The following is a 57,671-nucleotide window of genomic DNA, read 5'->3' on the forward strand; positions in this document are numbered from 1 at the left end:
CCGTCATGCTCAGCGACGATGATCTGATGTGGCGCGAAGTGATTGAGCAGCGTCACCGACTGCGTGGCAAGAATCACCTGCCCACGCTTTGAAGCCGCCTCCAACATTTCGGCCAGAACCCGAATGGCAAAGGGATGTAAGCCTAGTTCTGGCTCGTCAAGCAAAATCAGGGCCGGGAGAGACGGCTGTAACAAGAGCGTTGCCAGGCACATGAAACGCAGCGTGCCGTCTGACAGGGCGTAAGCGTCAAAGTACGCATCCGAGCCTTTCTGACGCCATTCCAGCTTGATTTTCCGCTCATTCAGCTTAGATGGCGCCAGCACGAAACCTTCAAAGAAGGGAGCAACAAGCTGGACATGCTCCTCGATGTGGCGAAATTCGTTTGGATGTTTTTCCTGCAACCAGTACAGATATGCAGGCAGATTCGCTCCATCAGAACGGAGAAACCGATTGTCCTCTACATCAGCCGCCTGTTTGACCGGAGAAGCATCAGATGTATCGTGGAAGTGATAGACGACCAAGTCCCGCGCGATAGGAAACACATACTTTGGGATTTTGTTTTTGTAACCAATAGCTGCTTCCTCCAGTTGACTCTCCCTGTGGCCAACGGCAATTGGCTCCCGGTAGCTCCAAAAACCGCTGTATTCAACGCTCTCATGTTCAAAAACCAGCGTGTCTTGCACGGCCATGAGCTTGAATCCGTAGGCGTTTCTAGCGAAGGTAAGGTCAAGGGAAAGCGCCGGGGTGACTTTGCGGCCGTGATGGAGAAAGCGGTCCGGCATGCTCGCCACGTACAACTGTAGGTTGTGCGAGAGCACACGCTCCAGAAGCTTGAAGACACCGATGAAGTTTGATTTGCCTGAACCGTTCGCGCCGATGACCACGTTGAGGTCACCAAGCGTTAGCTCGGCGCTGGCAATGGATTTGAAACCTGCAATGCTGATCTTACGCAGGGTACGCACGGGGTTCTGGCCATCCGCTCAACAACATAGCCAGCCATCGGTGGCGTTCATCGGTGGTGTTGGTCGTGGATCGACGCTTTCGACACCGGCCAGGGTTGGCTGCCACGTATAGGCTAGGCGCTGCCGGAATTCAAACCGGCTTGGCCCAGAATGGGCTTGCCGTGGCTCGGAGTAAAGCGCCTTGCTATCCTGACGTAAAGACCGATATCACAAGAAGACTGGCATCACAAAAAAAGCGGCATCAGAAGTGGATTCCGATGCCGCAAAGCCAGACTGGTAAAGCTCACCCGCCATCCATTCTAGCGATGCGCGTTACTGGCATGTTGCCAGTGGGTAAAAGTTTTTGCTTTCTGTCCCAAGCTAGGGCTGACGCTCGCCGGAGCGGGATGGCGGGGTTGGCGGTCGAGATTCACTTCCCGGACGCGGACGCGGCCTGACGTCCATCGCCACCGGGCGCGCTTCCGAAGCCTTGGGCGTGCCAGTCGCGGAAGCCGTAGCCGCTGGCGAACCGGCCGCCGGCGTGCCATCTCCGCCCATGCTCCGCGCCATGCCGGTTGCCACGGCTTCAAACGCCAGAATGCCGTTGGTTAGGCTGGCGTTGACGAACTGCGCCGTAAGGGTGGGTAACTCAGCCACGCCTTTCTGCTGGACGGTTTCAATGCCGTTGAGCAGAGCCGCATAGCCATGGCGGGCGTGGTTGAGGAAATCTTCTGATGCGGCCGCAACCATCCGCAACCAAAGCTGAAGCCCTTCACCAAGCGTCAACTTTTCAAACTGGGCAGCGATGTCGAACCGCTTCGCCGCCGGTAAGGTAAAGGTTAGGTCTTTCTGCACTTGGGCGCAGCAGGCCAGTCGCCGGCCGGCAGCCAGGTCTTCTGGGTCGAACCACCGGCGCTCCTTGGCGTCCGGGTCGGACAGTGCGGCCGCAGTCGTGGCGTCCACCCGAACTTCACAGGTCTGGCAGATCCCATGGCCGCCACAAAAGTGGAGCAGTGGTTGACCGGCTTGCTGTGCCGCGCTGAGCAGCGTCGCCCCAGGCGCGACTTCGACGGTCTGCCCGGATGGCTGGAAGGTCACGGTTGGCATAGGCGCTTCTCACCAAAAATCCAAAAATGATAACCAAGAGAAAGCCAGGGACGCGCGGGGCCTTCTCGACGCTTTCACAGCCTAGCCCAGCCGCTTTGCGTTTTGGAAGCCGTGAAATCAAAAGCGCTTCCTGTTACAACATAGCGTCGTGCGCCCGACGGAAATGCGGGCGACGACTTGCCATTTCACACCCGATTGCCTCTGACACTATGCCCTACGACTTGCCGAAAGCCTACGACCCAACCCAGATCGAACAAAAGTGGTACCCTTTTTGGGAACAGGGTGGCTATTTTCAGCCCCAGGGCGACGGAAAGCCCTTTTGCATCGTCATTCCGCCGCCGAATGTTACCGGTTCGCTCCACATGGGCCATGCCCTCCAGCATGCCCTGATGGATGTCCTGACGCGCTGGCGCCGGATGCAGGGCCGGCGCGCGCTGTGGCTTCCCGGCACCGACCACGCCGGCATTGCCACCCAGATGGTCGTCGAGAAAAAACTTGCCGCCGAGGGCATCAAACGCACTGACCTGACCCGTGACGACTTCGAGGCTCGCGTTTGGGACTGGAAGGCCGAGTCCGGCGGCACCATCCAACGCCAAATGCGCTTGGAAGGCGTAAGCGTGGACTGGTCACGCGAACGCTTTACGCTGGATGAAGGATTGAGCCGCGCCGTTCGGGAGGTCTTCGTTCGCCTGTATGAAGAGGGCCGCATCTACCGTGGATCCTACATGGTCAACTGGTCGCCCAAACTGCAAACTGCGGTATCTGACCTGGAAGTTGAAATGAAAGAGGTCAAGGGCAAGCTCTATCACCTTGCCTACCCCGTTGTGGGCCGGGACGAAACCCTGGTGGTCGCTACCACGCGCCCGGAGACCATGCTCGGCGACACTGCGGTGGCCGTTCACCCGACGGACGAACGCTACCGCCACCTCATCGGAGCGCGGGTTCGGCTGCCGCTGGTGGGGCGCGAAATCCCAATCGTCGCTGATGAATTTGTGGAAATCGGCTTTGGAACCGGCGCGGTCAAAGTCACCCCCGCCCACGATCCAAATGACTTCGAACTCGGCAAGCGCCATAACCTTGAACTCGTTGTCGTCATTGGCAAGGACGGCACAATGACCGAAGAAGCTGGGGCAGCGTTTGCCGGACTGGATCGGTTCAAAGCCCGCGAAAAGGTCGCGCAACAGCTCGAAGCCGCCGGCGCATTGGTCAAGATCGAGGATTACACCCACAATGTCGGGCACTGCCAACGCTCCGGGGTTCCGATTGAGCCGCTGGTGTCGGAGCAATGGTTCTTGGACGTCAAGCCCCTCGCCGAAGTCGCCATTCAAGCCGTCCGCGACGGCCGCACACGGTTTATTCCCAGCTCATGGGAAAAGGTGTACTTCGACTGGATGGAAAACATCCGCCCGTGGTGCATCTCGCGGCAGTTGTGGTGGGGACACCGCATTCCAGCCTGGTACGCCGACGACGGACGGTTTGCCGTTGCCCGCTCTGAAGCTGAAGCGCGTCAAAAACTGGAGCTTCCAGATGACGCGCCCATGACGCAGGATGCCGATGTCCTCGACACTTGGTTTTCCTCTGCACTGTGGGCATTTTCGACCTTTGGCTGGACAGGCGACCCAACCCGCGACGCCGCCAATCCCGACCTACAAACGTTCACGCCGACGGATGTGCTCGTCACCGGCTTTGACATCATCTTCTTCTGGGTAGCCCGGATGATGATGATGAGCCTGCACTTTACCGGTGATGTTCCCTTTCGCACGGTGTTCGTCACTGGCTTGGTGCGCGATGCCCAGGGGCAAAAAATGTCAAAGACCAAAGGGAATGTCGTTGACCCACTCGAAGTCTTCGAGAAGTACGGCACCGACGCCGTGCGGTTTTCGCTCGTCTCGGCCGTCACCGGCGCCAATGACATCAAGCTTCAGGAAAGCAAGATGGAAGCGGCACGCAACTTTGCCAACAAGATTTGGAACGCCACGCGCTTTACCCTCGGCAATCTCGACGACCACCTGGAACAACCCACTTGGCAAAGCACGCCAAGCCTGGCCGACCGATGGATCAAGTCGCGCTTGACGCGCGTTACCCAGGAAGTGACTGATGCGCTTGAAAGTTTTCGTTTTCATGACGCAACGCTGACGCTTTACAAGTTCTTCTGGAATGACTTCTGCGACTGGTACATCGAGTTGGTCAAGCCGGTGGTTTCCGCGCCGGAAGACACGCCGGAGCGGTCAGCCACCCGCGGCCGACTGGCGGCTATCCTGGAGCAGGCGTTACGCCTCTTGCATCCGTTCATGCCGTTCATCACCGAGGAACTTTGGCAGCAAGTGAGTCGGCAGGCGTGGCCAGACGGTCAACGCCCGACCAGCCTGTGCATCGCGCCCTACCCTGAAGCGGACATAGCGAACCTTGACCCGGCAGCCGAGCGCGAGATGGAAGCGGTTATCAACCTGATTAGTCGAGTGCGGAATATCCGCGCCGAAATGAACCTCCCGCCGAGCGCCCAAGTCGAGCTTCATGTGGCTGCCCCGGCGCCACTGCGCGCCATCTTCACCGCCCAGCAGGGCGCGATTACGCGGCTGGCACGGGCCGCGGCCGTCATCGGACATGAAACCCTGCCCGACCTTGGCTTTTGCGCTCGCAGTGTCACGCCCGAAGGCGTCAACCTTGCCCTACCACTCGCCGACCTCGTGGATGCCAACACCGAGCGCGCGCGTCTGGAACGGGAAATCACCAAGCGCGAAAAGGAACTCAACCAGCTTTTAGAAACGATTCACCGGCCGGGTTTTGCCGAGCGCGCCGCCCCGGAAGTCGTGGCCGAAAAGCAGGAACAGCGGGGGGCACTGGAAACCCAACTGGCGGCACTGCGCGACACCCTGGCGACGTTTGGCTGATGCTGGCGGACAGCGACGCCGGGCGCGTCGGCAAGCGTACGTTGCAGCTCGCGCCCAAGGTGATAGTCTCCGGCGTTCTCAATCACCCAGCCCCCATACGTACACTTCTCTCTGAAGAGGCTTTTCTGAGATATGACAGCAACAGCATTGGCAACCACTACGGGCGGACGCCCACGGGTTATCATCTGCGGCGGTGGGCTGGCCGGACTTGCGGCGGCCAAAACGCTCGTGGATAACGGTCTGGAAGTCGAGTTACTGGAACAGCGCCCCATCCTGGGCGGGAAGGTGTCCGCGTGGAAAGATGCCGATGGCGACTGGATTGAAACCGGACTCCATGTGTTCTTTGGCGCCTATGTCGAGATTTATGAACTGATGAAAGAACTCGGCATCTACAACCGGATTTTGTGGAAAGAGCACAAGCTCACCTACACGCTCGACCGGGGCGAGCGCTTCAGCTTCCGCACGACCAAGCTCCCCTCACCGCTGCACCTGCTGCCGGCGGTTTTTGAGAACCATTACTTCTCGTTGCCGGAGAAGCTCACGCTCGGCAAGTCGCTCTTCCCGATGGTTTTTGGTAACGATCAGTACATGGCCGAACAGGATCGTTACACGTACCAGGAGTGGCATCGGCGGTGGGGCATCAACGAACGCATGCTCAAGAAAATGTTTCTTCCGATGACACTTTCACTAAAGTTCATGCCGCCGGAAGAAATCTCGGCCAAGGTCGTGCTGGACGTTGCCGGCACGTTCCTGCGCGAACCGCATGCCTCGCGCATGGGTTTTCTGAAAGGCTCGCCGCAGGAGCACCTCACCCAACCGCTGGCCGATTACATCACGGCCAAGGGTGGCCGCATCCGTACCAACTGCAATGTCAAAACGCTCGTGCTCGATGAAAAGCGCCGGATTGCCGGGGTAGAACTCATCACGGGCGAGCGCATCGTCGGCGACTATTACCTGACGGCGCTGCCAATTCACAAACTCCAGCGCGTGATCCCGTCCGAACTCAAGGAAGACCCCTTCTTTGGCAATCTTGACCAGTTTGAGGGCGTGCCGGTCGTGACCGTGCAGATGTGGTTTGACCGTCAGATTTCGTTTATTGACAACATTCTGTTTTGTCCTGATGGGATCATTCCGGTGTACGCAGATTTCGGCAACACAACGCCGGATTACTTCCTCGATCAGAAGGCTGAAATGGCGCAGCGCCGTTCCCGAATGGAGTTTGTCGTCGCGCCGGCCCGCGACATCATCGGACAAAGCGATGAAGACATCATCGGGCGCGTCTGGGAAAACGTGAAATCCTGTTTCCCCAACACTGCGCCCAAAGCCAAGGTCACGAAAGCAACGGTGGTTCGCATTCCCCAGTCCGTGTTTGCCACCAAGCCGGGGATTGACCGCCTGCGCCCGACGCAGAAGACGCCGGTTCCCAACTTCTTTCTGGCGGGTGGCTACACGCAGCAGCGGTTCTACGACAGCATGGAAGGCGCGGTGTCGAGTGGGCGGCGGGCGGCGGCGGCCATCCTGGAAGCCCACCGGGCTAGCGGCGCGCTTGCCGGCCGGTGAGGGACGACCTCCCGTTTCTCAGGTCAGTTTTGATGACAACGTCTTTTCCACGTTTCACATTCGTGCTGGTCTGGCTCTTGGCGGCGGCGCTGACGCTGACTCGCGGCCAGACCCGACCGACCGAAGCGGTTGACTTGCTCGTGCGGGGCGGCACGGTCGTCACCATGGACGCCCAGCGGCGCGTCATCCCGAACGGCTTTGTCGCCGTTCGCGGCAGCCAGATTGTCGCCGTAGGCGACACGGCCGATGCCGGACGCTACCGCGCCAAAACGGTCATCGAGGCCGGCGGCAAGGCCGTCCTGCCAGGTCTCATCAACGCCCACACGCACGTTCCCATGACACTGTTTCGGGGACTGGCCGATGACCTGCTGCTTCAGGAGTGGCTGACGAAGTTTATTTTCCCGGCCGAGGCCAAGAACGTCTCACGGGATATGGTCCGCGCCGGGACGCGCCTGGCCTGCCTGGAGCTGATCCGGGGCGGCACGACCTGCTTCGTGGATATGTACTATTTCGAGGGCGACATTGCCGAGGTCACGGAAGCTGCCGGACTCCGGGCCATCCTGGGGCAGACGATCATTGACTTTCCGGTTCCCGACGCCCTGACGCCTCAAATGGGGATTGCGCAGGCTGAGCGCTTCATCCAGAAATACCGGTCTGGCCACCCGCTCATCACACCGGCCGTTGCGCCGCATGCGCCCTACACCTGTGCCCCGGAAACGCTGGCCGCGTGCCGTAAGCTTGCTGACCAATACGGCGTGCCACTGGTCATTCACCTTGCCGAAGCCGACACCGAAACCCAAACCATCCTGGAACGGTACGGGAAGCGTCCCGTGGCGCACGTCGAGCAGGTCGGCGTGTTTGGTCCGCGCACGATTGCCGCGCATGTCGTGCAAGTGCAGGCCAACGAGTACGCCATTCTGAAAAAGCACAACGTCGGGGTTGCTCACTGCCCGCAAAGCAACATGAAGCTGGCGGCAGGCGTCGCGCCCATTCCAGACCTGCTGGCGGCCGGGCTGGCCATCGGGCTTGGGACGGACGGCGCGGCGTCCAATAACGACCTCGATTTGTTTGAGGAAATGGATACGGCGGCCAAGCTCCACAAGGTGACACACCGCGATCCGACCCTCGTGCCGGCGCTCAAGGCGCTTGAAATGGCGACCATCGAAGGTGCGCGCGCCGTTCACCTGGCCGACCGGATCGGATCGCTGGAAGTCGGCAAGCTGGCGGATTTCATCGTGGTGGACATCTCCACGCCACGCCAGCTACCGAACTACAACCTCTACTCGACGCTGGTTTATGCGACCAAAAGCAGCGACGTGGAAACCGTTGTGGTGCATGGCAAGCTGCTGATGCGCGACCGGCGCATGCTCACCCTGGATGAAGCGTCCATCCGCCGTGAGACGGCGGCCTTCCGGGCGCGTATCCTTGAAAGCCTCAAGAAATAACACCTCCCACTGCCAGAAGGCATCCTCCATGCTGATTGAATCCAAAGTTCAGACCGACAGCGAAGATTTTCAGACCAACTACGCGGCGCTACTCGCGCAATGCGAACAACTGCGCGAGCGGCTCGAACTCGTCAAACAGGGCGGCGGCCCGGCCGCGCAGGAACGGTTCGTGTCCAAAGGCAAGCTGCTGCCCCGCGAACGCATCGAACAGTTGATTGATCCACGCAGTGACTTTCTGGAGCTGTCCCCGCTAGCCGCTTGGGACATGTATGACAACGAAGCCCCATGTGCTTCGTTCATTGCCGGCATTGGCCGGGTTCACGGTGTCGAGTGCCTGATTACGGCCAACGATGCGACGGTCAAGGGTGGGGCGTTTTATCCGATGACCGTCAAGAAAAGTCTGCGCGCCCAGCAGATTGCGCTTGAAAACCGCCTGCCCTGCATTTCGCTGGTGGAATCGGCCGGGGCCAATCTGTTTTATCAAGCGGAAATGTTTGTCGAAGGCGGACGTGGCTTCGGCAACCAAGCGCGGTTGTCAGCGCGGGGGATTCCACAGATTGCGCTGGTGTTTGGGAGTAGTACGGCCGGCGGGGCCTACGTGCCGGGGATGTCCGACTTCGCCGTGATGGTGCGGCAACAAGCGAAGGTTTTTTTAGGTGGCCCACCACTGGTTAAAGCCGCAACCGGTGAAGACATTGACGACGAAACCCTCGGCGGGGCCGATATGCATGGGCGGGTGTCGGGCGTCAGTGACTACACTGCCGAAGACGATGCAGATGCCATCCGCATCGGGCGTGAGATTGTGGCTAGCCTCAACTGGCGCAAGCCTCCCGTGCCGAACTATCGCGCACCAGAGCTGCCGGCTTACGACCCGGACGAGCTACTGGGTATCATTCCGGTCAACCCGCGTAAGACCTTCGATATGCGCGAAGTCATTGCCCGCATCGTTGACGGCTCGCGGTTTTTTGAGTTCAAGCGCGACTATGGGGCCACCCTGCTGACCGGACACGCCCACCTTGAAGGCTTCCCAGTCGGTATTATTGCCAACAACGGTGTCCTGTTTTCAGAATGTGCCCTCAAAGCGGCCCATTTCATCCAGCTTTGCAATCAAGCCCGCATCCCGATTATCTACCTGCACAACACGCCGGGCTTCATGATCGGCAAAAAGGTCGAGCATGAAGGCATTGTCAAGCACGGATCGAAGATGATCCAAGCCGTGTCGAATGCCAGTGTCCCGCAGTTTTCCGTCATCGTTGGTGGCTCATACGGTGCTGGCAACTACGCCATGTGCGGTCGGGCCTACGATCCGCGCCTGCTGTTTTCGTGGGTCAACAGCCGCATTGCCGTCATGGGTGGCGAACAGGCGGCCGGCGTCCTGGTCCAAGTCCGGCTGGCTGCCATGAAAGCCCGTGGACAGACGCCCAATCCCGAACAGATGGAAGCCCTGCGCCGGGAGGTGGTCGAGCAGTTTGACGCCCAGTCGTCGGCCTACTACGCCACAGCCCGTTTGTGGGATGATGGGATCATCGATCCACGCGACACGCGACGAGTTTTAGGCTTGGGGCTTTCCATGGCCTACAACGCCGATTTCTCTAGCGAGCCGGCGTCGCGCTATGGGGTCTTCCGCATGTAGCCAGCCCGGCACCCTTTCATGGGCTGGTCTCATGGACGGTAGGCCGGAAGCGACTCGGTACGGAAAAAGTTCACCAGCAATTCAACGCATTCTTCTGGGTATTCCAGGGTAGGCACGTGGCCGGCACCGCGGACCGTTGCGGTCTGTCCCCGCTGGATGCAGTCGAACATCGCGCGGTGCGTTGCCGCAGTCAGCACGTCATCCAATGCGCCACGCACCAGCAATATCGGGATGGGAACCTGACGCAGCGCTTCCCAAAAGCGGGCGCGCACGACGACGTCCCGCACGGATTGGGCAAGTCCATAGGCGGCCCGGGGATCGGTGGCCGCGAAATCCTCGTAGAGCTTGGTTCGATGCGGTTCGGGAACGCGCCGGTAGCGCCACAGCAATAACTGGCGCACGTAGGGCAGTGTGGCCGCCTCCTGGAGCAACACCCGGACCTGGGTCAACAGCAAGTCGGCCGTGACGGCTTGGTCTTGATCTGACGGCGGTGGCAGGCACTCCGTTCCGATGAGGGTTAGCGAAGAAAAGTTCTGCGGACGCTCGCGTGCCGCCAGGAGGCCAACGACGGCGCCAATGCCTTGTCCAATCAAGTGGGCGTCCCACGCACTAGCATAGCGCAGGACGGCATGCAGGTCGGCAACGGCATCCTCGACCTCAAAGCCCGTGCCGAGTGCCGTGGAGAGCGACCGTCCCGTGCCGCGTGCATCATAGAGAATACACCGATACGACTTGGACAAGCGCTTGACCAACGGCAACCACATCTGACAGGTTGCAGACCAACCATTGACGAAAATGATGGGCAACCCTCTTTCGCCCACGATCTGTACGTAAAGCCGAACGCTATCAGTATCGAGAAACGGCATAGGTGTTGTTCAATCCCTGCCAAAAAACGGTGACGCGCAGCCTAATTCGCCGGGTGAGCGCATTTTCAATACAGAGAGCCATAACGCATGGTGGAACGAAAATTTGAAATTTGCGTCCCAGCGTCAACCGCCAACCTCGGCCCTGGTTTCGATACCATGGGGCTGGCCGTCGGTATCTATCTCACCGTCCGCGGACAGATTCGGACCGACGGCGCCGACTGGCGGCTCTCCGTTGCGGGACAACACACCAGCAGTATCCCGCTCGACCCGGATGAAAACCTGATGTGCCGGGTGGCCCGCCAAACGGCAGCGCGCGCTTATGTCAATTTACCGCCACTCGACCTGCATATCATCAATGATATTCCACTGGGCAGTGGGCTGGGCAGCAGCGCCGCTGCCATCATTGCCGGAGTTTCGCTGGTCGAAGCCGTGACGGGCATGGAGTTTTCCCAAGGCGAGCTACTGCGGCACGCCATGGCGTTTGAGAACTACACCGACAACCTCGCGCCGGCGCGCTATGGTGGCTGGATTACGTCCTGCGGACGCGCCAACGGGACGCCGATTCTCTTTCACCGAACGTTTCCAGCCGACATTAGACTCGTCATCGTCACGCCGGATTTTCCACTTCCTACCGAGCAGATGCGGGCCATCCTGCCAGACGCCATCCCACGCGCCGAAGCCATTTTTCAGATGCAGCACGTGATGATGTTTGTGGGGGCGCTGGAGCACCGCCGCTATGACCTGTTGCGCGAAGCCATGCGCGACCACCTGCACCAGCCCTACCGCGCGCCGTTTGTGCCGGGCCTCGCGGAAATTCTTGAACTTGAATGTGACGGACTGTGGGCCACGGCACTCAGCGGGGCGGGACCATCCGCCTTGGCGCTTGCCTCCCACAACCTCGAAAACATTGCGGCGGCGATGCAGCGGTGCTTTGCCGCCCAGGGACGGCAATCGTTTGTCTATCAGCCGGCGATTGACACTACCGGGCGCACGATTCGCTACTTGCCCCCAGGCGAAGAACTGCGCCCCGAAGCGGCAATCATGAATACTGCCACGCCCTGAACCGACTCAAGGTTACCAGTGCGCTCAAGGTTGCCAGCGCGTTGCCCTATGGCAAACGCACAAGGGCCGACCGAACCTGATCGCGCCAGAAAGGGTCGGCATCCTTTTCACACAACTGAAGCACGGCTTCATAGCTCTGCCGGGCGTCGGTGTAGTTGCGCAGGGCAGCCTGTGTATTTGCCAAGTTCCACTGTAACCCGATTTCCAGGGCTCGGTCTGGCGACTGACGAAGGGCGGACAGCGCTTCCCGTTGCAGTTCCACGGCCTTTTTCAGATCGCCGGTTTCGCCATACACCACGCCCATCCAGGCGAGAAAGGCTATTTGCAGGCGCGTGGAACGGGCCGCACGCTGAATACCACGTCCGGCTTCGATTACCCGCTGGGCTTCGGTACGCCGCCCCAACCGCAACGCGGACTGCTCCAGCCAAACGGCATTCTCAATGGCGCCGCGGGCCCCATCTTCCAACGCCGTGAAGGCCTCAAAACCTTTTTCAAAGGCCTGGTAGGCCGCTTCGATGTCTCCAAGCCGGAAAAAGATTCGCCCGGCGGCCGTCGCCAGCAGGGCGTCTAGCTCACGGTCCACGAGCGTGCGCCCACTCAGATTGGTGCGTGCTGTCAGGTTCTGCACGAACTCCAGTCCGGCCGTGGCTGCCCGCTGGGCAACATCCGGCGCTTGACCGGCCAGCAGGTTCAGGTAGGCGATGCCAACTTCCGACAACAGGACCGCCCGCTGATTGCCCGCGTTTTGCCCGAAGTCGCGCGCCCGGGCAAAAGCTTCCCGGGCCTTGTCTGGTTGCCCAAGGTCAAGAAAAACCGCGCCGAGCATGTAGAGCGCGGAGGCTTCACGACCGGCGTATTCAACATCGTCGAAAATGCGTGTCGCCCAGGCAAAGCGCGTGAGCGCAACCCGCGAGTCATCGGGGTTGGCCAGCAGAAAGTAGCCGATACCTTCCTTGAAGAAGCGTTCGGCTTCGATGGCGCGTGACGCGGTGTTGAGTGTGACGACTGAGGGGGGAACCGCCGGCAGCCCAGTCAAAAGCTGTCCGAGTTTGCCCGGGCCGGTTGCGACCGGTGTCATCCGTCGCGCAATGACCAGCCGCCCCAGCTCCGACCAAGTTGCCTCAAGCTGATGACGGGCCAGGACGGTATTGAGTATGGCATCCCAGGGTTCGTCCTGCACGACGACCGTATCGGCCACCCGTTGCCACTGGTTAGCGTCTGGAAAGTCAAACCGAATGCCAGCCTTGACCAGAATTCCCTGGATCACATCGGGGAGCGCGCAGCTCTGACAATCAAATGTGATCCGCGCGCCAACGTAACCTGGGTCGCCATAACGCAACTTTGGCTTCGTCCCGGACGTGACCTGAGCCAGTGAGAGCGTCGTCAAACAACAGAACCAGACGATGATCAGACGTGTGTAAGACATCAAGTAGAACGCATCCTTGTTTACTTCGCGGCGACCGGCTCGGCCACCGGCCAGAAGCGTAACCATAACCAACCGCGCCGAGAAGGAAATACAATCACGAAAAGAAATACAAGAGTAAACCCAACAGGGCGACTACCGCGACCACGACCGCCGCGACGACCCAGCGCAACCAGGACTGGTCATCGGATGCAGGTTGTCCGTAGGAAGCCAGCCCCTGCCCCACCCAAGCGTCAGCAGGCGGTGGCGCCCCGCCAGCGGGCGGGCGGACTGGTTCCACAGCCGGCTTCGGTCTATCCGGCACAGGACTGTCAGTGGCGGCGCGGGACGGAAGCGCGGGGGCTGTGGGCGGCGGGATGCCAGCCGGACGAGTGCCATTCGGGGACGACGTGGAAGCATCCAGGATTTTCTCAACTAGTGGTGACACTGGGTCAAAGGAAGGGCTGAAAAGCCGCGCCACCCGCTCTAGTTCCTCACCAAACTCACGAGCGCTGCTTGGTCGGTCGTGTTTCGACTTGGCCAAGGCAGCCATCACGAGCCGGTCGAGTGCTTCTGGGATGTCTGGGTTGAAGCTGCGCACACTCGGCGGGGGTTCGTTCGCATGAAGCAGGGCAACGGCCACGGGCGTCACGGCGGTGAACGGCACTTTTCCCGTCAAGGTTTCAAACAGCACGATACCCAGCGAGTAAATATCCGAACGCGCGTCCAGTTCCTGTCCGGTGCATTGCTCTGGCGATAAATAATGTGGCGAGCCAATGATCATCCCCTGGCGCGTGAGCGGAGGACCGCCCTTTGACGTGTCCGCGACAATCTTGGCAATGCCGAAATCAATGACTTTGACGAGGTACGCGCCATCCGGCTGGGGCGCTACGAAGATATTTTCAGGCTTGATGTCGCGGTGAATGACCCCGCTCCGATGGGCCGCTTCTAGGGCGCCGCACACTTGGCGGGCAATGGCAATGGCCGTTGTATAGGGAAGCTTCTTCTCGCGTTCAAGAACCTTCCGCAGTGATTCGCCCTCGAACAACTCCATGACGATGTAGTTGATTTGATCCTCGGTCACGCCAAAGTCACTGACGGCAATGGCATTCGAGTGGCGAATCCGCGCCATCGCCTGCGCCTCCCGCTGGAAGCGGGCAACCGAGGTAGCATCGGAGACCAGCGACGGATGGAGCACCTTGATGGCCAGGACCGCGTCCATCAACGTGTGACGCGCGCGATAGACCGCGCCCATGCCACCTTCTCCAATTTTGGCTTCAATGTAGTACTTTCCATCGAGGGTGCGCCCAACAAAGGCGTCGCTTTCAACAGCCTCTAACGCGCCGCCGTCGAATGGGCAAAATCGCATGTGGTCATGGAATTCCTTGCCACAGATGACGCAGCGCTTCATACCTGTATTCGCTGGAGAAAGTGGAAGAAGGAAGCCAAGCGGAAAGCGGACGCGACAAGCGCCGCAAAACCAAGTTACCCATAAATAGACAGAACGTGTCAGACTCTATAAAAGCTGTCTTTCGGTTGTCAAACAGACTCTCGGAACATCCAACATCAAAATAAGCTGGACTGGCTGGACGCCATCCCCCGAAACAATGTGGCAATGGTTACGGAGCGCTTGGGAGCGCAGTGAAAGCGCGCTCGACATTTTGGCGAAACTTCATGAAGATAACACGCTGGCGCGTTTGGCGGCCGGAGAAATTCGTGTCTCTGAGGCCCATCTCAACGCCGCCATGGCGGCAACGCCGATGCGGGGCGTGCGCGAGGTAGCGATCGTCACGCACGATGGAAGCTTTACGATTTCGGCGCAGAGTGAACGTTTTTTTCTTGCTCGCGTCAGCGTTCCCTTGCGGATCGAAAGCGTTACCTTCACCCGCTACCGCCGCCGGGTCCATCTGGTTGCGGCCGGGGCCGTGTCGGTTCACGGTGTGACCTTATGGCAACGCGCGGCCGCGCACGTCCTGGCGGGGCTATTTCGGCATGTGCTGGGCGATGCGCACGCCCTGCGGGAAGCTGGCGACCCAGCCGCCGGGATTCGCTTTGATGGGCGCGGCCTGGAAATCAACCTCAACCAAATTCCAGAAGTCCGCTCGGCGCTCAATTTGGAGTACACGATTGCCGGACGACGGCTGCGGCCATTGCATTTTGTCACCATAGACTCGATAACCCCAGTTACAGGACACTTCGTCGTCCGCTCTTCCGTCAACTGGGAAGAACTGGCGGATGCCCTCCGTCACTCAACCTGACCCCGCTGGCCTGCCGTCACCAAGCCTTGCCAGGGGCAGTAAGTGGTTGAACGGCGGCGTGTTATTGTCTTGCTAAGTGCCATGCTGATTGAAACTATCACCAGTCGGAGCAACCCGCTTGTCAAGCGCTTCATTGCCGCACGCGAAGGGCGTGACCGGCAAACGATGTTTATTGAAGGCATTCGCTTGGTTGAGGAGGCCGTATCCAGCGCGATCAAGTTGGAGGCTTTGGCATACAGCCCGCGGCTGCCTGAAACGGCGCGGGGCGCGGCGCTCCTCAGCGAGCTTCAGCACCTTCCCTGCCGAGCGGCACGGCTCACTGAAGACCTCATGACCTACATCAGCGATGTTGAAACTGCGCCCGGCATCATCGCGCTTGGACGCCGCCCGGTGGTTGCCCTGCCAGATGTCGGCAGTCACCATCCAGCTCTGTTTGTATTGGCTGACGGGTTGCAGTCACCAGGTAATTTAGGCGCGCTCATTCGGACGGCCGAAGCCACTGCTGCCACCGGACTGCTGGCAACACTCGGCACGGCCGATCCGTTTCAACCCAAGGCGCTTCGCGCCGCCGCCGGATCAGCCTTCCGCCTGCCGATTGTCACGGGTGAGTCGGCTGCCGTCTGGTGCCAGCAGTTACGCCGGCAAGGAATTCGGATTGTCGCGGCCGACCAACGAGGCGATACCCCATACGATGCCTTTGACTGGCAGCCGCCGACGGCCATCTGGCTCGGCTCGGAAGGCCATGGGTTGGCGTCAGCGAACGGCAACGCACAGACCCAATGCGATGCGCGGCTGACCATTCCGATGCACGGGCGTGTCGAGTCGCTGAATGTGGCCGTCGCTGGGGCGCTGCTCCTGTATGAAGCGCGGCGGCAACGCATGCAAGGGCAGTCCGGGAGAGCGCAGGATGCGCCGTAAGCTCATCGTCAATGCGGACGACTTCGGCATGTGCGTGGGCGTCAACACCGGCATTCTTCGCGCTCACCGCCAGGGCATCGTCACCAGCACCACGATCATGGCCAACGGCCTGGCTTTTGCCGACGCCGTGGCGCGCGCGCAAGATTGCCCCCAACTCGGCGTCGGCGTGCACTTGGTCTTGCTTGGCGGGCCGCCGGTTGCCCCGCCGCAGGATGTGCGCAGCCTGCTCGGCCCAGACGGAACGCTACCAAACGACTTCGGTGTTTTTCTCCGGCGACTTCTCCGGCGGGAACTCCGCCCGGCAGAAATCGAGATCGAGTTTCGCGCGCAGATTGAACGAGTCCTGGCCGCCGGCCTGCGCCCAACCCACCTCGACAGCCACAAACACGCCCATGCTCACCCGCTGGTGCTGGATGTTCTCCTGCGCGTCGCCGAAGCCTACGGCATCCGGTCTCTGCGCCGCCCCCAGGAGCGGCTGGCCTTTGTCTCACTGAGCGGACTCAACCGCCAGGATGCCCTGACGTTTGTCAAACAAAAAGCCAGCGCCCTGGCGCTCGCCCGCTACGCGCGAGCGTTCCGACGCCGGCTGCGAACGGCTCCGGTTCGGATACCAGATGCTTTTTTCGGTTTCGCTCACACCGGATTGCTCAATCCGGCGCTCATCTGCTACATGTTGCGTCTTTTGCCCGTCGGCACGAGTGAACTGATGTGTCACCCAGCCGACATGGATGATACGCTGCGGCGCTATCCGACGCGCTTGAAGGAAGCTCGCCTGCGAGAGCAAGCCGCACTGACCGACCCGCGCGTACGGGATGAAATCATTCGGCAGGGCATTCAACTGGTGAACTTTTCCGACCTTGACCAAAACCCTTGACCATGCTCGACGATGCTGAACATCCCCCACTGACGCCTGAGCTTTCGGTCGTCATTCCCATGCACAACGAAGAAGGTAGCGTCGAAAAGCTCTACGAGCGGCTGCGCGCCGTTTTGGAAGCCCACTATCCGTCGTTTGAAATTATTTTCGTGGACGATGCCAGCCGTGATCGAACCTACCAACTGCTGGCCGATATTGCGGCGCGCGACCCGCGCGTGACCGTCATCAAGCTCAAGCGGAACTTTGGGCAAACCCCGGCGTTGGCGGCCGGTTTCGACTATGCGCGGGGTGAGGTCATCGTCTCCATGGACGGCGACTTACAGCACGATCCGGCTGATTTACCGGCCCTGGTCGAGCCAATTTACGCTGGCTACGACCTGGCCAGTGGCTGGCGGCACAAGCGCATTGACAACTTGGTGCTCCGGCGCATCCCTTCGCGGGTGGCGAACTGGCTGATGTCGAAGCTTTCGGGCGTCAACCTCCATGACTTCGGGACGACGTTCAAGGCTTACCGGCGCGACACCATCAAGCGCATTCGGTTGTATGGCGAACTGCACCGTTTCATTCCGGCGCTGGCGAGTTGGAACGGCGCGCAGATTATCGAAATCCCCATCAAGAACATCAATCGGGAGGATGGGCAATCCCATTACGGCCTTTCGCGGACGTTCCGGGTCTTGTTTGACTTGGTCACGGTTCGTTTTCTGCTCAAGTACGTCACCCGCCCACTGCACTTCTTTGGCATGCCCGGACTGCTTGGACTGTTCATCGGACTCAGCATCTGGGTGGTTCTAGGTTGTAAGAAACTGTTGATTGGCGGCGATGTGTTCACCGTTCACGCCCCCTGGATGATGATGGGCACGCTCCTGATCCTAGCCGGAATCCAGCTTTTTTCGACCGGGCTGGTTGCCGAGTTGCTGGCGCGCACCTATTTTGAGTCACAGGGACAACCGATTTACACGGTCGAAAAGGTCGTGCGCCATCCATCCGCGCACCCGCCAGCGTCGGCCGTGAGCGTGCATACCTGAGCCGACAAGTTGATGGGTAGGGGCGTCTAACCGGTGGTGGATTGAGTTATGTTTGAAAAACTGACAACGCTCGAAGAAAAATACGACGCGCTGACCGCGCAACTCAGCGACCCTGACGTCGTGTCGGACGCCACGCGCTATGCCAAGCTGGCCAAGCAACACAGCGAATTGGCTGAGGTCGTTGAGAAGTTCCGGGAGTACAAGGCCATCGAGGCCAATCTGGCCGGCGCGCGCGAACTGTTGCGCGAAACCGACGACGCCGAGATGGCCGCCCTGGCCCGCGAAGAAATCACCCTGCTTGAAAAGCAGCGGGCAGATTGCCACGCCGAACTCGAACGGCTGCTGATCCCCAAGGACCCCAACGACGAGAAAAACGTCCTGCTTGAAATTCGGGCCGGAACGGGTGGCAATGAAGCCTCGCTGTTTGCCGCCGAACTGTTGCGCATGTACCTACGTTACGCCGAGCAGCAGCGCTGGCGGGTACAGGTGCTGGATGAATCGCTGTCTGAAGTCGGCGGCTTGAAGGAAGGCGTCGTCTTGATTGAAGGCCAAGGGGTGTACTCCCGACTCAAGCACGAATCAGGCGTTCACCGGGTCCAGCGCGTGCCGGCAACCGAATCAGCCGGGCGCATCCACACCTCGACCGTGACGGTGGCCGTGTTACCCGAAGCCGAAGAGGTGGACATCGAAATTGACCCAAAAGATATTCGGATTGATACTTTTTGTTCTTCTGGTCCAGGCGGTCAGTCCGTCAACACCACCTACTCGGCGGTTCGCTTGACCCACCTTCCCACCGGCGTGGTGGTTTCCATGCAGGATGAGAAGTCACAGATCAAGAACCGTGAAAAGGCGTTTCGGATTCTGCGCGCGCGGCTGCTCGACCTCGAACGCCAGAAACAGCACGAAGCCATCGCCGGCGAACGGCGCGCCCAAGTCGGCACCGGCGAACGCAGTGAAAAGATTCGCACGTATAACTTCAAGGAAAACCGCATTACGGACCATCGCATTGGACTGACCCTCCACCAACTCGACACCGTGATGGAGGGTGACTTGACCGGACTGCTTGATCCACTTGTGGCGCACTTCCAGGCGCTCAAGATGCAAGCCGAAGTCGCGGCCTGAATCCAGTTACCCATGGGTGCGCCCCAGCCTCCAGTCATCACGCTTGTCGTTGCTGCCGTCTGTGTGGATGGGCCGCGCGTCCTGGTGACCCAACGGCCAACGACCGGACGGTTTGCCAACCAGTGGGAATTCCCCGGCGGCAAGCTCAACTGGAATGAAACGCCAGAACAAGGGCTGCGCCGCGAGCTGAACGAAGAGCTGGGCGTGGAGGTGGACGTAGGCTTGCCACTCCACGCCATTCACTACACCCTGGATGCGCACCAGGCTTTCGCCGTCCTGTTTTACTGGGCCCGCATCCGGCACGGCGACCTGACCTTACGTGGAGTTCAAGCTGTGCGCTGGGTCGTGCCTGACGAGCTGGCGGCGCTGCCCATACTGTCGCCAAACCAACCGGTCGTGGAGCGCCTGCGGCGACTGGCCGCGCGACCAGGGGGGTTGTGTCCGCAATTTGACTTGGGTGACTAGGCGCACGACCGCGCGCGCCGGCAAGCAGAGTTCTTTGCCCCAATGCCATCCGTCGGCGGCCGGACGAGTGACCACGCCTGACCTTTCAGATGCCATCAAAGACGGCGTCAAGCTGGCGAGGGACTGGCGCCGGACTCCGTTGGGCTTGGCACTTTCCAGAAGCCACTCGGACGTGGCTGGCCCGTGGCTTCGGTTTCAACCACGCAAACCCGATTCCGGCCACTCTGCTTGGCGCGATACAGGGCGCGGTCGGCAAGCTCTAGTAGCTGCTTGTAGTCACTCGTGTCAGACGGGAGTGAAGCCACACCCAAGCTGATCGTCAGACGGCCATCCGGCTGCGATTCACGTCCGGCAAACGGGTATTCCGCAACCCGTCGCCGGAGTCGCTCCGCAAGAATGGCGGCCTGGCTCTTGGGTGTGTTGGGCAGGAGCACGACAAATTCTTCGCCGCCATACCGCGCCAGGAGGTCACTCCGCCGAAAACAACGTTCCATCAACCGGGAGAGGTCTCTGAGCAGTTCATTGCCGGCCTCATGGCCGTTGGTATCGTTGAAGTGCTTGAACCGATCCACATCCAGCATGATGATGGAAAGCATCTGCCCATTGCGTTCGACAAGTTCGGACTTCCGGGCGAGTTTTTCCATGAAGTAGGCGTGGTTGAAAAGCCCCGTCAGGCCATCCGTGATGGCGCGATGCTTGGCGCTGTGATAAGCGCGCAGCATGGCTTCAAACTCGCGCTTTTGGTTGATGAGCGCCTTGACCCGCATGATGAGTTCTTTGCGGTTGACCGGCTTGGCCAGCACGTCCGTCGCGCCTACCTCTAGCCCGTGCAGCTTTTCCGTCGTTTCCAGGGACGCCGTCAACATCAGCACCGGTAGGTACCGGGTCGCTTCAACTTGCTTGATAAGGCGGCACAATTCATAGCCATCCACCATTGGAAGCGCGGCGTCAATGATGACGACATCTGGCAGTCGAGAGGCTGTTTCAAAATGATTGGCATGGAGCGTCGCGGCCGTTTCATTGCCTGCGACCACGATCAGTTGCGCCTTGAGGCTTTCACTTTCAAGAATGTTTCGCAACAGATTGCCGCTCTCCGCGCTGCCGTCCACAATAAGCACCTGTGGCGTGTCTGACAGTGGCAGCCCAATGCGATGTGGCAGGGAAAAGGTCAGCCGGCAGCCGCGCGCGGCGTCGCCACTGACTGTCAGCATGGCGCCATGGAGTTGCAGGATGCGCTGCGTCACGCTCAATCCCAGGGCGATTCCCCGCTCAGGTAGCCCCGTCCCACCGCTTTGTATCAAGCTGTGATAGGTTGCCAACCGCTGCTCGGCCACAATCCCAGACATGTTGTCCTGAAGGGTGACGACAAGGTTTTGCACGTTGCGGGAGATGCGTTGCAGCTCGCCGGTCAGGCTCAACACGCCACCCCGCGGAATGTAGCGCAGGGCATCATCGAGTAGCTGGGATAAGGCCTCGTAGAGACGGTTTTCATCGCCAACGAGCATCTCGCACGCAGGGTCGAGAACAAAGGTCAGTTTCACCTGGCGGCGCTCCGCCACCGGAGCAAAAGCGGACTGTAGCGACTGGAACAGACGGGCAGCAGAAAACTCCCGAACTTCCAGGGCATCACCGCCGCGTTCGAGGCGCACCAACCGCATGAGATCATCCACGATATGGAGTAGGGCCTGTCCACCGGACTCGATGTGCTGAATGAACTCACGCTGCGTTTCGGTCAGTGAACCATAAGCGGCATCCTGCACCATCTCACAGTAGCCCAGGACCGTGGTGAGTGGCGCTCGCAGTTCATAATCCACATTGGCAATGAATTTCTCACGGTCGCGGATGGCTTGCTCGCCAAGTTCGGTGAGGCGTTCCACCGCATGGCGGGTGGCTTCCAGTTGCCGGCTCACCTCAGCGACTTGCGCCTCAGCCTCGGTCAAGCGAGCGCACCACCCACTTTCGCGCAGCAGGAAGGCCCACGCCAACTCCTGACCATCAAAAGCTGCCTCCACATTTGAAGGCGGATCACGCTCGATCAAAACAGCGCCGCACAGCAAGTGGTCCAAGGCCAATCGCCGGATCACAATCCCCGGACTCGCATCTACCGCGAAGGGAAAGCTTGGCAAGTCCGCGCGCCGCTCAACGATGAGGCCCTGAGACTGAATGGCCACCTGTCGCTCGGTCAGTGCCAGTTCAAGGCTTTCGCGCGCGAAATCTTCATAGCCGACCGCAGCGAGCAAGCGAAACCGCTCATCGTCGAAAAAGGCAATGGCCAGTGGAACATTCCCTAGTTGGCGGGACAAATTACCGGCAGCTTGCTGCAACCGATAGATCAACTCTGGTGTGAGCGATTTAGAAACCCACATCCGTAGGGACACGCCAGACCCCCCAACAAAGGAACAGGATGAAGCGCAAGCTTAGGCTTTGAACTTCTGCATTTCGCATTATGCCGACGGGGACGACGTGGCCGCAAGCATACCGCAGGCAGCGAAAATATCGCGCCCGCGTGGGCGGCGCACATAGGTCGGCAGGCCCTTGGCTCGGAGGCGGGACTGGAAGCCCAGAATGCGCTCCGGTGACGATGGGCGAAACGGAATGCCCGGCGCTGGATTGTGGGGAATGAGGTTGACCTTGGCTGCCTCCCGCGCGCGCAGCGGCGCCAACCACTTGAGCAACGCCTGAGCGTGGTCGTCGCCATCATTGATGCCGTCGAGCAAAACATACTCAAAGGTAATCCGTTCCCCCGCGCGGCGTGGAAAGTCCAGGCAAGCCTGGCGTAGCGCGTCCAGCGGATAGGTCAGGTTGACCGGCATCAGCCGCGCGCGCAGCTCGTCAGTCGGCGCGGTCAATGAAACCGCCAAGCCGGGACGGTCGGGTTCGCGGCCCAGGGCCGCAATTTTCGGAACGATGCCGACCGTCGAAAGCGTTACCCGCCGCGGCACGATGTGGAGACCTTCTGGGTCGGCCAGGATACGCAGCGCGCGCATGACGTGCTCGTAGTTGAGCAATGGCTCGCCCATGCCCATCAGCACGAGATTGACGGTAGCCGGACGTGGACGGCCAAGGCGCCGGGAGGCATCGCGAAGAACATAGATGACCTGTGCCACGATTTCATCCGCGGTCAGGTTGCGCTGGAGGCCGAGCGTTGCCGTGGCGCAAAAAGCGCACATCATCGGACAGCCGGCCTGCGAGGATAGGCACAGCGTGATGCGCTTCCCATCGGGAATCCAGACGGTTTCGATGGCCTGTCCGCCGCGGACGGTGAACAGGTAGCGCCGGGTGCCATCCGCAGCTTCAACAACCTGGGTTGCGTGAAGGGGCGCTAGATTGAACGCTGCTGCCAGTTGCCTCCGCGCGGCTCGCGGTAATTCATAAACCTCGTCGAGCGTTTCAACCAGCCGGTGGTGGAGCGCCTGAAAAAGCTGCCGTCCACGGTAGGACGGCAGCCCCTGCTCGGCAACGTATGCGCTCAGTTGTTGGCGGGTCAGACCTAATAAGCCCACCCCTGCCGATTCGTTCATTCCCGCCGGCATGCCAGCCCCTCTTTTCTATTCAAGCTTGTCACCCAGCGCAGGTGCTCCCCACCCCGTCCCGCACCGACGGAACAGCGAACTTGCCTGTGCATTCACGCCATGAAGCGTCCAAAAAGCTTGTGATGGCTGATTACACGCGCATGGTATTTTGTTAAGGTACGCTACGCTACGCATGATGCAACCAACTTTGGCTTAATTTGCGCTTGGACGCTTGAACCAGCCTTCTGGTGGGGCGTGCCACACCGTACAAACAACGCTATCGGTTTCTCTCGTCTTTGATTGCCCCCTGACGGCTAGGTTTCCCCGCCTCCCTTGTCCAGGATGAAACAACCATGGCCACGCGAGCTTTCTGCGATTGTTGCGATGAACCAGCTCGGCAGCTCTTTGACATCACACGCATTCCAGAATTAGCCGAAGTGGTTCGACAGTTTGGCTACCGGGCGGTGTGTCAAGCTTGCTATGACAACCTTTTTGAAGAACTCGAACGTGAAGCAGAAGATGTTGACGCCTAACCGGTTGTTGCACCGGCAATCTCCAGTCTGCTCCAGGCCTACGGCTTGGCGGCAGCCACCTGAAAAGATGTTGGCAAACCTATGAATCAACAAGCTGAAGTCGTCATCATTGGCGGCGGCGTCATCGGATGCAGCATTGCCTACTTTCTGACGCGGCAGGGTTGCCACGACGTGCTCATCCTGGAGCGCGAGAACTTCCAGGGCAAGCACTCGACGGGGCGCAGCGCGGGAGGCGTCCGCCAGCAGTTCGCCACGCCGGTCAATATCCGCATGTCGCGGTTTTCGATAGATTTCTTTACCCAATTCGAAGAACTGACGGGGCAGGACCCTGAATACCGGCGCTATGGGTATCTCTTTCTTGCCACCGAGCCGGCGCAGGTGGACTACCTGCGCCACAACATGAGCGTCCAGCAGGCAGAAGGCGTGCCCGTGGAATTCCTGAGCCGCGACGACATTGCCAAGCTCGTCCCGCAACTCTACGTCGAGGATGTCCTGGGCGGAACGTACTGCCCAACGGATGGCTTCGTGGACCCATACAGCATCATGCAGGGCTTCAATCGAAAGGCGCGGGAACAGGGCGCGCGCATCGAGCTGGAAACCGAAGTGTTGGACATCGTGGTAGAGCACGGGCGCGTGACCGGCGTGGTCACGAACCGGGGCAACATTGCGACGCGCGCCGTGGTCAATGCGGCCGGGGCCTGGGCGCATCTGGTTGGGCGGAAAGTTGGGGTGGAGATTCCTATTCGTCCAACCAAGCGCCAGATCGTGACGACCGAACGTTTTGATGAACTGCCACGCGAACTGCCGATGCTGGTTGACTTGAGCACGGGCTGCTACATGCGCAAGGAAGGGGATGGCGTCATGCTTGGCTGGGCTGACCCCAGCGAACCGGAAAGCTTCGACACGACGTTCAACCCAGATTTCATTGATGCCATCATTGAGCGCGCGCTGCCCCGCGTCCCTTGTCTGGAAAACGCCGCAATCAATCTCCGCCGTTGCTGGGGTGGCCTCTACGACATTTCGCCGGATCACCACGCCATTGTCGGACCGACGCCGAACATCGAAGGTTTTTATATCTGCACGGGCTTCAGCGGTCACGGCATCATGCACTCGCCGGCAATGGGCGTGGCCATGGCAGAACTGATTCTGCTCGGCGAGTCGCGTACGCTCGACGTGACGCCGCTTTCGCTGGAACGCTTTGCCAAAGGCGAGCTGCTGCACGAAACGGCGGTCATTTGAAGTTTCATGTCCGCAACCTACGCGATTTTCGGGGCGACATCCGGCATTGCCCGCGCGGTCATGACCGAACTGGCCAAAGACGGAGCCAAACTCATTCTGGCCGGACGCAACCTTTCCGAAGTCGAGCGCATCGCCAGTGATGTCCGGTTGCGGCATCGCGTCACGACCCACAGCGTCGCCTTCGACGCCTGTGACTTCACAAGTCACGCCTCGGTCTTCGCTGCCGTCGTGGAACAGGCCGGTGACCTGGACGGCATTCTTGTGGCCTTCGGAACACTGACCGACCAAAAGCAGGCCGAACAAGACCCATCGGCGGCTGAAGCCATGATTGTTTCCAACTACACCGGCGTCGTGTCGCTCGTGACGCACGCTGCCAACTACTTTGAAGCGCGACGCAAGGGCGTGATCTGCGTCATTGCTTCGGTGGCGGGCGACCGCGGACGCCAAAGCAACTACGTTTATGGCTCGGCCAAAGCCGGTGTCGCCGCCTTTTGCCAGGGACTGCGCCAACGTCTCTCCAAGAAAGGCGTCCGCGTGGTCACGATCAAACCGGGGATGGTGGAGACCCCGATGACCTACGGACTCAAGTTGCCGCCCATTGTGGTCAAACCGGAGCGGGTGGCGCGTGACATCGCGCGCGCCATCCAACGCGCCGACGGCGACATCTACACGCCGTTTTTCTGGCGCTTCATCATGCTCATCATTCGGATGATTCCCGAACCGGTGTTCAAACGGCTCTCGCTATGACCGATTCACACTATCGCTGGTGGTGGCTTTTGCTTCCCCTTGGCTGGATGGCGGCAATTTTTGTTTTTTCTAGTGATTGGTTTGCCTGGCGCAACACCGCGCCGCTGGCCCGCGGCTGGCTGGCCTGGTGGATGCCGAATCTCGATCAGACGACCGTCGAGACGTTTCACTTGGTTATCCGCAAGCTCGGGCACGTGACCGAGTACGCGCTGCTCGCGTTGCTGTGGCACGTCGCCCTCCGGCGCGTCAGCCGGTGGACGCCCTGGCAGGCGAGCCTGGGCGCAGTCGGCATTTCCATTGGCTATGCAGGTTTCGATGAGTGGCGACAGACCTTCACGGCCGAGCGCAGCGGCAGTCTGACCGACGTTGGTCTCGACAGCCTTGGCGTGCTCCTGGCCGCAGCCGGCATCGCGGCGCTTTACTTGGCGCGCGCGTTGCGCGACCGGATGGCCCGCTCAGCACGGGCTTACCACAGGCGGCGACGCCATCGGCCAAGGTATTCATATGCAGCGCGCTCAGAGTGATGCAGTCCTGCGCCGCTCGGATAAAGATCACCTGGCGTCCAGACGCCATCCGGTTCAGTTGACAAGAAGTCGGTCGGCGCCGGAATGGCCAGTAACTGGTGTGCCTGGCAGGCTTCCAGGGCGCGGGACATGTGCGCGGCGGAGGTCACCAGCAAAAACGGTTCCCGTCCCACCAAGTGGGCCATCGCGCCGACTTCCTCAGTGGTGTTGCGTCCGATGGGTTGCGCCGTGACCCGTTCGGGGGGAACACCCAACGCGCAGGCGGCATCGCGCAGAACGTCGCCGGTTGGGCGCGCGCTAAACACCGCGCCACCAGAAACCACCAACTGCGCGGACGGGAGCGCCCGTTGCAGGCGAATCCCCTCAACCAAGCGCCGGAGTGAAGCCGACGACAGGCACTCCGTCGGTGGCAAGCCTTCCGCATCGCTCGATCCGCCACCCAGCACAACGACCCACCGAATGGTTTGCAAGTCGGGTGGCAGGTTGCCTGACGGGGCCAGCATGGTCTGGTCGCGCTCCAGGGGACGGAGGAGCGCGTTGGCCGTCCAGCCGTGGCCACTGATGGCTAACAACCCGGTGGCGGCTGTGACGACGATCTTGCCGGCGCGCTGCCACCGCGAAAACCACAGCAACCCCAACCCGACGCCCAAACTCACCAGGATCAGCGATAAGGGGAACAGAAGCGGCGCAAGAAACTTCTCAAGGTAGAACACGGCTCATTCAACCGTTACGCTCTTGGCAAGGTTCCGGGGCTGATCCACGTCACAGCCGCGCCGGACGGCGATGTGATAGGCCAGCAATTGCAGGGGCACGACCGCCAGCACGGCCGAAAGCGCATCGCTTGCCGCCGGGACTGGAATGACGTGCTCGGCCAGTGTCGCCGTTTGGGTGTCGCCCTCGGTCACAATGGCGATGACACACCCATCGCGGGCCTTGACTTCCTGCAAGTTTGATAGGGTCTTTTCGTAGCGTACTTCAGAAGCCGGATTGCCGGCTTCACGCGGCATCACCATAACGACCGGCAGCCGCTCATCAATCAGGGCATTTGGGCCATGCTTCATTTCGCCGGCCGGAAAGCCTTCGGCGTGAATGTAACTGATTTCCTTGAGCTTGAGCGCGCCCTCCAGCGCGATGGGGAAGTGTACCCCTCGCCCCAGGTAGAGAAAATCCGACGCGCGAAAGAACTCTTTGGACAGCTCGGCCAGGGCCGCGTCCTGGCCCAAGGTAGCTTCCAACTTCGTGGGCAAGGCGAGCAGTTGCTCGACATGCGCCCTGACATCGGCCGCTGACAGCACGGCGCGGTGCTGGCCGAGGTACAGCGCCAGCAAGTAGAGCGCGACAATTTGGGAGGTAAACGCCTTGGTCGAAGCGACCGAAATTTCCGGCCCTGCATGCGTCAACAACACGCCGTCCGCTTCACGCGCCGCCATCGAGCCAGGCACGTTGCAAATCGCAAACGTGGGGCAACCACGGTGCTTGGCCTCCCGCAGCGCGGCAACAGTATCGGCCGTTTCGCCAGACTGGGTGATGACCACGACCAAGGTGTGCTCATCCAGGAGCGGATTTCGGTAGCGAAACTCGCTGGCGTAGTCCACCTCAACTGGCAGGCGCGCCAGTTCTTCAATGACCGACTTGCCCACCAGCGCGGCATGCCAGCTCGTGCCACAGGCGGCAATGACCACACGCCTGAACCCCTCCCAAGCGCTATCGGGAATCTTCGTTGGATCGAGATACACCCGCCCATCATCCAGACTGACGCGCCCGGCCAAGGTTTCGCGGATGGCGCGCGGCTGCTCGTGGATTTCCTTGAGCATGAAGTGTTTGAAGCCACCCTTTTCGGCCATGATGGGGTCCCACGTCACCCGCTGCACCGGTGGCGCGGCTGGTCGCCCGGCAAAATCCATCACCTGTACGCCATCGCCACGCGCGACTGCCAGGTGCCCATCTTCGAGAAAAACGACATCCCGGGTGTGATGCAAAATTGCCGTCACGTCCGACGCCACGAAGTTTTCATCCTGGCCCAAGCCGATGATGACCGGCGGCCCAGAGCGCGCCGCCACGACCGTGTCTGGCTCGTCGGCCGAAATGACGGCAATGGCAAACATCCCGGTCAGCTCCAGCGCCGCGCGCCGAACGGCTTCGGCCAGCCTCAGGCCTGACTGCTGATAGTTGCCAATCAGATGGGCGATCACCTCGGTGTCGGTTTGCGTCACAAACGTATGCCCGGCTTGCTCCAGCGCGCGCTTGAGCGCCAGGTAGTTTTCGACGATGCCGTTATGGACGACGACGATGCGGCCGCTTGCGTCGCGGTGTGGATGGGCGTTTTCCTCGGTGGGGCGGCCATGGGTGGCCCACCGGGTATGTCCGACACCGTAGCTGCCCGCCAGCGGGGCGCGCTGAATCGCGGCTTCCAGGTTGTAGAGCTTTCCAGACGCGCGGCGGAGTTCGAGTTGGCCGTCAGCAACGACGGCCACACCGGCGGAGTCATATCCACGATATTCCAGGCGCTTGAGGCCATCGAGCAAAACCGACACAACCGGCCGTGGGCCGACATAACCGACAATCCCGCACATGAGCGAAGTCCTTTTCTGAGGAGAGTGTTACCTTTCGGGTGCGGCGTCATTGGGCGACGCATCAATGGATTGCCCATAGCGCTTCTCGACCAGGCGGCGATTGGTCAAGCGAAAGACGATGCGCCCTGGCTCGATGCGCTCAACGACGCCATCATAAAAATGCATTCCGGCGCGCACCACCAGCGTGGTTTCGTCCTCGACCCGAACGAAGGCCGTATAACCGCGCGTGGTCTCGGAAATACCCAGCACCTCCACCCCGGCAATCAAGTAGGGACGGCTGTCTTCGCGTTTGATTTTTTTCGCTGCGAGCTGCTCACGATAGGCGGCGACACGAGCTTCAACCGAAGGATACTTGTCTTTTGAAGGACGCGGCGCAGCTTCGACAGGCTCGGATGGGCGGTCAGGCACTGGTCGTTTCGCCTTGCGTTTCGCTGCTGGTTGGGTGGTTTGGGCCAGTCCGCGCGGCCCGCCCGGTGCAAGCAGCGCCCAGCCAAGCGCGACGGAACACACACCAACTGACCATAATAAACGAAGCTGAGGTGACGAATAGTCATTCATTGGCGTTGGCGTAATAACCGGCGCGGTGGCGAACCTTCCAATCCGGGTGACGTGAAATTTCAATGCGAATGGCGCGAAATGCCGCGGATTCGTTCGTCGGTGTGTAAGCCAAAACGAAGCACTGCCGCAAATCCGTGTCAATCTGCTCGAAGGCCGTGAAGAACTCACGGTCAAGGCGTGGGAAAAACGCCTGCCCACCAGTTGCGGCGCATAGCCGTTCGAGTTCGGCGCGATTGACGGTTCGACTCGTATCCGCCGCATTCAGCTCTGGCTGACCAATCCCCAGCGCGTAGATACTTACGCCACCGCGCCAGGCGCGCTCGATGACTTCCCCCAGCCGGACGAGTCCCTCGCTATCAAACCCGTCGCTGATGACGACGACAATCCGGCGGCGGCCGTCGCTCGTGTCAGAACTGAGCAAGGTGTCTATCGCCGCGTAAATCGCGGCATAGAGCGCCGTCCCAGGCGGCGCAACGTTTGCCGGATCGAAAGGCGCGATCCTTCCTAGGGGAGACGGCAGGCGCTCATCCAGCGTTGAGAGCGATGCCTGCAAGGCGGATAGTTCGCCGGTCAACGGCTGCGCCAGCAGAATATCCTGCTGACAGGCAAGCAGGGCCGCCCGATCCTGGGGCAGGCGCAGCAAGCGCGCCAGAAAACCACTGGTGGCGCGCTTCGCCAGCGGCAGGCGACGAACCATGCTGCCGCTACAGTCAAGCACCAAGGCGGCCGTGATTGGCAACGTCGGGGCCGGCTGCAACGAGACGATTTCCTGCTCGACGCCATCCTCAAAGAGCTTGACTTCCTCGGCGGCAAGGTCCGTGACCGGACGATTCGACCGATCCACGACCGTGAAGGGAACGATGACCTGCTGCGCGCGCAAGGTCACGAGCGTGTCATCCGGGACGCCGGGGCGCTCCTGGGCCAGGGCGTCCAGCGTGCATCCAACCAGCAGCCACCAGGCCATCACCGCACATCGCAACGCGACCTGCCACCGCGTTGTCGTCGTCGGGGAGCGTAGCAGGTCACGAGTCGAGGCGGCCCAGCCTGCCATGCGGTCCATGCCCGTTGGTCTTAGCCAGTTCGTTGACGGCAGCACGTAGCTCGTATTTCTCCACGGCTGGGATGAGCAGCCGGCGCAGACGGTCAAGGCGCTCTCCGGTGTCGGTCAACTCAAGCAGTGTCATCTTTTGCTCATCGCTCATCTGGAGCAGCGAGGCTACGAGAAAGGACAACGCCTTGGGGTCTTCAGGTAAATCATCCGGAAAGGTGTCTTCTTCGCGGCTCATGGCCCGAATGGCCTTGATGGTTCGCTGAAAGGTTGCACGTACGGCCTCGGCGACTTCGGTGAGGTTTTCGGTGATGGGTTGGTCATCAAAGAACGTCACCAGTCCTTCCAAGTATGGCTCGTCTTGAAAGTACTCCAGGGCATGGTAACGCGATAGCCCCGTTGTCAGAATGTTCATGCGGCCTTCTTCGAGTGGAACGGTCGCAATGATGAAAGCGGCACAGCCGACCCGCCCAACAGGTGGCGGAAAACCTTCCCGCCCCATCACAAAGGTCACGCCAAAGATTTTTTCTCCGGCTAGGCAATCGCGTACCATGGCCTTGTAGCGTTCCTCAAAGATGTGCAACGGCAGCATAGTTCCGGGAAACAAGGCCACCGGGAGCGGAAAGATGGGAATCCGCTTCGTACCTTCAAGGGTGGGCAATGGCTGGTTCATAGACGATTTCATTACTTACGGTAGTTGGTGGGTATGATTCCACAGGTAACACCACTTTGTCGAAGTCATGCAGCGGCTTGCCGGTACTTCATAGCAGGGTTTGCTGGCTGCCTCTAGCCTGGCACCCCTACAAACGCACGGTGTACTAGAAACGCACGGTGTAACGGATCGTCAGGTTACGGCCCGGAGCGTCAACCCCAGATGAAATCGTGCGGTAGTTCTGATCTAGAAGGTTGTCAACCGCCACCGTGAGGTCCTGCCGTTCGCCAAACCGATACCCACCGCGAAGGTTGAGCGTCATCCAACCCGGCAACACGGGGAAAAGCGGGGCGCTGGTTGCCGTCCCAAGCACGCGGTTCTGGATTTGCGCCAGGGTCTCGCCGGTCAGCCGCAGGCGGTCGTCTGCCGTGCCGAATCGGCCGTCGGGGCCGGCCTCGACCAAGCCCCGGACGGTCGCGCCGCGCCGGAAAAAGTTCTGAATTTGCGTGCGCGTTCGGGTTGCGCCAATGCGCCGGTCGTCCAGATTGAGCGATGACAAACGGGTTTGCCGATGCGCGGCGGCCGCCACGCCTTCCACCCACCACGCGCTGCCTGGAGGTTGATAGCGAAGGCGCAGGAGTCCCTGCGGCGGCGGCGTGCCTCCCTCGACATCCGGCGGTTGCCCGGTAGCGCGGTCTTCCGCATGCAGCCAGGTGAAATTGCCGGACAGCGACCAGCTTGGTGTGAGCTTGACGCCTAGCGAGCTTTCAATGCCAACAATACGCGCATCCGTGAAGTTGGCACGGATCCGCACCGGACTCACCGCCGGCGCAACGAAGACCGCGCCGGTTGGCAGTTGCGCCGTGATGATTTCCGTCCCCAGGCGCGTGCCCACTGCGCCCAGGGGTAAAATCAGTGTCTGGGTTGTCAGGAGGTCATTGATGTTGGTCACGAAGCCGGTGACATCGGCATCCAGCCGCCCGTTGCGGTAGCGCAGACTGCCTTCGTAGCTCAGGCTGCTTTCTGGAATGACCTGTCGAACCGGCAGCCCAGTTGAAACAGCCGTGGCATCGGCGGTGGTTCCGATGAAGGCATTGCGTCCGGCAACGGCGGGGGCAGCAACCTCATACACGCCGTTACCCTGGAGTCCAAGCGAACCCAAGTCCGTCATGTTTGGCGGACGAAAGCCACGCGCCACATTACCGGCTAAAACAAAGCCGCGCCCAAGCTGCCATGCGCCGCTCAGGCGAAAGGTCCAGGCGGCCGTTCGTACGGCATCGTCCTCGACGACGGCCCGCCCGCCGACCGGCGCATTGTCACGCGCGCGCGCCCGATAGGAAGCCACGCCGTAGCGCAGACTCGCGGACAAACGCAGGCGATTCGGCAGAGCCTCCCACACATCTTGGACAAAGAAGCCGTAGTTGTTGACGTACGCGCCGGTTGGCACCCGCGGGCGAGCTGCGACGGCGACACCTGTCGTTGGATTGACGTCGAACGCTCGCCCGCGCATGACATCCCGGTAAACATCCGCGCCGCCCAGCAGGGTATGCCGTCCAACGACCTTCGAGCCAAAGAGCGATACCCCACCGGTGCGCGTCCGCTCATACTGTGAACCGATGAGCGCCTGTGGGTTGCCCTGGCCACCCTGGTTGATGCGTTCCTCGCGCTGGATGTTGAAACTTCCGGTGACGGTCACACTGTCGAACCAGCCAATCCGTTGGCCGTCATAGCGCACATAGCCAAAATCAAGCATCAGGTTTCCAAGCCGCGCGATGAGGTTGCCGTCGCCGCCAAGCAACTGATCCGACCGCTTGCCGCCGTCCTGCTGTCCGCGTTGGTAGTGGAAGACGAACTGATGCCCGCTGGCGGGCGTCGCCACGGCCTTGAGGCTGCCGGCATACTCGGTAAAGGCCGTGTCGGGCTGGCGCTCGCCATAGAAGCGATTCGATGGCAAATCAAAAAACCGGGTCACGGCTGCGCGGGAGTCGCGCCCGCCACCTGCGCGGAGCGTGTTGATCCGCCGCCCGGCCACATTCACCACCGCGCCAACGCGGGTCGTTCCAAAGGCAAGGCGCGTGGCGTTGCCAAAACCGGCAGTGGCGCTTGTGCCAAAGAACGAACTTTCGCCGCGAAACTCAAAGCCAGTTGCCGTCAGTGGCGCGGTCGCCGTGAGCAACTGGATGCTCCCGCCCAAGCTGTCGCTGCCATACTGTGCGCCGTGGGGGCCATGGAGTACCTCCGCGCCACGCAGCCCGCTGGGTTCGAGCAAGTTGAAAAAGGTGCTGATGCCGCCTCGCTGGGCACTGGTGGTGTACCGCACGCCATCCACGAAAACCGATACGCGACTAGCCACCAACCCACGGACGAAGACCCCACCGAGCGTCGGGCTGGTCTGCTGGACAGACAGCCCGGCCTCTTCAGCGAAAGCCTCAGCCAAGCCCTGCGTCGCGCGCTCCCGCAACCGCCCGACCGGAATCACCGTGACCGTTTGCCCAAGTTCGTCTTTGTCTTGCACCAACCCGACATCGGCCGTCACGGTGACCGTCTCGGCAACAGACGTGGTGACCACAACCAGATCGCGCTGAGTCGGGACGCCGGCTGCCAGCGCGACGGCCAATCGAACACCAAGCCCATCGGCTGTCGCGGCAACGAGTTCGTAGGCCCCAGGTTGAATGTCGTCAAAGAGATAGCGACCATCCGTGTCGCTGAGGGCGGTCGCCACGACCGACTGACGCGCGGTCAGCAACGTCAATCGCGCATTGGCCACCGGCACACCCGCAACGTTGCGCACATATCCGGTCAGCGTCGTTGAATCCCTTGCCGCCACTTGGGCAAGGCCTAGCCACAAGCCACTCCCAAGGAGGAGGGCGAGCGCCAAGAAACGTCTCATAAATCTTGTGAAGGCCTAGCGCGTTTGAAAGAAAGTGGCGGAGAAGGAGGGATTCGAACCCTCGGTACGCTTTCGCGTACACCGGTTTAGCAAACCAGCGCACTAGGCCACTATGCGACTTCTCCGCGTGACCTCATAAGTTCAGTAAGTATCGTGCGCCGGTTTACATCCTGTCAAGGTCGTTCTTGGGCGTGGCCGTCGTTCCTCGATAGGCTGGCCCGTCTTGCCCGTCTTGACACATACCGCTTGGCAAGGACGCAGAACCCAGGCAGGATGCAGGAACGAGGTTGACACAAGGGAGAGGTGGCTTTGAAACAGGTCCTCTTGAAGAACGTCCTGGTGGGACTGGTCCTCATGGGACTGATGACCCCAATGGTCTGGGCGCAGAAGCGCGTCAAGTTTCCCAAGGGTCAAACGTCGGTCATCTTGAAGGGCCGCACCACGGGTGGTCCGAGCGAAAGCGGCGGGATGAATCCGGTGGCTTACGTGTTCCGCGCGCGGCGTGGGCAGCATTTGACACTCCGGTTGACTTCGGCCCGGAAACATGCCGTTTTCGGACTTTACGCGCCGGGCATGGAGCTTGTTGAAGGCGCGCAGGGCGTCACCGACTGGAGCGGTGAGCTTCCCGCGACGGGAGACTACGAAATCATCGTTTTCCCCGAAGATGAGCGAACCAACACCACCTTTGCGCTCGAAATTACCATTGTTTGAGTTCCCGCCGGTGGCAATAGCCCCTCGCTGAATAGAGAGAATGGTACCATGCAACTGCGCTCCGACGTGACACTGACCACGGCACGCTTGTTGCTCCGACCAACGGCGCTGGATGATTTCCCGCGCTGGGCGGAGATGATGGCTGACCCAGAGGCAGCTCGGCATATTGGCGGCGCGCAACCACCAGCCGTCACTTGGCGCGCCATGATGAGCATGGCCGGCGCGTGGGCGCTGACCGGCGTGGCGATGTTCTCCGTGCTTGAACGCGCAACCGGCCGTTGGGTAGGTCGGATTGGACCTTGGCAGCCCTACGGCTGGCCGGGAACTGAAGTCGGATGGGCGTTGCACCGCGATGCCTGGGGCAAGGGCTACGCTACCGAAGCGGCGGCGGCCTGCCTGGACTATGCCTTCGATAGCCTCGGTTGGGATGAGGTCATCCACTGTATCGCGCCGGACAACACGGCCTCCCAACGGGTTGCCCAGCGCCTGGGCGCGCGCAAGCAAAGGGTGGCGCGACTGCCCGAACCCTACCACCACGAACCAATTGAAGTTTGGGGACAGTCCCGTGCCGACTGGGCCATCCACCGACAACACCTGAGCCGCGCCATAGGCTGACAGAGGGTTGCCCATGGTGTGGAATGCCGGGTTTTGAACCATACGGGCGTTATGTTTGATTCGATCGCCTAACCCGTACCGTCCCTGTCCTGCTGTTCATGGAGCCAGCTTTCGTTCGTTCGCTTAGTTTAGTGGCCTGCCTCAGCTTGATGCTTTTGGCATTACTGTTCGCTGGCGGGCCTATCGCCGCCGACCGTGTCGCCCAGCCGCAACCAGAGTTTCGATTGACGCCGGCCGGAACACTGATCCGGGATGCCAAGACGCACCAACCGGCCGTTGGCGCGTTGCCGGTCAAGCTGGTTCGCTCCCCAGATGGTCGCTATCTCGTCGTCGTCAACAGCGGCTTCGGCATGCAGCGCAACGCGACGCATCACCTGCACCAGTCACTGGCCGTTATTGACTTGGCAGCGCGGCCGGCTCCGGTCGTCATTCAGAATGTCTATGTTCCGGCACCGCAGAGTGTTTGCGTCGGGGCCGTGTTTTCTCCAACGCGGACGGAAGCGGGCAGCTACACCTTGTATGTCTCCGGTGGAAACGAAAACAAAATCTGGTGTTTTCAGTTCACCCCCGGAGCCGAGCGTCCGCTAACGCCGGCAGCCGACGACTTCAACGTGTCCGTGGAAGCGCCGTTTCTGGATGTGACCACCATGGCCACGGAGCCAGCCTCCCCGCGCTACAACAACAATTTCGCACCGGTGTTTCCGCTGGGTTTGGCGCTTGACGCCGCTGGCGACACGCTCTACAGCGCCAACAATCTGGGCGACAGCTTGGGCATCCTGCACCTGAATCGTGACCAGCCCAGCCTCAGCAGCGTGAAGCTGCAAAACCCTAAGCGGCCGACGCAGGCAACCTACCCTTACGAGGTCGTCGTTGTCTCGACTGCCCAGGGTGAGAAGGTCTATGTGTCGTGCTGGGGCGACGGTTCACTGGCGGTTGTCAATCCGGGTAGGCAGGCCGTCAAGTTTATCGAGCTTGCCCGTCATCCAACGGCTATGGCGCTCGACCGCGCCCAAACGCGACTCTACGTCGTCAACTCAGACGGCGATGCGGTCAGTGTCATAGATACCAGCCGGGACGTTGAGATCGAACGGATCGCGCTCCGACTGGATGAAAGGCAGCGTGGGGGCGCGAGTCCGCAGAGCTTGGCACTGGATGAAACAGAAAGCGTGCTCTATGTCGCCAACGCGCGGGCCAACTGTATTGCGGTCGTCGCGCTCGGCGAGCAGGCGCGTCCCGCCGGGGCGACCAACGGGGCGCAACGCTCAACCGCTCCAACATCCAGACAGCCATCCAGGCAGCGACAACGTTCCAAAGAAACCGAGCGGGAAGCGGAAAGCACCGAAAAACGCCAGATGTCGTGCGTGAGGGGCTTCATCCCGACCGGCCTCTATCCATCGGCCGTTGCCGTGGTGGGCAACCTACTGATAGTCGGAAATGGCAAAGGAACTGGGTTTGAAAACTCATCGGTCGTCGCCACTTCGTCAGGACGCTTCCCCAATGCTCCAAACGACCGTTTTCCGGTCGGAACCGGCCAACATCAGCAGGGTGGGCAGTATAGCGTCGCGCTGGTTGGCGGAACACTGAGCCGCATCACGCTGCCTGATGACCGGCAACTGGCCGACTACACCCGGCAAACCCTCCAGAACATCGGCTTGCTCGGTGCGCGTCGGACCCGACTCTTTAGCGGGGCGTCCCCGATCAAGCACATCATCTACGTCATCAAGGAAAACCGCACCTACGACTCCGTCTTTGGTGATTTGGAAAAAGCCGGAGACGGAACACCGGCCGATGGCGATCCTTACCTGGCACTCTTTGGGGCAGGCGATGCGGCGGTTGCCCGCGATGGCACGGCCCAGATCGTGACGCCGAATCACCGCGCACTGGCCCTACGATTTGGTTTGTTTGACCGCTTCTTCGTCAACTCAGAAGCTAGCCCGGACGGGCACAACTGGGCGACGGCGGCCCTGTCGAGCGACTATACCGACAAAGCGTTTCGCTGGGAGTACTCGCGGCGGTCACGCACCTATGATTACGAAGGCTTCAATCGTTTGCCGAACTTTGCGCCGCGCGCTGGCGTCCCTCCGGCGTTTGACCTGCCGGCGACGGCGGAGGACATCGAGCGTTTTCTGGATCGGTTCATTCCCTACCGGCAGGGCGCGCGCGACGTTGCCGAACCCGAAACCCTGTATCTCTGGGACGCGGTTGCGCGTGCCGGATTGACCTATCGCAACTATGGCGAGTTTGTCGGAACGGTGTCGCAGGCAGAACTCGATGCCATCAACGCCAATCGGCGCCGGACATACCCGGATTTGACGCCGAACGTGACGGCGACACCAACGAAGAAAGCGCTAGAAGGCAAGGTTTGCCCGACCTTTCGCAACTTCGACATGCACACGCCCGACGCCATGACGACCGATTCTTACCTTGCGGCCGTTCAGAGCGCAGGCGCGGTGGATGCCGTCATCTCGCTCCAGCATCCTGATGGTCGCTTTCGGGGCACGTCACGGCTTGGCGCGTGGCTGGACGAGTTCAACCAGTATGTGGAAGCGCGGAAGGCAACCGGACGTGATGCGTTGCCGAATCTTTCGATGGTGCGTCTTTCCAATGACCACACGAGCGGGATGACGCCAGGGCTTCCGACACCACAGTTTCACGTTGCCGATAATGACTACGCGCTTGGACGCTTGGTCGAGGCCGTTTCAACCTCGCCTTACTGGAAAGACACCGCCATCTTTGTCGTCGAAGACGATGCGCAAAACGGTCCCGACCATGTGGATTGTCATCGGTCGGTAGCCTTGGTCATCAGCGCCTACAATCGCCCCGGACGGCTCATTCACGAATATCACACGACCGTCAGTTTGATTCGCACGATGGAGCTGCTGCTTGGGCTGCCGCCAATGAACGCACTGGATGCAAACGCTGTACCGATGGCGATATTTCAAGACCAGCCTGACCTGCGCCCGTACCGGGCCCTGCTCCCAACCGTCGCGGCGAGCAATCTCCTGGTCGGTCCGCCCAAAACCGCCCAGGAAGCAGCGATGGTGCGGTGGTGCCGCGCCATGAACCTCGCCCATGCCGACCTGGAAGACGCGGATGAACTCAACGACATCATCTGGTACGCGGCTTGTGGAGACCGCCGACCGGGACCAGGACCGAGTCCGCATTTGCCGGTTTTTGCCGCGTTGGCGCAGGGCGTCGCCGAGCGCGACGATTGAACCAACCACTACCTGCCCTGATAAAAAACTTGACACTGCTTTTCGTAACGCGATAGAGAAGCGCCCAGTCCTTTCATCATTCCTTAACTTTTGAGAGTGAATTGACATGGTGCTTCACTTAGGGAAGCAACTGCGTCGTCTTGTTGTGACGACCGTTGTGGTACTCACCTTGGCTACGGCCGCCTCGGCTCAAATCGAAGACAATCGTCACCAGCCCTACAAAGGCTTCACTTGGGGTTATTGTACCTACTATGCCGCGCAGGTTTTCGATCACTTTGCGGCCGATGAAGGCGGTATTGACTGGCGCGGCAACGGGGGCATGTGGTTGCGCGCGGCGCAGGAAAAAGGCTGGCAGACCAGCACCAACCCACGCGATGCGCGGATTGGCGCGATTATCGTTTGGCAAAATGCCGGGCGCGGCCATGTGGCCATCGTGGATGACGTTTATGAAGATGGGATTCTCATCAGTGAAATGAACTGGCGCGTCAACAGCGATGGCGACGCCACAGGTGGCTTCAATCGCATCAGCCAGTCGTTCTTGCCTTTTTCCACGAATCTCGACCGGGGCGTACGGCGGCGCTACTGGTTTGCCGGTTATGTCTTTCCAGAGAAGGTAGCTTCGGCGGCCAACGCCGCTTCAGCCGCGAATACGCGGCTTCGGTCCGCTGAAGCGATGTCGCGCCCGCGCATCGTTTCGGAGCCGCTGCGAACAGACCAAACAGGCCGGACAGCGCTCACGCGGGACTAGTTGGACCGACCTGACAGCGCGAAGCCAACCGGATGGCGTTCGCCACCTGGATGGCGCGCCAATCCGCCTGGCTGAACCCAACATGCAGAAAAGCCCTAGCGTTTTGCGCTAGGGCTAACGGGTGGTGGAGATGGAGGGAGTTGAACCCTCGTCCGCGAACCTTCGGCGTTGGAGACTACGTGCGTAGTCGCTTCCGTTGCATCTCGTACTTGCGCCGCCGGAGCAGCGACCTTGAGCAGCGCAACTACCAGCCGAGTTTTATCTCGCGGCCACGCCCTCGGCGCAGCGTTGCCGCCAGCTCGTGAACGTCACGCCTGCGTCATCCGGCACGAGCCACCGGATGGGCAGACGGCTCAGCAGTTTTTAGGCTGCGAGAGCAAATTCCTGCGTTTCGGCAGGTAATGGTTTCCACACGTTTTGACGAGCGGCATGGTCGCCCGGCACGCCTCACAAACACCTCACACTGTCCACGTCGAAACCGTGACATCCCCAGATTGTCAAAGAGCCGCGACACCCAAGCGCCACGACAGCAGGTGAGCATACCACATCCAAACAGGAACCATGACCTAAAAATTGCCACCTGTTCACAAAAGGGTGGCACAGGCATTCCTGCCTGTGGTCAATGTCCCACCGGCTACTTTTACAAAAGGGTGGCACAGGCATTCCTGCCTGTGGCCAATGTCCCACCGGCTACTTTTACAAAAGGGTGGCACAGGCATTTCTGCCTGTGGCCAATGTCCTACCGGCTACCTTTACAAAAGAGTGGCACGGCATTCCTGCCTGTAGCCAATGTCTCGCGCGTGCTATGTTCATGCGACTCCCGATTTTATGTCGCTTACGCATCCTTCATGGACATCAAGCATATCCGCAACTTCTCGATCATTGCTCACATTGACCACGGCAAATCCACGCTGGCCGACCGCTTGCTCGAACGCACCGGCGCGCTTACCCAGCGCGAGATGGCCGAACAGGTCCTCGATGCCATGGACCTTGAACGGGAGCGCGGCATCACCATCAAAGCCCATGCCGTCCGGCTCAACTACCGGGCTCAAGATGGCCAAGATTACATTCTCAACCTCATTGACACGCCCGGCCATGTGGACTTCAGCTACGAAGTCTCGCGCTCGCTGGCCGCCTGCGAAGGCGCGCTCGTCGTCGTGGATGCCACCCAGGGTGTTGAAGCCCAAACCCTCGCCAACGCTTACCTCGCGCTTGAAAACAATCTCGAAATGTTTCCGGTCATCAACAAGATTGACTTGCCGTCGGCCGAACCGGAGCGTGTTCTGGCTCAAATCGAGCAAGTCATCGGGCTTGACCCAAAGAACGCGGTTCTGGCCAGCGCCAAAACAGGCGTTGGCACCGACGAATTGCTCGAACGGATCGTCGAAGCCATCCCCCATCCCACCGGCGACCGCAACCAGCCACTCAAGGCACTGATTTTCGATTCCTGGTTCGACAGCTACAAGGGCGTCATCGTTCTGGTGCGCGTGGTGGACGGCATTTTGCGACCTGGCATGAAAATTCGCTTCATGGCGACCGGGCGCGACTACGAAATCGAAGGCGTCGGCGTGATGACGCCCAAGATGCGTGAGATTGCCGAACTCGGCGCCGGTGAAGTCGGCTTTTTCTTCTCGAATATCAAAACCGTTGCCGACGTTCGCATTGGGGATACAGTGACGGAAGCGGCGCACCCGGCAGCCGAACCGCTACCCGGCTTTCAAGAAGTCAAGCCCATGGTCTTTGCTGGTCTGTATCCGGTTGAGAGCGACCAGTACGAAGCCCTCCGTGACGCGCTAGACAAGCTGCGCCTCAACGACTCGTCGTTTCTTTACGAGCCGGAGCATTCGGCCGCGCTCGGTTTTGGCTTCCGGTGCGGCTTCCTGGGCTTGCTGCACATGGAAATCGTCCAGGAACGGCTGGAGCGCGAGTTCGGCCTCGATCTCATCACGACGGCCCCAAGCGTACGCTTCAATGTGTACCTTACCAACGGCGAGCAGCTTGTCATTGACAGCCCATCCAAACTACCTGACCCGGCCAAGATAGAACGCATCGAGGAGCCTGTCATTCGCGCCACGATCATGACGCAGGACGACTACCTTGGGCCAATCCTAACGCTGCTGGATGAAAAACGGGGGGTTCAGCGAGGATTTGACTACATTGGCGACAAGCGGGTGATGTTGACTTACGACGTGCCGCTACTCGAAGTCGTTCTCGACTTCTTTGACCGGCTGAAATCAGTTTCACGCGGCTACGCCTCGCTTGACTACCACCTAAAAGGCTACGAACCAGCCGACCTAGTCAAGCTCGATGTGCTCGTTTCCGGTGAGCCGGTGGACGCCCTATCGCTTATCATTCACCGTGATAACGCCTATACCCGCGGACGCGCGCTCGCTGAAAAGATGAAGGAACTCATCCCACGCCAGCTTTTCGAGGTTCCCATCCAGGCAGCGATTGGCAATCGCGTCATCGCCCGTGAAACCGTCAAAGCCATGGGCAAGAACGTGCTGGCCAAATGCTATGGCGGCGACATCACCCGCAAGAAAAAGCTCCTGGAAAAACAGAAGGAAGGGAAGAAGCGCATGAAAAAAGTCGGTCGCGTGGACATTCCCCAGGAAGCTTTTCTTGCCGTCTTGCGGGTCGGTGACGCCAAGTAAGCCAGACCAGACGAGCTGCGCGTCATGCCTTCATGACGCAACCATGACGCAAAGTTTTTAGCTCAGGTAAACACGGTAGTCCATTTCTGGAAATATCGTGTCGCGCTTTTCCACCTCAGCCAGCCAGGCTTCATCTACGCTTCCGTCTGTCACCATTTCATACAGGCGCGTGAAGCGGTGAATGTGGTCACGGAAACGCTTTTCGGCGTATTGCACCATGGTTTTGTTCGTGATGATGAACGCCCAGTCACTCGATTGCGCCAGTAGGAGTTCACGCGCGGCTTGATTCAGCGCCCGGTACATCAGGGCGCTACTTGGCGCGGGAAAGCGTTGGGCAAGCTCGGCCATGCGTCGTTCGGCCTGGTGTTGATGGCGATACATCCACTGGGTATCCCGATTGAGCCAGACGCGATTGTACCCTTCCGCGCCCCAGGACGAAGCCGACGGCACCTGCGGCTGGTTGTTGGGGAACATCATGAGGTAGTCGCCTGGTGTCGCCAGCACAACCTCATCCTGGTCGAAGTGAATTTTGCGGATGAGGAAATCTAAAAACTGCGGGCCTTCATACCACCAGTGACCGTACAGCTCGGCATCGTAGGGCGAGACAACCAATGGCGCGCGCCCGATGACCGCGCGCAGGTGGCGCACCTGGGCTTGCCGTGAAGCCAAAAAATGTCCGGCGTGCTCGGCCGCCGTTTCGGTTGCCCAGAGCGGCATGTAGGGCTGCTTGTGGTGGAGGTCAACTTTCCCCGTGACGCGAAAGTACTTGATGCCGATGTTGCGGCGCACACCGTCGGCATGCAGGTAGGGCCGAATGTAGTCATAGTCGGCTTCGTAGCCTAAATCCTTGTAAAACTCCCGGTAGTTTGGATGGCCGGGATAACCCACCAGTGAACTCCACACCTGCTCGCTGGTTTCGACATCGCGGGCAAATGCCGCGACACCTGATGGCGTGATGGTAGGCGCAAAGATGCCATGGGCCGGCCGCGGAGAGCCAAACATGATGCTGTGCGAGTCCACGATGAAATAACGCAGCCCGGCTTCAGCCAGCAAAGCATCAATTCCTGGCTCATAGGCGCACTCAGCCAGCCAGATGCCAAGCGGCGCGCGCCCAAAGTGCTTTTCATAGTTGCGTACCGCGACGCGAATCTGCGCCCGGCGCGCAGCTTCGTGACGCATCAAGGGCAAGAAGCCATGCGTGGCGCAGCAGGTGATGATTTCCAGCACACCGGCGTCTTGCAGCCGCCGAAAAGCCCCCACGATATCCCGTTGATAGACGTTTTCGTAAAGGTCATGGACCGCGCGGAAGTGCTCATGATGCGCCTGCGCGGCCGGGGCAAAGGGCGTGCCTTTCGTGCGGACGATTTCCTTCTCGGTCAGCGCCACAAGCTTGCCGAGATGCCGGACGTAACGCTCACGCAACAGTTCATCCGTAAGCATCTCGCACAGCGGGGGCGTGAGGGTCATGGTCAACCGCACACGCACGCCTGCCCGATGTAAGCTCTCAAAAATAAACAAAAGCGGGACGTAAGTTTCGCTAATCGCTTCGTAGAGCCAGTCTTCCTCAAGAAATTCGGGATACTCTGGATGCCGCACAAAGGGCAAATGAGCATGCAAAATCAGTGATAGAAATCCAGTGGTCATGCGTCAGCGGCTCGGACAGTTCGGCAGTCGGAAGGCTTTCTGAGGGGGACATCGTCCCACGCCGGGCCAATCCCCGGCGCGTTTTGGCTAAATGTGGATAGGGCTGCCGAAGACACCATGCGCGGCCTCCATCACCGATTCGGAGAGGGTCGGGTGCGCATGGATGGTTCGCATGAGTTCTTCGGTCGTCAGTTCGCCGCGCAACGCCACACACGCTTCGGCAATGAGTTCCGTGGCGCGTGGCCCAATGATGTGAACGCCAAGGAGTTCGTCATACTTGGCGTCGCTGACGATTTTGACCATCCCTTCGGTTTGTCCCAGGATGCGCGCCTTGCCGCTTGCGGCAAAGGGAAACGACCCAACCTTGACTTCGTAGCCGCGTTCACGCGCCTTGGCTTCGGTCAGCCCAACGCTGGCAACTTCCGGTTCGCAGTAGGTGCAGCTCGGCACGCGGTCGTAGTTGATCGGTTCGGTGGCATGGCCGGCCATGTGTTCAACCGCAACGATGCCTTCGGCCGAAGCCACATGGGCCAGCCACGGCGTGTTGATCACATCACCGATGGCATAAACACTTGGCTCGGCGGTCTGAAGGAAGCCATTGACTTCGATATAGCCGCCTTTATCCACCGTAGCCCGCGTGTTTTCGAGTCCGATACCGGCGCTGATGGGGCGGCGCCCAACGGCGACGAGGAGCTTTTCCACCTGAAGCGTGGCCCGCTCTCCGTTGCCATCCACGAGCGTGACAGCGACACTGTGGTCATTGACCGCGGCCGCCTCACACTTCGTGTTGGTTTTGACCGCGATTTTTTGCGCTCGGAGTGCTCGTTCCAGTTCGGCGCTGATGGCCGCATCCTCAATCGGGAGCACACGCGGCAACATCTCAACGAGGGTCGTCTCAACGCCAAATCGCGCCATGACAGAGGCAAACTCCACCCCAACGGCCCCAGCGCCCAAAATCACTATCGAGGCCGGAAGTTCGGTCATTTCGAGCGCATGGTCACTGTTGATGATGCGAACGCCATCCGTCGGAAAGATGGGAATGTCACGCGGAACCGAACCGGTCGCCACCAGAATGAATTTGGCGCTGAGGCGTTCTTTGGTGTCGCCGCTCGTTACGCTCACCGTGTGCGGGTCTTCGATGAACCCAACGCCCTTGAACACCTTGACTTTGTTTTTGTTCATCAGGTACTCGACGCCCTTGGCCGACTTAATCACAATCTTGTGCTTGTATTTCCGTACACCTTCGTAATCGAGCTTCACGTCGGAGACGACCACACCGTAGTCGGCCGCGTGCTTGGACTGTTCATACACGGCGGCGCTTTCCAGCAGCGCCTTGGTCGGGATGCAGCCCCGTAGCAGGCATGTGCCGCCCAAGTGCTTGTCTTTTTCGACAATGGCTACGCTGAACCCAAGTTGCGCCGCCCGAATGGCGGCCACGTAGCCGCCTGGTCCGGCACCAATAATCACGACATCAAAGGAGTGGTTAGAAGAACTCACAGTGCGCGCCTCATATCACGGCACAGCCGGCAGTCGTGGGGGAATCCGCGCCCAAGGCCGTGCCCAAAGTCAAAGCGCCCACGGACAAACTGCCCAGGGCGCAACCGGTACACATCAAGAGAAAACAAACGGATGCCGCTCGGCATCCGTTTTGAGCAAGCAAGGTTGGCTGGGAGACAGGGATTCGAACCCCGATACTCTGGTCCAGAGCCAGATGTCCTACCATTGAACGATCTCCCAAGAAGAACTGACCGCAGCCAGCACCGGTTATGCTGGGGAAAAATGCTCTAAAAGTCAACCCAAAGCATCAACTTATGAAGACTACTCGCTTGACAAACCGGGAAGATGTTGCCATGGCTCATCTCCAGATTTTTATGGGCACCGCCTAGCATCAACAGTCTTTCGGCGAGGTTTGAATGGATAAAGTCGCGCTCGTCACCGGCATCACCGGGCAGGACGGCTCATACTTGACGGAGTTTCTGATTGCCAAAGGGTACGCCGTTCACGGCATCGTTCGGCGCAGTAGTTCTTTCTCAACGGGACGAATTGACCACCTATACCGCGATCCGCATGACCCACTGCGTCAATTGACGCTTCACTATGGCGACCTCGCCGACAGCACCAGCCTGCGGCGGATTCTCGAAGCCGTCCAACCGGACGAGATTTACAATTTGGCGGCCCAATCGCACGTCAAGGTGTCGTTTGAACAGGCTGAGTACACCGGTGATGTCGTAGCCACCGGGACGCTTCGGCTGCTGGAGTCGGTGCGCGACGTGTCCATGCGCACCGGCAAACCGATGCGGTATTACCAGGCTGGATCGTCGGAAATGTTCGGGGCAGCGCCGCCGCCACAGTGTGAAATGACGCCATTTCATCCGCGCAGTCCCTACGCGGTAGCCAAGGTCGCGGCGCACTGGTACACCGTCAACTACCGTGAAGCCTACGGTCTCTTTGCCTGCAATGGCATTCTGTTCAACCACGAGAGCGAACGGCGCGGCGAAACCTTCGTGACCCGCAAGATCACGCGCGCCGTCGGACGGATCAAGCACGGACTCCAAAAGAAGCTTTACCTTGGCAACCTCGACGCCAAACGCGACTGGGGCTTTGCCGGCGATTATGTGGAAGCCATGTGGCTGATGCTTCAGCAGCCCACCCCGGATGACTATGTCATCGCCATTGGGGAAGCCCATTCGGTGCGTGAGTTTCTGGAAGCAGCATTCACGCACGCTGGGCTTGACTGGCAGGATTACGTCGAAATAGACCCACGGTACTTTCGCCCGGCGGAAGTGGACCACTTGCTAGGTGATGCTCGCAAGGCACGCGAGCAACTCGGTTGGCAGCCGCGTGTTTCATTTTCAGACCTCGTGGCGCGGATGGTTGACCATGACCTTGAACTGGCGAGACGCGAAGCCCTTGTCCGCGCAACGCTATGACTTCAGAGGATTGAACCGTGGAACGACAGGCCAAGATTTATGTTGCTGGACATCGTGGATTGGTCGGCTCGTCCATTGTCCGTAAGCTCCAGGCAGAAGGTTTTACCAACTTGCTGCTACGAACACGCGCCGAGCTGGACTTGACACGCCAGGCTGATGTGGAAGCGTTTTTCTCGGCTGAACGTCCAGACTACGTGTTCCTGGCGGCGGCCAAGGTCGGGGGCATCTTGGCCAATGACACCTATGGCGGCGACTTCATCCGGGATAACCTCTTGATACAGACTCACGTGATGGAAGCGGCGCGCCAAACCGGCGTCCGTAAGCTGCTGTTTCTCGGTTCGTCCTGCATTTATCCCAAGTTCGCTCCACAACCAATGCCGGAAGACTGCCTGCTGACCGGGGCGCTCGAACCGACCAACGAGCCATACGCGGTTGCCAAAATTGCTGGACTCACACTCGCCAAAGCTTATCGAAAACAGTATGGTTTCAATGTTATTTCACTGATGCCAACTAACTTGTACGGGCCAGGCGATAACTTTGACCTCAGTGCCTCGCACGTCTTGGCAGCGCTTCTACGGAAGTTTCACGAAGCCAAAGTGACCCAGTCGCCGACCGTTACGGTGTGGGGCACGGGAACGCCGCGCCGGGAGTTCCTACATGTGGATGACTTGGCGGACGCGGCGCTGTTTCTCATGCGTTGCTATGAGAGCAGCGATCTCATCAACGTTGGTGTCGGTGAGGACATTTCGATTGCCGAGTTGGCGGCGGTGATCCGCGACGTTGTCGGATACCAGGGCGACATTGTGTATGACCTGTCAAAACCCGACGGAACGCCGCGCAAGCTCCTGGATGTGTCTCGCCTGCATGCGCTGGGTTGGCGGGCGCGAATCCCTTTGCGGGAGGGAATTGCCGCAACCTATGCCTGGTATTGCGCCAACCATGGCAGATGAGTTCCAAGCTGGATCGGATGCGATGGACGGCGACCGTCCGTTCCGCCGGAGCTTTACGGCGGAAACGGATGTTCCTGCCTTTCAGACAGCGTTGCGCGAAGTCCTGACAGTCTGCGGCGTTGCCCTTGACACCATACAGATTGCCCAGCTCGTCAAGCACTACCATCTGCTGGGGGAAACCAACACGTACCTTAACCTCACGCGATTGATTGGCCCGGCGGAAGCCGCGCGGTGGCACTACTTGGACATCCTGGCGGCGCTGCCATGTTTCACGGGAAACATGCCGACCTGGTGGGTGGACGTTGGTTCCGGCGGCGGCTTTCCAGGCCTTCCGCTCGCGGTGGCGCGCCCCGCCTGGCGGTTGGTGTTGGCCGAGCGTCGAGCGAAAAAGGCCGCCTTTCTTCGTCGGTGTGTCAGCGAGCTAGGGTTGACCGGGCGAGTTCAGGTGCATGCCGGGGAATTCGAGCCAGGCACGGCGCTCCGGGTTCTGGCGGACTGTGGCGTTGACGTTTCACGTGAAACGTTCGGGTTGCTGGCGCGCGCAGTCGAGGACGGACCTAAAAAGCTTCCTCGTCTTTTGCGCTTGTCGCCGTTTGTCAGCGCCGCTTTTTGGCTAGGGCAAGCCGACGCCGAGGCACTCGCGCGGCAGCGGCTTCCGGGTTGGCGAGTTCATCCGCTCTATCACCTCCCAACCGGCGCGCAACGAGTGGTGTCTATCCTGACCCGGCGTGCTGACTAGCCCCTTCGTGAACGAATCCTTTTACGCCGTCGGCGTTGCTACGCTACAATGCCGCGCAGGCGGTTCGCGGAAGACACCCGACCGCGTCGCCGCGTGTTTCACGTTTCACATTTCAGCGCGAGCAAGGGGGACGGCATGGGGAAGATCATTGCCGTTGCCAACCAGAAAGGTGGCGTTGGTAAAACCACTACCGCCATCAATCTGGCGGCAAGTTTGGCCGTTAATGACCAACGGACACTGCTGGTGGATGCCGATCCACAAGCCAATGCCAGCAGCGGGGTTGGTATCCGCCGTGGCGCAGTCCGACGAACGCTCTACCACGTCCTCATTCTGGACGAACCGCTGACCAATATCATCCAGACCACCGAACTGCCGGCGCTTTACGTCGCCCCCGCCGATCGCAATCTTTCCGGGGCCGAAGTCGAGCTGGTCAGCCTCGACGACCGGGAATTTGTGCTGCGGCGCATCCTGGAAGGCTGCCGAGCGCAGTATGACTACATTATCATTGACTGTCCGCCCAGCTTAGGACTCCTCACCATCAATGCCCTGAGCGCAGCCGACTCGGTTCTGGTTCCCATCCAGTGTGAGTACTTCGCGTTGGAAGGCGTTTCCGAACTGCTCGACACCCTGGCGCGCATTCGGCGGAGCTTCAATCCAACCCTGGCAGTTGAGGGTTTCTTGCTCACCATGTTTGACGAGCGAACCAACCTTTCCAACCAAGTCATGGCGGATCTACGGGATTTCTACGGCAAACAGGTCTTTGAAACCGTCATTACCCGCAACATCCGACTGGCTGAAGCGCCGAGTCACGGCAAGCCGATCATTCTTTACGACATCAAGTCGCGGGGGGCGAATGCCTATCTGCAACTCGCCAAGGAGGTCATCTCGCATGACAACCAGAAGGGCGCTTGGGCGCGGGCTGAGCGCGCTGCTTCCTGAACGCCCGCCGCAAACCGGCGAAGAACTGCTTGAACTCGACATCGAGCGCGTCATTCCCAACATCGAACAGCCCCGCGCCACGTTTCACGAGGGACGACTCGAAGAGCTGGCGCAATCCATTCGGGAACATGGCGTGCTGCAACCCATTGTCGTCCGCCGGCAGGGTGAAGGGTTTCAGATTATTGCTGGTGAACGGCGCTGGCGCGCGGCCCAGCGGGCCGGACTTCATCGCATTCCAGCCGTTGTGCGCGATGTGCCTGATGACCGTGTGCTGGAGCTGGCGCTCATCGAAAACATTCAACGCGAAGACCTGACGCCCATCGAAGAAGCCCAGGCCTACCGGCGACTGATGGATGAACTGGGCCTGACCCAGGAACAGGCGGCCGCCCGGCTGGGCAAGGACCGTGCCACGATTGCCAACGCCATCCGCCTGCTTCGTTTGCCGTCCGACATTCAGAAGCTCATCGAGGAACGCCTGCTCAGTCCCGGACACGCGCGTGCACTGCTTGCGCTGGACAGCGACACCCTTCAGCGGCGCGTTGTAGAAAGCGTCATCGAACGCGCGCTTTCCGTGCGTGAGACAGAACGCCTCGTCAAACGGGTTCTTCGTGGTGAACCGGTCATCCTGGGTGGCGTTCACCCGACCGACCCGAACGTCAAATTTGCCGAGTCGAAATTATCGAAGTTGCTGGGCACGAAAGTACGCATCGTCAGGCGCGGGCGTGGCGGCTGCATTGAGATTGAATACTACGGGACTGAAGACCTGGATCGCCTGTACAACCGACTTCTCCGGCTTGGTGACAACTGACCTCGGATGACAATGGCAGCAGTGAAAGGCAGGTAGGCAGCGATGTTTGGCAAGCGCGACGACCGACGCCCCGGCGGACTCATCCCCAAGGACGCGGAAATCCGTGGCGCGTTGTCCTTTTTAGCCAGCATCACGGTCGAGGGACGTATCTTGGGCAGCGTTTCTTCAACGGATGGACACCTTTGCATTGGGCGAGAGGGTTGCGTTGAAGGCGATGTTTTGGTCGGCAGCGCAGCAATTGATGGCGAAGTACGCGGTGACGTTTACGCCCGCCAGCGAATTGACATTCACGAAACGGGCCGGGTGATTGGCAACGTGCGCGCACCGGTCCTGACGGTTGACGCCGGCGCCCATATCAGTGGGCAAGTCGAAACCGTAGCGCCGGAAGCAGCGAAAGCCGCTACCCGGTCACCAACACCGGCTGACTTGCCACCGAAGCCAGCCGAAAGCCAGATCACGACCTGACGTTTCACGTGAAACGTTCATTTCAAAAGCGAACCATTCGCCCAAATGTGCCAGGCTCGCTACAATCAGCAGCTTTGAGATTGCAAAACCTCACCGTTGGGAGATTGCCGGCGCATGGCTTCCGCACCTGAACCGACACAAGAGCTTGTCATTACCCCTGAACTCCTCGCCCTCCACCGCCTGACCACCGAAGAGTACGCCACCATCCGCCAGCTTCTCGGGCGGACACCAACGCTCGTCGAGTTAGGGGTTTTTTCCGTCATGTGGTCGGAACACTGCTCCTACAAGTCCTCGCGTCTGTACCTCAAGACATTACCCACCACCGGGCCGCGCGTCGTCCAGGGTCCGGGCGAAAACGCCGGCATCCTCGACATTGGCGATGGGTGGTGTATTGCCTTCAAAATCGAGTCCCACAACCACCCATCCTTCATCGAACCCTTTCAAGGCGCGGCCACGGGCGTGGGTGGGATCCTCCGGGATGTCTTCACGATGGGGGCGCGTCCCGTCGCCCTACTCAACTCCCTCCGCTTTGGCTTCCTTGATGCGCCCCAGTCCGGCGCACGCAATCGGGCGCTCCTGGATGGCGTCGTGCGCGGCATTGCTCACTACGGTAACGCCTTCGGATGCCCAACCATCGGTGGCGAGCTGTACTTTGAGGATTGTTACACGCTGAACCCGCTGGTGAATGCCTTTGCTTTGGGCCTCGTCCGCTACGATCAGATTTTTTTGGGCAAGGCGACTGGGATCGGCAACCCGGTCATGTACGTTGGCGCGAAAACCGGACGCGACGGCATTCATGGCGCCACCATGGCTTCGGCTGAGTTTGACGACAACGCGCTGGCCAGACGCCCAACGGTTCAAGTCGGTGACCCATTCTGTGAGAAGCTCCTACTCGAAGCCTGCCTGGAAGCCATGCGCGCTGGCTGTATCGTGGGCATCCAGGACATGGGCGCCGCCGGGCTGACCTCATCGAGTTGTGAGATGGGCGCACGCGCCGGAACCGGCATTGACTTGGAACTGTCGCTCGTTCCGCAGCGCGAAGCCGGCATGACGCCCTACGAAATCATGCTGTCCGAATCGCAGGAGCGCATGCTGCTGGTCGCCGACAGTGGGCGGGAACGCGAAGTGCAGGAAATTTTTGCCAAGTGGGGACTCTCGGCCGTTGTCGTGGGGCGCGTCACGGATACCCAACGGCTGCGCGTGTATCATCACGGTCAACTGGCAGCCGACATTCCCAATCGCTTTCTGACCGATGACGCGCCGCGTTATGAGCGCCCGGCCGCGCCGCCTTCCGACTGGATTGCCGATGACGCCACCCGGACAGCCGCGCGCGAAGCCGAGTTGAATCAGGCCTTTCCGCTTGCAGCGCGGCAAGTTTCAGAACCTCAGCTCAAGCATGACCTACGGCGGCTGCTCGGCTCGCCGAACCTGGCCTCCCGGCACAGCATCTACCGGCAGTACGACTACATGGTTCGCACCAACACCATCGTGCTGCCGGGGGCGGATGCCGCCGTCATTCGCATCAAGGAAACGCGCAAGGCGGTCGCCATGACGCTCGATGGCAACGGACGCTACGTAGCGCTGGAGCCACGTCGAGGCGCAGCCCTTGCCGTTGCCGAAGCCTGCCGCAACCTCGTTGCTGTCGGTGCCGAGCCGATTGGTTTGACAAACTGCCTCAACTTTGCCTCACCCGAACGCCCGGAAGTCATGTGGCAGCTCCGTGAAGCCATTGCTGGGATGGGCGAGGCGGCGCGCGCCTTTGAAACGCCCATTGTGAGCGGCAATGTCAGCCTCTACAACGAGACCGAAGGCCGGGGCGTTTTCCCGACCCCAGTCATCGGAGCGGTTGGGTTGATTGAAGATGCCCGCACCGTCATTTCACCCCGCACCCTGACTGAAGGCGAGGCGGTGTATCTGCTCGGCACGACGGACGAAGACCTGGGCGGCACGGAATACATCCGTCAGCGATTCGGTATCGTGGTCGGGCCCTTGCCCAAGCTCGACCTCAGCGCCGAGCGGCAGCTTCAGCAGTGCATCCTAGAGGGGGCGCGGCGGCGGCTGTGGACGGCCGCACACGACTGCTCGGACGGAGGCTTACTGGTGGCACTGGCCGAGCTGTGCTTTTCAGCCCACGGCAAGACGATGTCCGGCCTGGACCTGGAGCTTTCAACGCTCCCCCCGACCCTATCCCACACCGCACTTTTGTTTGGCGAGACGCCAGGGAGGATGATCGTCGTGGTCGCGGCGCACCAACGAGACGCGGTGGAGGCGCTGTGCAGCGATTATCACGTTCCCTGCCAGCCCCTTGGCGTCGTTCGCGGAAACCGGCTCAAACTCCGGCTCGACGGAGAAATCGTTCTCGATGAGCCGGTCGCTGAACTAGAGCAAATCTGGCGGACAGCCCTTTGTTTTTAGGCTTTATCCGCACCGGGCGCTTCAGCGCTAACCGGTACTTTTCAAGCCACTCGAAATGGCATTGACCGTCAGGAGCAAGTCCACCAGGAGCGATTCACTTTGGGCATCGTCCGGCAAGCTGCGCGCCGCGCGCCAGGCAGCGAGCAGTTCGATTTGCCGCTGGTGAAGGGCGGTTAGCCCGGCCCGCCGAAGCTGCATGCTGAGTGCCGTTCGCTGTCGCCGTTCTGTCAGCGGCGCGCCAAAGACCTGTTCAATCCACCGGCGCGTCCGCTCGAATTCCGCCAGAACCAAATCCAGCACGGACGCCCGGACGGTCGCATCGGGAACAAGCTCGGCATAGGCCCGCATCCACGCGGCATCCGCCAGCAGGAGTTGACTGCCGGCATTCATCAGCAGCAGCCGCGTTGGATACCACCGCATGGCGGCGTGGCAAAGTTGGGCAAACGCTTCTGGATGGTGGGTCGCCAAATCATCAAGCGCAGTGCCAAGGCCATACCATCCCGAAAGGAAGAAACGCGCTTGGCTCCAACTGAACACCCACGGAATGGCGCGGAGGTCGGCGAGCGTTCGCTTCCCGGTTCGCCGGGCCGGCCGCGAACCAATCCGGCTGGCCTCGATGGCGTCAATCGGCGTGGCGTGGGCAAAAAACTCCAGAAAACCCGGCGTTTGAATGAGCATTCGGTAGGCCTGAACACTGGCTTCGGAAAGTCTATCCAGCGTCGGTTCAAGTGGGTGGGGTTGTTCCCCGGACTGCCGCGCCAGCGCATAGGTTTCCAGCAGGCCGGCGGTGAGCAACTCAAGTTCATAGGTCGCCGTGATGAGGTTGGCGTACTTTTGCGAGATGGTCTCGCCTTGTTCGGTGAGACGCAAGCGGCCTGAGACGGCTTTGGGTGGGAGCGCATTGAGGAAGCGATGCGTCGGTCCGGCGCCGCGGCTCGGCGTCCCACCGCGTCCGTGAAAAAAGCGGAGCGCAACCCCGCGCGTCTCCGCCACGGCAGCCAGCGCCTGCTGGGCGCGGTACAATCCCCAGAAGCTGGCCACTGACCCGGCGTCTTTGTTGCTATCGCTGTAGCCAATCATGACCTGTTGCACGGGCGGTTGTCCGGCGCTCTGCCGCCAGGCAAGGCTGCGGCGCGTCATTGCGTGATCCAGAAAGCTCGCCAAGATAGATGGACTGCGCTTCAAATCATCGAGCGTCTCAAACAACGGCACAACCGGCAGTGGACAAACCAGCCCGTCCGGGGTCAGCACGGCCAGTCCGGCTTCGCGGGCGAGTCCGTAAACGGCCAGCAAGTCAGATGTGGCGCGTGTCATGCTCACAATCAACGCGCCAAGCCCAGCCCAACCATACCGCTGACCATGTTCGGCGAGGACTCGGAGCGCGCCGACGACCCGTTCAGCAGCATCGCCCAACGGTGCGCCCGGCACGGCGAACGGCCGCGCGCGTTTGAGTTCGTCATCCCAGAAGGCACAGCGGCGCGCCTCATCCCAGGCGGTATAGTCGGCTTCCACGCCGGCCGCCTGAAGCAACTCCGCCACGGCTTGTTCGTGCATGGCGCTGTTTTGCCGTACGTCCAAAACGGCCAGGTGGAAGCCAAAGGTTTCGACCAGCCGCAGGAGCGGCCACACGTCGGTTTCACACAGGCGCCGGGCTTCAACGGCCCGAAGCGCGGCTCCCAGCAAGCGCAGGTCAGTCGCCAAGGCTTCCGCCGTCGCATAGGTTTGCTGTGCTGCGCCATCTGGCAAGCGCGCCAAGATGACATTGACCGCCTGCCGCCACGATTCATAGGGATTGCGCGCCAATGCCGCCTGAAGCGCCGGGTCCTGGCTGGCTTGGGCGGCTGCTAGGTAGGCCGTCAACGTCGGCGGCGGGGACTGGCGGCGGTCGGACAGGCTGATGCGGGACGCCAACTCGCGCAGCCGGACGCGAAGCAGTTCCAACGCTGCCTGCCGGAGCGTCAGGAGCGCCTCACGGGTCGTTTCAGGCGTGACGAGAGGATGGCCATCACGGTCGCCGCCAATCCAGGTGCCAAATGTGATGCGCGGGAGTCCCCCCGGCCAAGCTAGACGGGCGCCAGTATCCAGCCCCAGCTCGTCCCAGGCATCGAGCAAACGGCGGTCAAGCCAGCCGATAGCTTCCGGCAATGTCGTCGTCAGGTAATGCAGGACGTTGCGCAGCTCATCGGCAACCGTTGGCTTTTCAAGGTAGATTTCGCCGGTACGCCACAGGCGTTCCAGTTCACGCTTGATGTCATCTCGAATGGCGCGGCGTTCGTTGGGCGTCCAAACGGAATTTTCAAGCTTGACCAGCAGCAGGTAAAGCCGCCGGTGATGTTCGAGAACCGTCGCTCGTTTAGCCTCGGTTGGGTGCGCCGTGAGTACCGGCTCGACGTGAATCTGAGGCAAGAGGGCCGCGATGTCAGCCGGCGCGATTCCCTGCGCGTCCAGCTTGCGCAGCACCGCACCCCAGAGGCCCGGCTCGGCCGCGCAACCGGCACTGGCTTCGAGCGCCCGCCGATTTTGGGCAGCGGCGTTTTCCTCGGCCATGTTGAGCAACTGAAAGACAATCGAGCAGGCCTGAACAAAGCGCTCGTGGCCGGCAGCTCCTGGGGACTGCGTTTCATCTACGGGCAAGTCACGCGCTAACTCGGCCGCGCCGGTTTCAGCCAGCACCTCCCGAAAACACTGGATAAGAAACCGGAAGTCGCGCTCGGCACGCGCTAAATCGGCCAGCCCGGATGAAGCGATAGGGACGGTCATGGCGTACGCGGTTATCCTTTCCCAGTGCGTCAGAAGGGCGGGCAAGCCACCACCAGACTATGACCAGTTTACATGCAGGTATGTTTCCAGAGTGTGTATCCAGCACCGGCAAGCTGCTAGGTGGCTGCCACCACCAACCGGCGACCGGTCTTCTATCTCGCTTGACTAGCTACCAACTGTCAGGGCCATCCAGGCGATAGTCAGGGTTCTGGCCCATCTGGCGGAACGGGTGTGCCATCCGACGGCGGCGTAGTGTCCGCAGCCGGTATGGCGTACTGCTCAGTCAGCCAGTTGCCCAGATCACGCAGTTGGCAGGACTCAGAGCAAAATGGGCGGGTCGGATTGCCAGTCCAAGCCGTTTCAGCGCCACAGATTGGACAGCGAATAGACATATCACCATCAACCTCCTTCAAACCTGCAATCAACCATGCAACCGGTCACCAGACAGGCAGTTCCCAGCTTGTAGGGCAACGATTTCGGGAGAAAAGTTCAGAGCGTTCTGGACATGCCTTCAACTCGCATGGGAAGATACCACTTCGCGCTTTGAAAAGCGCGACATCTTACACAAAACAGGTTGGATTGCGTTTTACCCTATGTCGGAAGTAGCTCAGTCGGAAATTAGCCCAGAGCAGAAAACCTATAGCGCCGTTGAGAAAAATGGCGTCGTCACAGCCATTTGGGAAATGGTTGGCAACAAGCACCTGCGAACCATTGATCCGCGCAGCCGCGAAGGGAAGGCGTTGCTGGCACATTACCAGTCACAGAAGGAAGAAGACGCGCAAGAAAATGCGGCAAGCGTGGCAACCAGCGCTTAGGCTGCCTGTCCCACAAGCCTGCTACCGTGAGGTTAGCAGTTGGTGACTTGCCCTGCCCGGTGGGTTCGAGCGGCGGGGCGTTAAGCGTCACTGCGAAGCGTCAAGTTGTGCGTCTTCTCACGCTCCAAGTTTGATAGCAGGTACTGCTTGTCTTTGACCAAGTCGGCAAAGTTTGTCACGGCCATTTCAAAGTTGTGGCCGTGCTTGATGGCATCCTTGGGGCAGGCTTCGACGCAGTAGCCACACAAAATGCATCGCCCGTAGTCAATGTTGTAAACGCGGGCGTAGCGGTTCTCCATGCCCGGACGCTCTTCGTAGGGGCGCAGGTCTTCATCCGCTTCGATGTAGATGGCATCCGCCGGACACGCGGCCGAGCAGAGAAAACAGGCAACGCACCGCTCCTTGCCGTTCTCATCACGCGCCAAGTAGTGCTCACCCCGAAAGCGGGGGTAAAGCTCCACCGGCACGTCCGGGTACTGGCGAGTGAGTTTCCGCTTCGGAATGTAGCCCAACGTGACCGCCATCCCCTGGGCAATGGCGCGAACGGTTTTAGCGGCGTCAAAGATTTCAGACAAAATGGAAGACATCGGCGGCGCTCCTTGATGCGTGGGCAAAAAAGATAGCGTAACAACCCAACCATGCCCAGCTTGTCTGGTCGTCTCAAGACCTGCTGGCGGATGACCGGCGAAAACCACACAGCTCAACAAAACGCCCAGGCGATAGATGACTACTTCGTTAGCTTGCCAACCAACGCCTGGATAGCGCGGGCGCGGTGGCTGTAGGTCGCTTTTTCCGCCAGGGTCATCTCGGCAAAGGTGCGCATCTCCCCCGCCGGGATGAAAACCGGGTCGTAGCCAAACCCGGCGCGACCGCGTGGAGCATCGGTTAGCGTGCCGCGACAAACACCGGTAAAACAACTTTCCTCGGTGTCTGTAACCAGCGCCAGGACGCAAACGAACTGTGCCGTCCGTTGGTCGGGTGGCACAGCGCGCAGCGCGGTCAGGAGCTTGGCAATGTTTTCCGCGTCGGTCGCTTGCTCACCAGCATACCGGGCCGAGTACACGCCGGGCGCGCCGCCAAGCGCATCCACCGACAAGCCCGAATCATCCGCCAGCACCCATCCACCAGTCGCCGCATGAACGGCGCGCGCTTTGATGAGCGCGTTGTCCTGAAAGGTCACACCAGTTTCAGCCATCGGCGGAAGCGCGGGGAACGTGTCGAGACCAACTACACCGTTCGCAACCCCGTTCAGCAGTTGGCGAAACTCGCGCAGCTTGCCAGCGTTTCGAGTCGCCACAATGAGCGCGGGAAAAACCGGACCGGAAGCTTTCATAAAGCCTGACCGTAGCCAACGTTCAGCTCTGTAGAGATAAAGCCGGAGAAAAACCGGACAACAAGGAAACCTGGAAGTGCCGGCT

General features: G+C 60.4%; 47 protein-coding genes, 2 tRNA genes and 1 other RNA gene (1 of these 50 cut by a window edge). 28 read left to right on the forward strand and 22 right to left on the reverse strand.

All coding sequences use genetic code 11. From position 1 onward, the window contains the following. Together J8C06_RS10830 and J8C06_RS10835 are read right to left on the reverse strand one after the other, a co-directional pair. Nucleotides 1-962: the 5' portion of an AAA family ATPase gene (locus tag J8C06_RS10830; RefSeq protein ID WP_211428702.1), read on the reverse strand. It extends 109 nt beyond the left edge of the window; the window shows 962 of its 1,071 coding nt (coding positions 1-962); its start codon is at nucleotides 960-962; the stop codon falls past the left edge of the window. Nucleotides 963-1,322: 360 nt separating this feature from the next. Continuing rightward, nucleotides 1,323-2,048, reverse strand: coding sequence for a 2Fe-2S iron-sulfur cluster-binding protein (locus J8C06_RS10835; RefSeq protein WP_211428703.1), 726 nt, complete (start codon nucleotides 2,046-2,048; stop codon nucleotides 1,323-1,325). Between the two features lie 209 nt (nucleotides 2,049-2,257). Here J8C06_RS10835 and J8C06_RS10840 point away from each other — a divergent pair, with 209 nt between their 5' ends. The 4 genes from J8C06_RS10840 (at nucleotide 2,258) to J8C06_RS10855 (ending at nucleotide 9,577) form a co-directional block, all read left to right on the forward strand. Further along, nucleotides 2,258-4,939 (forward strand): valine--tRNA ligase, encoded by a 2,682-nt coding sequence (locus J8C06_RS10840; RefSeq protein ID WP_211428704.1) that lies wholly within the window; start codon nucleotides 2,258-2,260, stop codon nucleotides 4,937-4,939. Between the two features lie 132 nt (nucleotides 4,940-5,071). Next, a complete protein-coding gene (locus J8C06_RS10845) occupies nucleotides 5,072-6,499 on the forward strand; it encodes an FAD-dependent oxidoreductase (RefSeq protein WP_211428705.1) in 1,428 nt (475 codons plus the stop codon). A gap of 32 nt (nucleotides 6,500-6,531) precedes the next feature. Further along, nucleotides 6,532-7,944, forward strand: coding sequence for an amidohydrolase (locus J8C06_RS10850; RefSeq protein WP_211428706.1), 1,413 nt, complete (start codon nucleotides 6,532-6,534; stop codon nucleotides 7,942-7,944). 28 nt (nucleotides 7,945-7,972) lie between these two features. After that, a complete protein-coding gene (locus J8C06_RS10855) occupies nucleotides 7,973-9,577 on the forward strand; it encodes an acyl-CoA carboxylase subunit beta (protein WP_211428707.1) in 1,605 nt (534 codons plus the stop codon). 29 nt (nucleotides 9,578-9,606) lie between these two features. Here J8C06_RS10855 and J8C06_RS10860 read toward each other — a convergent pair whose 3' ends face one another. Further along, nucleotides 9,607-10,443, reverse strand: coding sequence for an alpha/beta fold hydrolase (locus J8C06_RS10860; protein WP_211428708.1), 837 nt, complete (start codon nucleotides 10,441-10,443; stop codon nucleotides 9,607-9,609). Between the two features lie 87 nt (nucleotides 10,444-10,530). Between J8C06_RS10860 and thrB the strand changes: the two genes are divergently transcribed. Beyond that, nucleotides 10,531-11,505 (forward strand): homoserine kinase, encoded by a 975-nt coding sequence (gene thrB, locus J8C06_RS10865; protein WP_211428709.1) that lies wholly within the window; start codon nucleotides 10,531-10,533, stop codon nucleotides 11,503-11,505. Between the two features lie 46 nt (nucleotides 11,506-11,551). On the opposite strand, the gene J8C06_RS10870 is transcribed toward thrB, so the two are convergent. After that, entirely contained in the window at nucleotides 11,552-12,931 is a 1,380-nt protein-coding gene (locus J8C06_RS10870; protein WP_211428710.1) for a tetratricopeptide repeat protein, read from the reverse strand. 94 nt (nucleotides 12,932-13,025) lie between these two features. Next, nucleotides 13,026-14,276, reverse strand: coding sequence for a protein kinase domain-containing protein (locus J8C06_RS10875; protein WP_211428711.1), 1,251 nt, complete (start codon nucleotides 14,274-14,276; stop codon nucleotides 13,026-13,028). Between the two features lie 238 nt (nucleotides 14,277-14,514). Between J8C06_RS10875 and J8C06_RS10880 the strand changes: the two genes are divergently transcribed. The 6 genes from J8C06_RS10880 to J8C06_RS10905 all read left to right on the forward strand — a co-directional run bounded on the left by J8C06_RS10880 (nucleotide 14,515) and on the right by J8C06_RS10905 (nucleotide 19,569). Then, nucleotides 14,515-15,165 carry a hypothetical protein gene (locus J8C06_RS10880; protein ID WP_211428712.1) on the forward strand — a complete coding sequence of 217 codons (651 nt, stop codon included), beginning with the start codon at nucleotides 14,515-14,517 and terminating at the stop codon, nucleotides 15,163-15,165. 81 nt (nucleotides 15,166-15,246) lie between these two features. Further along, nucleotides 15,247-16,083, forward strand: a complete 837-nt coding sequence (locus J8C06_RS10885; protein WP_211428713.1) for a TrmH family RNA methyltransferase — start codon at nucleotides 15,247-15,249, stop codon at nucleotides 16,081-16,083. After that, nucleotides 16,073-16,957, forward strand: a complete 885-nt coding sequence (locus J8C06_RS10890) for a carbohydrate deacetylase (RefSeq protein ID WP_211428714.1) — start codon at nucleotides 16,073-16,075, stop codon at nucleotides 16,955-16,957. Before J8C06_RS10885 ends, J8C06_RS10890 begins: the two co-directional genes overlap by 11 nt. Nucleotides 16,958-16,959: 2 nt before the next feature. Continuing rightward, nucleotides 16,960-17,982 carry a glycosyltransferase family 2 protein gene (locus J8C06_RS10895; RefSeq protein ID WP_211428715.1) on the forward strand — a complete coding sequence of 341 codons (1,023 nt, stop codon included), beginning with the start codon at nucleotides 16,960-16,962 and terminating at the stop codon, nucleotides 17,980-17,982. 48 nt (nucleotides 17,983-18,030) lie between these two features. Further along, nucleotides 18,031-19,104: a peptide chain release factor 1 gene (gene prfA / locus J8C06_RS10900; RefSeq protein WP_211428716.1), complete on the forward strand. Its 1,074-nt coding sequence runs from the start codon at nucleotides 18,031-18,033 to the stop codon at nucleotides 19,102-19,104. Nucleotides 19,105-19,116: 12 nt separating this feature from the next. Beyond that, nucleotides 19,117-19,569, forward strand: coding sequence for a (deoxy)nucleoside triphosphate pyrophosphohydrolase (locus J8C06_RS10905; RefSeq protein ID WP_211428717.1), 453 nt, complete (start codon nucleotides 19,117-19,119; stop codon nucleotides 19,567-19,569). 107 nt (nucleotides 19,570-19,676) lie between these two features. Here the strand turns inward: J8C06_RS10905 and J8C06_RS10910 are convergent, their stop codons facing one another. Then, entirely contained in the window at nucleotides 19,677-21,935 is a 2,259-nt protein-coding gene (locus tag J8C06_RS10910; protein ID WP_211428718.1) for a diguanylate cyclase, read from the reverse strand. A gap of 78 nt (nucleotides 21,936-22,013) precedes the next feature. Continuing rightward, nucleotides 22,014-23,102, reverse strand: a complete 1,089-nt coding sequence (gene rlmN, locus J8C06_RS10915) for a dual-specificity RNA methyltransferase RlmN (protein WP_211428719.1) — start codon at nucleotides 23,100-23,102, stop codon at nucleotides 22,014-22,016. A 332-nt stretch (nucleotides 23,103-23,434) separates the two neighbouring features. Here rlmN and J8C06_RS10920 point away from each other — a divergent pair, with 332 nt between their 5' ends. The 4 genes from J8C06_RS10920 to J8C06_RS10935 all read left to right on the forward strand — a co-directional run bounded on the left by J8C06_RS10920 (nucleotide 23,435) and on the right by J8C06_RS10935 (nucleotide 26,124). Continuing rightward, nucleotides 23,435-23,614, forward strand: a complete 180-nt coding sequence (locus tag J8C06_RS10920; RefSeq protein WP_211428720.1) for a hypothetical protein — start codon at nucleotides 23,435-23,437, stop codon at nucleotides 23,612-23,614. Nucleotides 23,615-23,695: 81 nt separating this feature from the next. Further along, a complete protein-coding gene (locus tag J8C06_RS10925) occupies nucleotides 23,696-24,853 on the forward strand; it encodes an NAD(P)/FAD-dependent oxidoreductase (protein WP_211428721.1) in 1,158 nt (385 codons plus the stop codon). Nucleotides 24,854-24,859: 6 nt separating this feature from the next. Beyond that, on the forward strand, nucleotides 24,860-25,600 hold the full coding sequence (locus J8C06_RS10930) for an SDR family oxidoreductase (RefSeq protein ID WP_211428722.1): 741 nt from the start codon (nucleotides 24,860-24,862) through the stop codon (nucleotides 25,598-25,600). After that, complete coding sequence (locus J8C06_RS10935; RefSeq protein ID WP_211428723.1) at nucleotides 25,597-26,124, forward strand: VanZ family protein; 528 nt, start codon at nucleotides 25,597-25,599, stop codon at nucleotides 26,122-26,124. Before J8C06_RS10930 ends, J8C06_RS10935 begins: the two co-directional genes overlap by 4 nt. On the opposite strand, the gene J8C06_RS10940 is transcribed toward J8C06_RS10935, so the two are convergent. The 7 genes from J8C06_RS10940 to J8C06_RS10970 form a co-directional block, all read right to left on the reverse strand. Beyond that, nucleotides 26,067-26,837: an ElyC/SanA/YdcF family protein gene (locus J8C06_RS10940; protein WP_211428724.1), complete on the reverse strand. Its 771-nt coding sequence runs from the start codon at nucleotides 26,835-26,837 to the stop codon at nucleotides 26,067-26,069. The two genes, J8C06_RS10935 and J8C06_RS10940, sit on opposite strands and share 58 nt — an antisense overlap. Nucleotides 26,838-26,840: 3 nt before the next feature. Then, a complete protein-coding gene (glmS, locus tag J8C06_RS10945) occupies nucleotides 26,841-28,697 on the reverse strand; it encodes a glutamine--fructose-6-phosphate transaminase (isomerizing) (protein WP_211428725.1) in 1,857 nt (618 codons plus the stop codon). Nucleotides 28,698-28,724: 27 nt separating this feature from the next. Continuing rightward, the gene (locus J8C06_RS10950) at nucleotides 28,725-29,105 is read right to left on the reverse strand and encodes a hypothetical protein (RefSeq protein WP_211428726.1); all 381 of its coding nucleotides are present in this window, start codon (nucleotides 29,103-29,105) and stop codon (nucleotides 28,725-28,727) included. Nucleotides 29,106-29,247: 142 nt separating this feature from the next. Then, nucleotides 29,248-30,306, reverse strand: a complete 1,059-nt coding sequence (locus J8C06_RS10955) for a VWA domain-containing protein (RefSeq protein ID WP_211428727.1) — start codon at nucleotides 30,304-30,306, stop codon at nucleotides 29,248-29,250. Further along, entirely contained in the window at nucleotides 30,278-30,976 is a 699-nt protein-coding gene (locus J8C06_RS10960) for an LON peptidase substrate-binding domain-containing protein (protein ID WP_211428728.1), read from the reverse strand. The genes J8C06_RS10955 and J8C06_RS10960 overlap by 29 nt, the downstream gene beginning before the upstream one ends. Before the next feature lie 145 nt (nucleotides 30,977-31,121). Continuing rightward, the gene (locus J8C06_RS10965) at nucleotides 31,122-33,833 is read right to left on the reverse strand and encodes a TonB-dependent receptor (RefSeq protein ID WP_211428729.1); all 2,712 of its coding nucleotides are present in this window, start codon (nucleotides 33,831-33,833) and stop codon (nucleotides 31,122-31,124) included. Nucleotides 33,834-33,880: 47 nt separating this feature from the next. Continuing rightward, nucleotides 33,881-33,970 (reverse strand) — tRNA-Ser (locus tag J8C06_RS10970). 184 nt (nucleotides 33,971-34,154) lie between these two features. Here J8C06_RS10970 and J8C06_RS10975 point away from each other — a divergent pair. From J8C06_RS10975 to J8C06_RS10990, 4 genes are all read left to right on the forward strand, one after another. Continuing rightward, nucleotides 34,155-34,556 (forward strand): hypothetical protein, encoded by a 402-nt coding sequence (locus J8C06_RS10975; protein WP_211428730.1) that lies wholly within the window; start codon nucleotides 34,155-34,157, stop codon nucleotides 34,554-34,556. Between the two features lie 48 nt (nucleotides 34,557-34,604). Continuing rightward, on the forward strand, nucleotides 34,605-35,171 hold the full coding sequence (locus J8C06_RS10980) for a GNAT family N-acetyltransferase (RefSeq protein WP_211428731.1): 567 nt from the start codon (nucleotides 34,605-34,607) through the stop codon (nucleotides 35,169-35,171). A 155-nt stretch (nucleotides 35,172-35,326) separates the two neighbouring features. Further along, nucleotides 35,327-38,386 (forward strand): beta-propeller fold lactonase family protein, encoded by a 3,060-nt coding sequence (locus J8C06_RS10985; RefSeq protein WP_211428732.1) that lies wholly within the window; start codon nucleotides 35,327-35,329, stop codon nucleotides 38,384-38,386. 106 nt (nucleotides 38,387-38,492) lie between these two features. Continuing rightward, on the forward strand, nucleotides 38,493-39,134 hold the full coding sequence (locus J8C06_RS10990; protein WP_211428733.1) for a CHAP domain-containing protein: 642 nt from the start codon (nucleotides 38,493-38,495) through the stop codon (nucleotides 39,132-39,134). Between the two features lie 122 nt (nucleotides 39,135-39,256). Here J8C06_RS10990 and ssrA read toward each other — a convergent pair. Next, nucleotides 39,257-39,625: a transfer-messenger RNA gene (ssrA, locus tag J8C06_RS10995) on the reverse strand. A gap of 357 nt (nucleotides 39,626-39,982) precedes the next feature. Here ssrA and lepA point away from each other — a divergent pair. Further along, the gene (gene lepA / locus J8C06_RS11000) at nucleotides 39,983-41,788 is read left to right on the forward strand and encodes a translation elongation factor 4 (protein ID WP_211428734.1); all 1,806 of its coding nucleotides are present in this window, start codon (nucleotides 39,983-39,985) and stop codon (nucleotides 41,786-41,788) included. A gap of 57 nt (nucleotides 41,789-41,845) precedes the next feature. On the opposite strand, the gene J8C06_RS11005 is transcribed toward lepA, so the two are convergent. From J8C06_RS11005 to J8C06_RS11015, 3 genes are all read right to left on the reverse strand, one after another. After that, complete coding sequence (locus tag J8C06_RS11005) at nucleotides 41,846-43,432, reverse strand: glycoside hydrolase family 57 protein (RefSeq protein ID WP_211428735.1); 1,587 nt, start codon at nucleotides 43,430-43,432, stop codon at nucleotides 41,846-41,848. An 87-nt stretch (nucleotides 43,433-43,519) separates the two neighbouring features. After that, complete coding sequence (gene lpdA, locus J8C06_RS11010; protein WP_211428736.1) at nucleotides 43,520-44,929, reverse strand: dihydrolipoyl dehydrogenase; 1,410 nt, start codon at nucleotides 44,927-44,929, stop codon at nucleotides 43,520-43,522. 166 nt (nucleotides 44,930-45,095) lie between these two features. Beyond that, nucleotides 45,096-45,169, reverse strand: a tRNA-Gln gene (locus J8C06_RS11015). Between the two features lie 176 nt (nucleotides 45,170-45,345). Between J8C06_RS11015 and gmd the strand changes: the two genes are divergently transcribed. The 7 genes from gmd (at nucleotide 45,346) to purL (ending at nucleotide 52,678) form a co-directional block, all read left to right on the forward strand. Further along, nucleotides 45,346-46,362 (forward strand): GDP-mannose 4,6-dehydratase, encoded by a 1,017-nt coding sequence (gmd, locus tag J8C06_RS11020; RefSeq protein ID WP_211428737.1) that lies wholly within the window; start codon nucleotides 45,346-45,348, stop codon nucleotides 46,360-46,362. Between the two features lie 17 nt (nucleotides 46,363-46,379). Then, nucleotides 46,380-47,312, forward strand: a complete 933-nt coding sequence (fcl, locus tag J8C06_RS11025; protein WP_211428738.1) for a GDP-L-fucose synthase — start codon at nucleotides 46,380-46,382, stop codon at nucleotides 47,310-47,312. Further along, nucleotides 47,281-48,051, forward strand: a complete 771-nt coding sequence (locus tag J8C06_RS11030; protein WP_246602037.1) for a 16S rRNA (guanine(527)-N(7))-methyltransferase RsmG — start codon at nucleotides 47,281-47,283, stop codon at nucleotides 48,049-48,051. The genes fcl and J8C06_RS11030 overlap by 32 nt, the downstream gene beginning before the upstream one ends. 135 nt (nucleotides 48,052-48,186) lie before the next feature. Then, nucleotides 48,187-48,990 carry a ParA family protein gene (locus tag J8C06_RS11035; protein ID WP_211428739.1) on the forward strand — a complete coding sequence of 268 codons (804 nt, stop codon included), beginning with the start codon at nucleotides 48,187-48,189 and terminating at the stop codon, nucleotides 48,988-48,990. Continuing rightward, nucleotides 48,941-49,798, forward strand: a complete 858-nt coding sequence (locus J8C06_RS11040) for a ParB/RepB/Spo0J family partition protein (protein ID WP_211428740.1) — start codon at nucleotides 48,941-48,943, stop codon at nucleotides 49,796-49,798. The genes J8C06_RS11035 and J8C06_RS11040 overlap by 50 nt, the downstream gene beginning before the upstream one ends. 42 nt (nucleotides 49,799-49,840) lie before the next feature. Further along, entirely contained in the window at nucleotides 49,841-50,263 is a 423-nt protein-coding gene (locus tag J8C06_RS11045; protein ID WP_211428741.1) for a bactofilin family protein, read from the forward strand. A 114-nt stretch (nucleotides 50,264-50,377) separates the two neighbouring features. After that, entirely contained in the window at nucleotides 50,378-52,678 is a 2,301-nt protein-coding gene (gene purL / locus J8C06_RS11050) for a phosphoribosylformylglycinamidine synthase subunit PurL (RefSeq protein WP_211428742.1), read from the forward strand. Nucleotides 52,679-52,705: 27 nt separating this feature from the next. Here the strand turns inward: purL and J8C06_RS11055 are convergent, their stop codons facing one another. Then, the gene (locus tag J8C06_RS11055; protein ID WP_211428743.1) at nucleotides 52,706-55,438 is read right to left on the reverse strand and encodes a phosphoenolpyruvate carboxylase; all 2,733 of its coding nucleotides are present in this window, start codon (nucleotides 55,436-55,438) and stop codon (nucleotides 52,706-52,708) included. Nucleotides 55,439-55,638: 200 nt separating this feature from the next. Continuing rightward, nucleotides 55,639-55,830 (reverse strand): DNA gyrase inhibitor YacG, encoded by a 192-nt coding sequence (locus tag J8C06_RS11060; protein ID WP_211428744.1) that lies wholly within the window; start codon nucleotides 55,828-55,830, stop codon nucleotides 55,639-55,641. A 201-nt stretch (nucleotides 55,831-56,031) separates the two neighbouring features. Between J8C06_RS11060 and J8C06_RS11065 the strand changes: the two genes are divergently transcribed. Beyond that, nucleotides 56,032-56,253: a hypothetical protein gene (locus J8C06_RS11065; protein WP_211428745.1), complete on the forward strand. Its 222-nt coding sequence runs from the start codon at nucleotides 56,032-56,034 to the stop codon at nucleotides 56,251-56,253. 80 nt (nucleotides 56,254-56,333) lie between these two features. Here the strand turns inward: J8C06_RS11065 and J8C06_RS11070 are convergent, their stop codons facing one another. Both J8C06_RS11070 and rdgB read right to left on the reverse strand, forming a co-directional pair. Continuing rightward, nucleotides 56,334-56,840 (reverse strand): NuoI/complex I 23 kDa subunit family protein, encoded by a 507-nt coding sequence (locus J8C06_RS11070; protein WP_211428746.1) that lies wholly within the window; start codon nucleotides 56,838-56,840, stop codon nucleotides 56,334-56,336. A gap of 140 nt (nucleotides 56,841-56,980) precedes the next feature. After that, the gene (rdgB, locus tag J8C06_RS11075) at nucleotides 56,981-57,586 is read right to left on the reverse strand and encodes an RdgB/HAM1 family non-canonical purine NTP pyrophosphatase (RefSeq protein WP_211428747.1); all 606 of its coding nucleotides are present in this window, start codon (nucleotides 57,584-57,586) and stop codon (nucleotides 56,981-56,983) included. Between the last annotated feature and the right edge of the window lie 85 nt (nucleotides 57,587-57,671).

The sequence above is a fragment of the Chloracidobacterium validum genome (assembly GCF_018304825.1).
GTDB classification, from domain to species: Bacteria; Acidobacteriota; Blastocatellia; order Chloracidobacteriales; family Chloracidobacteriaceae; genus Chloracidobacterium; species Chloracidobacterium validum.

Coding starts and splice junctions, on each gene's coding strand:
- J8C06_RS10890 (WP_211428714.1), top strand. CDS start 16,073: ATGCGCCGTAAGCTCATCGTCAATGCGGACGACTTCGGCATGTGCGTG.
- glmS (WP_211428725.1), bottom strand. CDS start 28,697: ATGTGCGGGATTGTCGGTTATGTCGGCCCACGGCCGGTTGTGTCGGTT.
- purL (WP_211428742.1), top strand. CDS start 50,378: ATGGCTTCCGCACCTGAACCGACACAAGAGCTTGTCATTACCCCTGAA.
- J8C06_RS11060 (WP_211428744.1), bottom strand. CDS start 55,830: ATGTCTATTCGCTGTCCAATCTGTGGCGCTGAAACGGCTTGGACTGGC.
- J8C06_RS10930 (WP_211428722.1), top strand. CDS start 24,860: ATGTCCGCAACCTACGCGATTTTCGGGGCGACATCCGGCATTGCCCGC.
- J8C06_RS10920 (WP_211428720.1), top strand. CDS start 23,435: ATGGCCACGCGAGCTTTCTGCGATTGTTGCGATGAACCAGCTCGGCAG.
- J8C06_RS10895 (WP_211428715.1), top strand. CDS start 16,960: ATGCTCGACGATGCTGAACATCCCCCACTGACGCCTGAGCTTTCGGTC.
- J8C06_RS10880 (WP_211428712.1), top strand. CDS start 14,515: ATGTGGCAATGGTTACGGAGCGCTTGGGAGCGCAGTGAAAGCGCGCTC.
- J8C06_RS11055 (WP_211428743.1), bottom strand. CDS start 55,438: ATGACCGTCCCTATCGCTTCATCCGGGCTGGCCGATTTAGCGCGTGCC.
- J8C06_RS11005 (WP_211428735.1), bottom strand. CDS start 43,432: ATGACCACTGGATTTCTATCACTGATTTTGCATGCTCATTTGCCCTTT.
- J8C06_RS10990 (WP_211428733.1), top strand. CDS start 38,493: ATGGTGCTTCACTTAGGGAAGCAACTGCGTCGTCTTGTTGTGACGACC.
- rlmN (WP_211428719.1), bottom strand. CDS start 23,102: ATGCCGGCGGGAATGAACGAATCGGCAGGGGTGGGCTTATTAGGTCTG.
- J8C06_RS10840 (WP_211428704.1), top strand. CDS start 2,258: ATGCCCTACGACTTGCCGAAAGCCTACGACCCAACCCAGATCGAACAA.
- J8C06_RS11040 (WP_211428740.1), top strand. CDS start 48,941: ATGACAACCAGAAGGGCGCTTGGGCGCGGGCTGAGCGCGCTGCTTCCT.
- J8C06_RS11045 (WP_211428741.1), top strand. CDS start 49,841: ATGTTTGGCAAGCGCGACGACCGACGCCCCGGCGGACTCATCCCCAAG.
- J8C06_RS11030 (WP_246602037.1), top strand. CDS start 47,281: ATGCCTGGTATTGCGCCAACCATGGCAGATGAGTTCCAAGCTGGATCG.
- J8C06_RS10955 (WP_211428727.1), bottom strand. CDS start 30,306: ATGGCAGGCTGGGCCGCCTCGACTCGTGACCTGCTACGCTCCCCGACG.
- J8C06_RS10960 (WP_211428728.1), bottom strand. CDS start 30,976: ATGAACCAGCCATTGCCCACCCTTGAAGGTACGAAGCGGATTCCCATC.
- J8C06_RS10935 (WP_211428723.1), top strand. CDS start 25,597: ATGACCGATTCACACTATCGCTGGTGGTGGCTTTTGCTTCCCCTTGGC.
- J8C06_RS10845 (WP_211428705.1), top strand. CDS start 5,072: ATGACAGCAACAGCATTGGCAACCACTACGGGCGGACGCCCACGGGTT.
- J8C06_RS10855 (WP_211428707.1), top strand. CDS start 7,973: ATGCTGATTGAATCCAAAGTTCAGACCGACAGCGAAGATTTTCAGACC.
- J8C06_RS11065 (WP_211428745.1), top strand. CDS start 56,032: ATGTCGGAAGTAGCTCAGTCGGAAATTAGCCCAGAGCAGAAAACCTAT.
- J8C06_RS10850 (WP_211428706.1), top strand. CDS start 6,532: ATGACAACGTCTTTTCCACGTTTCACATTCGTGCTGGTCTGGCTCTTG.
- prfA (WP_211428716.1), top strand. CDS start 18,031: ATGTTTGAAAAACTGACAACGCTCGAAGAAAAATACGACGCGCTGACC.
- J8C06_RS10980 (WP_211428731.1), top strand. CDS start 34,605: ATGCAACTGCGCTCCGACGTGACACTGACCACGGCACGCTTGTTGCTC.
- J8C06_RS10870 (WP_211428710.1), bottom strand. CDS start 12,931: ATGTCTTACACACGTCTGATCATCGTCTGGTTCTGTTGTTTGACGACG.
- lepA (WP_211428734.1), top strand. CDS start 39,983: ATGGACATCAAGCATATCCGCAACTTCTCGATCATTGCTCACATTGAC.
- J8C06_RS11070 (WP_211428746.1), bottom strand. CDS start 56,840: ATGTCTTCCATTTTGTCTGAAATCTTTGACGCCGCTAAAACCGTTCGC.
- gmd (WP_211428737.1), top strand. CDS start 45,346: ATGGATAAAGTCGCGCTCGTCACCGGCATCACCGGGCAGGACGGCTCA.
- J8C06_RS11035 (WP_211428739.1), top strand. CDS start 48,187: ATGGGGAAGATCATTGCCGTTGCCAACCAGAAAGGTGGCGTTGGTAAA.
- J8C06_RS10875 (WP_211428711.1), bottom strand. CDS start 14,276: ATGCGATTTTGCCCATTCGACGGCGGCGCGTTAGAGGCTGTTGAAAGC.
- J8C06_RS10905 (WP_211428717.1), top strand. CDS start 19,117: ATGGGTGCGCCCCAGCCTCCAGTCATCACGCTTGTCGTTGCTGCCGTC.
- J8C06_RS10910 (WP_211428718.1), bottom strand. CDS start 21,935: ATGTGGGTTTCTAAATCGCTCACACCAGAGTTGATCTATCGGTTGCAG.
- J8C06_RS10860 (WP_211428708.1), bottom strand. CDS start 10,443: ATGCCGTTTCTCGATACTGATAGCGTTCGGCTTTACGTACAGATCGTG.
- J8C06_RS10925 (WP_211428721.1), top strand. CDS start 23,696: ATGAATCAACAAGCTGAAGTCGTCATCATTGGCGGCGGCGTCATCGGA.
- rdgB (WP_211428747.1), bottom strand. CDS start 57,586: ATGAAAGCTTCCGGTCCGGTTTTTCCCGCGCTCATTGTGGCGACTCGA.
- J8C06_RS10885 (WP_211428713.1), top strand. CDS start 15,247: ATGCTGATTGAAACTATCACCAGTCGGAGCAACCCGCTTGTCAAGCGC.
- J8C06_RS10835 (WP_211428703.1), bottom strand. CDS start 2,048: ATGCCAACCGTGACCTTCCAGCCATCCGGGCAGACCGTCGAAGTCGCG.
- thrB (WP_211428709.1), top strand. CDS start 10,531: ATGGTGGAACGAAAATTTGAAATTTGCGTCCCAGCGTCAACCGCCAAC.